Source organism: Rhizobium sp. Root482 (assembly GCF_001426565.1).
Classification (GTDB): Bacteria; Pseudomonadota; Alphaproteobacteria; order Rhizobiales; family Rhizobiaceae; genus Pararhizobium.
Genome location: NZ_LMFA01000022.1, coordinates 59,150 through 115,433 on the forward strand (window position 1 = coordinate 59,150; position 56,284 = coordinate 115,433).

56 protein-coding genes (2 of these 56 cut by a window edge) are annotated in these 56,284 nt (G+C 61.8%); 21 read left to right on the forward strand and 35 right to left on the reverse strand.

Features of this window, described 5'->3' with window-relative positions; translation table 11 throughout:
- Both ASD31_RS16385 and ASD31_RS16390 read left to right on the forward strand, forming a co-directional pair.
- A protein-coding gene (locus tag ASD31_RS16385) for an FGGY-family carbohydrate kinase (RefSeq protein ID WP_056335993.1) crosses the window boundary here: on the forward strand, positions 1-1,301 show its 3' portion. Its footprint begins 229 nt before the window's first position; only the last 1,301 of its 1,530 coding nucleotides appear in the window; its start codon lies off the left edge, out of view; it ends in the stop codon at positions 1,299-1,301.
- A 2-nt stretch (positions 1,302-1,303) separates the two neighbouring features.
- Positions 1,304-2,926 (forward strand): GMC family oxidoreductase, encoded by a 1,623-nt coding sequence (locus ASD31_RS16390; protein WP_156392712.1) that lies wholly within the window; start codon positions 1,304-1,306, stop codon positions 2,924-2,926.
- A 134-nt stretch (positions 2,927-3,060) separates the two neighbouring features.
- Here ASD31_RS16390 and ASD31_RS16395 read toward each other — a convergent pair whose 3' ends face one another.
- The 5 genes from ASD31_RS16395 to ASD31_RS16415 are packed head-to-tail and all read right to left on the reverse strand — an operon-like array spanning position 3,061 to position 8,150.
- Positions 3,061-4,113: an ABC transporter ATP-binding protein gene (locus tag ASD31_RS16395; RefSeq protein WP_056335999.1), complete on the reverse strand. Its 1,053-nt coding sequence runs from the start codon at positions 4,111-4,113 to the stop codon at positions 3,061-3,063.
- Complete coding sequence (locus ASD31_RS16400) at positions 4,113-5,159, reverse strand: NAD(P)-dependent alcohol dehydrogenase (RefSeq protein ID WP_056337165.1); 1,047 nt, start codon at positions 5,157-5,159, stop codon at positions 4,113-4,115. Before ASD31_RS16400 ends, ASD31_RS16395 begins: the two co-directional genes overlap by 1 nt.
- A 5-nt stretch (positions 5,160-5,164) precedes the next feature.
- The gene (locus ASD31_RS16405) at positions 5,165-5,983 is read right to left on the reverse strand and encodes a carbohydrate ABC transporter permease (protein WP_056336002.1); all 819 of its coding nucleotides are present in this window, start codon (positions 5,981-5,983) and stop codon (positions 5,165-5,167) included.
- Positions 5,980-6,843 carry a carbohydrate ABC transporter permease gene (locus ASD31_RS16410; protein ID WP_056336005.1) on the reverse strand — a complete coding sequence of 288 codons (864 nt, stop codon included), beginning with the start codon at positions 6,841-6,843 and terminating at the stop codon, positions 5,980-5,982. The genes ASD31_RS16405 and ASD31_RS16410 overlap by 4 nt, the downstream gene beginning before the upstream one ends.
- Positions 6,844-6,902: 59 nt before the next feature.
- Positions 6,903-8,150: an ABC transporter substrate-binding protein gene (locus ASD31_RS16415; RefSeq protein ID WP_056336007.1), complete on the reverse strand. Its 1,248-nt coding sequence runs from the start codon at positions 8,148-8,150 to the stop codon at positions 6,903-6,905.
- Between the two features lie 137 nt (positions 8,151-8,287).
- Between ASD31_RS16415 and ASD31_RS16420 the strand changes: the two genes are divergently transcribed.
- Positions 8,288-9,205 carry an AraC family transcriptional regulator gene (locus ASD31_RS16420; RefSeq protein WP_056336011.1) on the forward strand — a complete coding sequence of 306 codons (918 nt, stop codon included), beginning with the start codon at positions 8,288-8,290 and terminating at the stop codon, positions 9,203-9,205.
- 43 nt (positions 9,206-9,248) lie between these two features.
- Here the strand turns inward: ASD31_RS16420 and ASD31_RS16425 are convergent, their stop codons facing one another.
- A complete protein-coding gene (locus ASD31_RS16425) occupies positions 9,249-10,079 on the reverse strand; it encodes a GntR family transcriptional regulator (protein WP_244483874.1) in 831 nt (276 codons plus the stop codon).
- Positions 10,080-10,200: 121 nt separating this feature from the next.
- Between ASD31_RS16425 and ASD31_RS26935 the strand changes: the two genes are divergently transcribed.
- The 8 genes from ASD31_RS26935 (at position 10,201) to ASD31_RS16460 (ending at position 20,734) form a co-directional block, all read left to right on the forward strand.
- On the forward strand, positions 10,201-10,323 hold the full coding sequence (locus ASD31_RS26935; RefSeq protein ID WP_274534272.1) for a hypothetical protein: 123 nt from the start codon (positions 10,201-10,203) through the stop codon (positions 10,321-10,323).
- 40 nt (positions 10,324-10,363) lie between these two features.
- Positions 10,364-11,971 carry an urea amidolyase family protein gene (locus ASD31_RS16430; RefSeq protein WP_056337172.1) on the forward strand — a complete coding sequence of 536 codons (1,608 nt, stop codon included), beginning with the start codon at positions 10,364-10,366 and terminating at the stop codon, positions 11,969-11,971.
- On the forward strand, positions 11,968-13,749 hold the full coding sequence (locus tag ASD31_RS16435; protein ID WP_056336016.1) for an acetyl/propionyl/methylcrotonyl-CoA carboxylase subunit alpha: 1,782 nt from the start codon (positions 11,968-11,970) through the stop codon (positions 13,747-13,749). The genes ASD31_RS16430 and ASD31_RS16435 overlap by 4 nt, the downstream gene beginning before the upstream one ends.
- On the forward strand, positions 13,746-15,572 hold the full coding sequence (locus tag ASD31_RS16440; protein ID WP_056336019.1) for an ABC transporter ATP-binding protein: 1,827 nt from the start codon (positions 13,746-13,748) through the stop codon (positions 15,570-15,572). Before ASD31_RS16435 ends, ASD31_RS16440 begins: the two co-directional genes overlap by 4 nt.
- 78 nt (positions 15,573-15,650) lie before the next feature.
- The gene (locus tag ASD31_RS16445; protein ID WP_413813821.1) at positions 15,651-17,150 is read left to right on the forward strand and encodes an ABC transporter substrate-binding protein; all 1,500 of its coding nucleotides are present in this window, start codon (positions 15,651-15,653) and stop codon (positions 17,148-17,150) included.
- Positions 17,151-17,219: 69 nt separating this feature from the next.
- The gene (locus ASD31_RS16450) at positions 17,220-18,143 is read left to right on the forward strand and encodes an ABC transporter permease (protein WP_056336025.1); all 924 of its coding nucleotides are present in this window, start codon (positions 17,220-17,222) and stop codon (positions 18,141-18,143) included.
- 5 nt (positions 18,144-18,148) lie between these two features.
- A complete protein-coding gene (locus tag ASD31_RS16455; RefSeq protein WP_056336030.1) occupies positions 18,149-18,997 on the forward strand; it encodes an ABC transporter permease in 849 nt (282 codons plus the stop codon).
- 6 nt (positions 18,998-19,003) lie between these two features.
- Positions 19,004-20,734, forward strand: a complete 1,731-nt coding sequence (locus ASD31_RS16460) for a M14 family metallopeptidase (protein ID WP_056336033.1) — start codon at positions 19,004-19,006, stop codon at positions 20,732-20,734.
- Positions 20,735-21,004: 270 nt separating this feature from the next.
- Here the strand turns inward: ASD31_RS16460 and ASD31_RS25575 are convergent, their stop codons facing one another.
- The 8 genes from ASD31_RS25575 to ASD31_RS26360 all read right to left on the reverse strand — a co-directional run bounded on the left by ASD31_RS25575 (position 21,005) and on the right by ASD31_RS26360 (position 27,215).
- Complete coding sequence (locus ASD31_RS25575; RefSeq protein WP_082520599.1) at positions 21,005-21,151, reverse strand: DUF1127 domain-containing protein; 147 nt, start codon at positions 21,149-21,151, stop codon at positions 21,005-21,007.
- A gap of 195 nt (positions 21,152-21,346) precedes the next feature.
- Positions 21,347-21,880 (reverse strand): 2'-5' RNA ligase family protein, encoded by a 534-nt coding sequence (locus tag ASD31_RS16470; protein ID WP_056336037.1) that lies wholly within the window; start codon positions 21,878-21,880, stop codon positions 21,347-21,349.
- 115 nt (positions 21,881-21,995) lie between these two features.
- Entirely contained in the window at positions 21,996-22,808 is an 813-nt protein-coding gene (locus ASD31_RS16475; RefSeq protein ID WP_056337175.1) for an ABC transporter permease, read from the reverse strand.
- Positions 22,808-23,629, reverse strand: a complete 822-nt coding sequence (locus tag ASD31_RS16480; RefSeq protein WP_056336040.1) for an ABC transporter permease — start codon at positions 23,627-23,629, stop codon at positions 22,808-22,810. Before ASD31_RS16480 ends, ASD31_RS16475 begins: the two co-directional genes overlap by 1 nt.
- 94 nt (positions 23,630-23,723) lie before the next feature.
- Complete coding sequence (locus tag ASD31_RS16485) at positions 23,724-24,857, reverse strand: extracellular solute-binding protein (RefSeq protein WP_056336045.1); 1,134 nt, start codon at positions 24,855-24,857, stop codon at positions 23,724-23,726.
- Between the two features lie 89 nt (positions 24,858-24,946).
- Positions 24,947-26,032: an ABC transporter ATP-binding protein gene (locus ASD31_RS16490; protein WP_056336047.1), complete on the reverse strand. Its 1,086-nt coding sequence runs from the start codon at positions 26,030-26,032 to the stop codon at positions 24,947-24,949.
- A gap of 44 nt (positions 26,033-26,076) precedes the next feature.
- Positions 26,077-26,892, reverse strand: coding sequence for an inositol monophosphatase family protein (locus ASD31_RS16495; protein ID WP_056336051.1), 816 nt, complete (start codon positions 26,890-26,892; stop codon positions 26,077-26,079).
- Between the two features lie 176 nt (positions 26,893-27,068).
- Positions 27,069-27,215, reverse strand: a complete 147-nt coding sequence (locus ASD31_RS26360) for a hypothetical protein (protein WP_200952203.1) — start codon at positions 27,213-27,215, stop codon at positions 27,069-27,071.
- A gap of 369 nt (positions 27,216-27,584) precedes the next feature.
- Here ASD31_RS26360 and ASD31_RS16500 point away from each other — a divergent pair, with 369 nt between their 5' ends.
- On the forward strand, positions 27,585-27,917 hold the full coding sequence (locus ASD31_RS16500; RefSeq protein WP_056336054.1) for an RcnB family protein: 333 nt from the start codon (positions 27,585-27,587) through the stop codon (positions 27,915-27,917).
- Positions 27,918-27,993: 76 nt separating this feature from the next.
- On the opposite strand, the gene ASD31_RS16505 is transcribed toward ASD31_RS16500, so the two are convergent.
- Both ASD31_RS16505 and ASD31_RS16510 read right to left on the reverse strand, forming a co-directional pair.
- Positions 27,994-28,668: a spermidine synthase gene (locus tag ASD31_RS16505; protein ID WP_056336056.1), complete on the reverse strand. Its 675-nt coding sequence runs from the start codon at positions 28,666-28,668 to the stop codon at positions 27,994-27,996.
- A 114-nt stretch (positions 28,669-28,782) separates the two neighbouring features.
- Positions 28,783-29,439 (reverse strand): TetR/AcrR family transcriptional regulator, encoded by a 657-nt coding sequence (locus ASD31_RS16510; protein ID WP_082520601.1) that lies wholly within the window; start codon positions 29,437-29,439, stop codon positions 28,783-28,785.
- A gap of 106 nt (positions 29,440-29,545) precedes the next feature.
- On the opposite strand from ASD31_RS16510, the gene ASD31_RS16515 reads away from it, so the two are divergent.
- Positions 29,546-29,830 carry a hypothetical protein gene (locus ASD31_RS16515; RefSeq protein ID WP_082520602.1) on the forward strand — a complete coding sequence of 95 codons (285 nt, stop codon included), beginning with the start codon at positions 29,546-29,548 and terminating at the stop codon, positions 29,828-29,830.
- 131 nt (positions 29,831-29,961) lie between these two features.
- Here the strand turns inward: ASD31_RS16515 and pncB are convergent, their stop codons facing one another.
- Positions 29,962-31,266, reverse strand: coding sequence for a nicotinate phosphoribosyltransferase (gene pncB, locus ASD31_RS16520; RefSeq protein ID WP_056336062.1), 1,305 nt, complete (start codon positions 31,264-31,266; stop codon positions 29,962-29,964).
- A 259-nt stretch (positions 31,267-31,525) separates the two neighbouring features.
- Here pncB and ASD31_RS16525 point away from each other — a divergent pair, with 259 nt between their 5' ends.
- On the forward strand, positions 31,526-31,834 hold the full coding sequence (locus tag ASD31_RS16525) for a DUF6074 family protein (RefSeq protein WP_056336064.1): 309 nt from the start codon (positions 31,526-31,528) through the stop codon (positions 31,832-31,834).
- Between the two features lie 56 nt (positions 31,835-31,890).
- Here the strand turns inward: ASD31_RS16525 and ASD31_RS16530 are convergent, their stop codons facing one another.
- The 6 genes from ASD31_RS16530 to ASD31_RS16555 form a co-directional block, all read right to left on the reverse strand.
- On the reverse strand, positions 31,891-32,691 hold the full coding sequence (locus tag ASD31_RS16530) for an IclR family transcriptional regulator (protein ID WP_056336067.1): 801 nt from the start codon (positions 32,689-32,691) through the stop codon (positions 31,891-31,893).
- Positions 32,692-32,747: 56 nt separating this feature from the next.
- Positions 32,748-33,137: a RidA family protein gene (locus tag ASD31_RS16535; RefSeq protein WP_056336070.1), complete on the reverse strand. Its 390-nt coding sequence runs from the start codon at positions 33,135-33,137 to the stop codon at positions 32,748-32,750.
- 19 nt (positions 33,138-33,156) lie between these two features.
- Positions 33,157-33,927: an amino acid ABC transporter ATP-binding protein gene (locus tag ASD31_RS16540; protein WP_056336073.1), complete on the reverse strand. Its 771-nt coding sequence runs from the start codon at positions 33,925-33,927 to the stop codon at positions 33,157-33,159.
- Positions 33,928-33,938: 11 nt separating this feature from the next.
- Complete coding sequence (locus tag ASD31_RS16545) at positions 33,939-34,604, reverse strand: amino acid ABC transporter permease (protein ID WP_056336076.1); 666 nt, start codon at positions 34,602-34,604, stop codon at positions 33,939-33,941.
- A gap of 4 nt (positions 34,605-34,608) precedes the next feature.
- A complete protein-coding gene (locus ASD31_RS16550; protein WP_056336079.1) occupies positions 34,609-35,271 on the reverse strand; it encodes an amino acid ABC transporter permease in 663 nt (220 codons plus the stop codon).
- 85 nt (positions 35,272-35,356) lie between these two features.
- Positions 35,357-36,205 carry a transporter substrate-binding domain-containing protein gene (locus ASD31_RS16555; protein ID WP_056336081.1) on the reverse strand — a complete coding sequence of 283 codons (849 nt, stop codon included), beginning with the start codon at positions 36,203-36,205 and terminating at the stop codon, positions 35,357-35,359.
- A gap of 180 nt (positions 36,206-36,385) precedes the next feature.
- Here ASD31_RS16555 and ASD31_RS16560 point away from each other — a divergent pair, with 180 nt between their 5' ends.
- Positions 36,386-37,462 carry a D-TA family PLP-dependent enzyme gene (locus ASD31_RS16560; protein ID WP_056336084.1) on the forward strand — a complete coding sequence of 359 codons (1,077 nt, stop codon included), beginning with the start codon at positions 36,386-36,388 and terminating at the stop codon, positions 37,460-37,462.
- Positions 37,463-37,517: 55 nt separating this feature from the next.
- Here the strand turns inward: ASD31_RS16560 and ASD31_RS16565 are convergent, their stop codons facing one another.
- A complete protein-coding gene (locus ASD31_RS16565) occupies positions 37,518-37,904 on the reverse strand; it encodes a hypothetical protein (protein WP_056336087.1) in 387 nt (128 codons plus the stop codon).
- Between the two features lie 320 nt (positions 37,905-38,224).
- On the opposite strand from ASD31_RS16565, the gene ASD31_RS16570 reads away from it, so the two are divergent.
- Positions 38,225-38,437 carry a DUF2934 domain-containing protein gene (locus ASD31_RS16570; RefSeq protein WP_056336090.1) on the forward strand — a complete coding sequence of 71 codons (213 nt, stop codon included), beginning with the start codon at positions 38,225-38,227 and terminating at the stop codon, positions 38,435-38,437.
- 58 nt (positions 38,438-38,495) lie between these two features.
- Here the strand turns inward: ASD31_RS16570 and glgX are convergent, their stop codons facing one another.
- Positions 38,496-40,583 carry a glycogen debranching protein GlgX gene (glgX, locus tag ASD31_RS16575; protein WP_056336092.1) on the reverse strand — a complete coding sequence of 696 codons (2,088 nt, stop codon included), beginning with the start codon at positions 40,581-40,583 and terminating at the stop codon, positions 38,496-38,498.
- 208 nt (positions 40,584-40,791) lie between these two features.
- Between glgX and treZ the strand changes: the two genes are divergently transcribed.
- Entirely contained in the window at positions 40,792-42,597 is a 1,806-nt protein-coding gene (treZ, locus tag ASD31_RS16580; protein WP_056336095.1) for a malto-oligosyltrehalose trehalohydrolase, read from the forward strand.
- Positions 42,598-42,796: 199 nt separating this feature from the next.
- On the opposite strand, the gene ASD31_RS16585 is transcribed toward treZ, so the two are convergent.
- The 3 genes from ASD31_RS16585 to ASD31_RS16595 all read right to left on the reverse strand — a co-directional run bounded on the left by ASD31_RS16585 (position 42,797) and on the right by ASD31_RS16595 (position 43,965).
- Positions 42,797-43,177, reverse strand: coding sequence for a DUF6481 family protein (locus ASD31_RS16585; protein ID WP_056336098.1), 381 nt, complete (start codon positions 43,175-43,177; stop codon positions 42,797-42,799).
- A gap of 196 nt (positions 43,178-43,373) precedes the next feature.
- Entirely contained in the window at positions 43,374-43,589 is a 216-nt protein-coding gene (locus tag ASD31_RS16590) for a hypothetical protein (RefSeq protein WP_056336101.1), read from the reverse strand.
- Between the two features lie 166 nt (positions 43,590-43,755).
- Complete coding sequence (locus ASD31_RS16595) at positions 43,756-43,965, reverse strand: cold-shock protein (protein ID WP_056336104.1); 210 nt, start codon at positions 43,963-43,965, stop codon at positions 43,756-43,758.
- Positions 43,966-44,405: 440 nt separating this feature from the next.
- Between ASD31_RS16595 and ASD31_RS16600 the strand changes: the two genes are divergently transcribed.
- A complete protein-coding gene (locus tag ASD31_RS16600) occupies positions 44,406-45,005 on the forward strand; it encodes an alpha/beta hydrolase (protein WP_056337181.1) in 600 nt (199 codons plus the stop codon).
- 229 nt (positions 45,006-45,234) lie between these two features.
- On the opposite strand, the gene ggt is transcribed toward ASD31_RS16600, so the two are convergent.
- Together ggt and ASD31_RS16610 are read right to left on the reverse strand one after the other, a co-directional pair.
- Complete coding sequence (ggt, locus tag ASD31_RS16605) at positions 45,235-46,977, reverse strand: gamma-glutamyltransferase (RefSeq protein WP_156392693.1); 1,743 nt, start codon at positions 46,975-46,977, stop codon at positions 45,235-45,237.
- 155 nt (positions 46,978-47,132) lie between these two features.
- Complete coding sequence (locus ASD31_RS16610) at positions 47,133-48,512, reverse strand: FAD-binding oxidoreductase (protein ID WP_056336107.1); 1,380 nt, start codon at positions 48,510-48,512, stop codon at positions 47,133-47,135.
- Positions 48,513-48,823: 311 nt separating this feature from the next.
- On the opposite strand from ASD31_RS16610, the gene ASD31_RS16615 reads away from it, so the two are divergent.
- The 3 genes from ASD31_RS16615 (at position 48,824) to ASD31_RS16625 (ending at position 51,946) form a co-directional block, all read left to right on the forward strand.
- Positions 48,824-49,909 (forward strand): ABC transporter substrate-binding protein, encoded by a 1,086-nt coding sequence (locus ASD31_RS16615; protein WP_056336110.1) that lies wholly within the window; start codon positions 48,824-48,826, stop codon positions 49,907-49,909.
- Between the two features lie 268 nt (positions 49,910-50,177).
- Positions 50,178-51,392 carry an adenylate/guanylate cyclase domain-containing protein gene (locus tag ASD31_RS16620; protein WP_056337186.1) on the forward strand — a complete coding sequence of 405 codons (1,215 nt, stop codon included), beginning with the start codon at positions 50,178-50,180 and terminating at the stop codon, positions 51,390-51,392.
- A gap of 161 nt (positions 51,393-51,553) precedes the next feature.
- The gene (locus ASD31_RS16625) at positions 51,554-51,946 is read left to right on the forward strand and encodes an ester cyclase (RefSeq protein WP_056337188.1); all 393 of its coding nucleotides are present in this window, start codon (positions 51,554-51,556) and stop codon (positions 51,944-51,946) included.
- Positions 51,947-51,971: 25 nt separating this feature from the next.
- Here ASD31_RS16625 and ASD31_RS16630 read toward each other — a convergent pair whose 3' ends face one another.
- The 5 genes from ASD31_RS16630 to ASD31_RS16650 form a co-directional block, all read right to left on the reverse strand.
- Positions 51,972-53,042 carry an ABC transporter ATP-binding protein gene (locus ASD31_RS16630; RefSeq protein WP_056336113.1) on the reverse strand — a complete coding sequence of 357 codons (1,071 nt, stop codon included), beginning with the start codon at positions 53,040-53,042 and terminating at the stop codon, positions 51,972-51,974.
- A 4-nt stretch (positions 53,043-53,046) separates the two neighbouring features.
- Positions 53,047-53,880: a carbohydrate ABC transporter permease gene (locus ASD31_RS16635; RefSeq protein WP_056336117.1), complete on the reverse strand. Its 834-nt coding sequence runs from the start codon at positions 53,878-53,880 to the stop codon at positions 53,047-53,049.
- A 4-nt stretch (positions 53,881-53,884) separates the two neighbouring features.
- Positions 53,885-54,823, reverse strand: a complete 939-nt coding sequence (locus ASD31_RS16640; RefSeq protein WP_056337192.1) for a carbohydrate ABC transporter permease — start codon at positions 54,821-54,823, stop codon at positions 53,885-53,887.
- Positions 54,824-54,928: 105 nt separating this feature from the next.
- Positions 54,929-56,188: an ABC transporter substrate-binding protein gene (locus tag ASD31_RS16645; RefSeq protein WP_056336120.1), complete on the reverse strand. Its 1,260-nt coding sequence runs from the start codon at positions 56,186-56,188 to the stop codon at positions 54,929-54,931.
- Positions 56,189-56,226: 38 nt separating this feature from the next.
- Positions 56,227-56,284, reverse strand: the 3' end of a protein-coding gene (locus ASD31_RS16650) for a PLP-dependent transferase (protein ID WP_056336123.1). 1,112 nt of this gene lie beyond the right edge of the window; 58 of the gene's 1,170 nt are visible here — the last part of the coding sequence; its start codon lies off the right edge, out of view; it ends in the stop codon at positions 56,227-56,229.

The window sequence follows — 56,284 nt, forward strand, 5'->3', positions numbered from 1 at the left end:
GCTGCGCCGGCCACGGCAACGGGCTCTATGCACTCGACCGACAGGGCGAGCCGCTCATCGGCATCCAGTCGCTCGATACCAGGGCGACCGGGCTTGTCGAGGAATGGCGCGCGCAAGGCGTCGGCGATAGGACGGCGCCGATCGCCCGGCAGCGCCCTTGGCCCTCCCAGACGCCGACGCTGCTCGCCTGGTTGAAGCGCCACCGCCCGGAGCTCTTCCAGCGCATCGGCATGGTTTTCTTTTCCAAGGATTTTATCGTCAACCGGCTCACAGGAAAGCGCGTCAGCGAAGTGTCTGATATGTCGGGCGCCGGCCTGCTCGATCTCGCCGCCCGCCGCTACGACCAGACGCTGATGGCGGCCTATGGGCTTGCCGACTGCATGGACCTTTTGCCGCCGCTGATCGAAAGCGCCGATATTGCCGGGCATGTGACTGCGGAGGTGGCGGCCGAAACCGGGCTTGCCGAGGGCACGCCGGTCATCGGCGGGCTGTTCGACGTCGTCGCTTCGGCGCTCGGCTCGGGCGTGTCGCGCACCGGCAGCGCCTCGATCATCGCCGGCACCTGGAGCATCAACCAGGTGATCATGGATGGACCGGTGCTCGATGGTCCGGTCTTCATGTCCTCGACCTTTGACCGCAGCCGCTATATGGGGATGGAAAACAGCGCGACATCCGCCGCCAATCTGGAATGGCTGGTGCGCGAGTTCTTCGACGGCGACTATCCGGACGGCGTGTCGCCCTTCGACGCAGCTTGCGCGCTCGCGGCAGCGATCGAACCCCTAGCCGACGATCCGCTCTACCATCCTTTTCTCTACGGCGCCCAGCAGGACGGCCATGCGCGGGCGGGCTTTTATGGCATTGCCGGCTGGCATGGAAAGGGGCACCTCATCCGCGCGCTGCTCGAAGGCGTGGCCTTCGGCCATCGCCAGCATATCGAAACCATCCGCAAGGCAGGTGCCAGTTTCGACGAGGCGGTGCTTTCGGGCGGCGGATCGCGCAGCCGCCTCTGGCCGCAAATCTTCGCCGATGTGCTTGATATGCCTGTCTCCGTCGCCATGTCACGGGAAACCGGGGCTCTCGGTGCGGCGATTGCGGCAGGAACGGGTGTCGGCCTCTTTGCCGATTTTACAGAGGGTGCCGACGCCATGGTACGGACCGACCGGTATTATCAGCCGAACCCTACGCTCGCCGCGCATTACGGCCGCCGCTACGGGCTCTATGCGGATATAGCCACGGCCATGGCCCCCCTCTGGCAGCGCCTTTCGGCAACCGAACGGCCGGAAACGGAGGCCACGGCGTGACCATGTCGATACACGAAACGCCGGTGGACGAAGGCCGCTACGACTACATCATCGTCGGCGCCGGCTCTGCCGGCTGCGTGCTGGCAAACCGGCTCTCGGCCGACCCTGGAAACCGGGTCCTGCTTCTCGAGGCCGGCGGCACGGATCGCTATCATTGGGTCCATGTGCCGATCGGCTATCTCTATTGCATGGGCAATCCGCGCACCGATTGGATGATGAAGACGGCAGCCGAGGCGGGACTCAACGGCCGCGCCTTGAATTATCCGCGCGGAAAGCTGCTCGGCGGCTGCTCCTCCATCAACGGCATGATCTATATGCGCGGCCAGGCGGCCGATTATGATGGCTGGCGCCAGGCGGGCAATGCCGGCTGGGGCTGGGACGATGTCCTGCCCTATTTCCTGAAATCGGAAGACAATTACCGCGGCAAGTCGCAGATGCACGGGGCCGGCGGCGAATGGCGGGTCGAGCGCCAGCGGCTCTCCTGGCCGATCCTCGATGCCTTCCGCGATGCGGCGGAAGAGCTGGGCATTCGAAAGACCGATGATTTCAACGACGGCGACAATGAGGGGTCCGGCTATTTCGAGGTCAACCAACGCGGCGGCCTGCGCTGGAACACGACGAAGGCCTTTCTTCGTCCGGCCATGAAACGTAGGAACCTGCGCGTTCTCACCGGCGCCGAAACGGAAAGGCTGGTGTTCGATGGCAAGACGGTATCCGGCGTGCGCTTCCGTCTCAACGGGCGGACCTGTGTCGCGCATGCGGCGCGCAAGGTCGTGCTGTCAGCCGGTGCCGTCAACTCGCCGAAGCTGCTGGAGCTTTCGGGCGTCGGGCGTCTGGATGTGCTCTCGAATTTCGGTATTCCGGTCCATCATGCACTCCAGGGTATCGGCGAAAACCTGCAGGACCATCTGCAGATCCGCACGGTCTTCAAGATCGAGGGCGCGCGCACGCTGAACCAGCTTTACCACAATCTCTTCAGCCGCGCCGGCATGGGCCTGCAATATGCGATCAGCCGCTCGGGGCCGCTCTCCATGGCGCCAAGCCAGCTCGGCATTTTTGCCAAAAGCGATCCGGCGGTCGCCACGGCCGATCTCGAATATCACGTCCAGCCGCTCAGCACCGACCGGCTCGGCGAGCCATTGCATCGCTATCCGGCCGTGACCGTCTCCGTCTGCAACCTGCGGCCGGAAAGCCGCGGCACGGTCCATATCGGTTCGGATAATGCCAGCTTGCCGCCGGAAATCCGGCCGAACTATCTTTCAACGGTCGGCGACCGGCTGCTTGCCGCGAAATCCATTCGCCATGCCCGCAGCCTCATGGAGACCAGGGCGATTGCCCGTTTCCGGCCGCAGGAAATGCTGCCGGGCCGGGAATATGAAAGCGAAGAGGACCTGATCCGCCGGGCGGGCGATATCGCCACGACGATCTTTCACCCGGTCGGCACCTGCAAGATGGGCGACGATCCCATGGCGGTGGTGGATACAAGGCTGCGCGTCCACGGCATCGCCAATCTGCATGTCGTCGACGCCTCGATCATGCCGACCATCGTGTCCGGCAATACCAATTCCCCGGTGATCATGATCGCGGAAAAGGCGGCGGCGGATATTCTCAAAGCCGATCAGTAGGCGGGTAGGAATGCTTGAAGGCAAGGCTGTTCTTGCGCCGCGACAACCCTCTGTGGAATAGGACCGATCGGCGTTCCGGCGTAGTCGGCGGCGCGGTTTGCTCTCGCAGGTGACGGAGCAGAATTCCTCCTGCGCTACCCGCTGATCCGCTTCCCGGTGGCTGGATCGAAAAGATGCAGGTCTTGCGCATCCACGACCAGGCCAACGGTCTCGCCTTTCTTGAAGCGGCCCGACGCCGGAGCCGCCACGTTGACGTCATTTCCGTTGACGCGGACGGTCACCAATCTTGTTTCCCCGTGGAACTCGTTCCGCTCGACCACGCCCTGCAGGCTAGCGGCTCCGTCATCGAGCTTGAACGCGCCCGGCCGAATGCCGACCGTTACCGGACCCGGCCTGACGCTGAAGGGCGACTTCAGCCGAACAGCTCCGTCGGTGAGTTCGTCATCCGCGGCGTTCAGTTCCAGAAAGTTCATGTTGGGCGTACCGATGAAGCCCGCCGCGAAAAGGGTTTGCGGCGTCTGGTAGATTTCTTCCGGTGTGCCCATCTGCTCGATGCGGCCGTCTTTCATCAGCACGATCCGGTCCGCCAGCGTCATCGCTTCCAACTGGTCGTGCGTGACATAGACGCTGGTCGTCTTCAGGTCGTTGTGCAGGCGGGCGATCTCGACGCGCAGGCTGCCGCGCAGCTTGGCATCGAGGTTGGAGAGAGGCTCGTCGAACAGGAAGACCTCCGGCGTCTTGATCGTGGCGCGGGCGATGGCGACACGCTGCTGCTGTCCGCCCGATAGCTCCGTGGGCTTGCGCGACAGATAGACTTGAAGTCCCAGCGCCTCGACCACCGGCGCCAGCCGTGTATCGATCTCTCCCTTGGCCACCCCTGCCCGTTCCAGCCCGAAGACGATGTTCTCGCGCACCGTCATATGCGGATAGAGGGCGTAGTTCTGGAACACCATGGCGATGCCCCGGTCACCCGGATCGCGGTCGTTCATGCGCTCGCCGCCGATCAGGAGGTCGCCGCCGGTGATGTCTTCCAGCCCGGCGATCATGCGCAGCATCGTCGACTTTCCGCAGCCGGACGGACCGAGGAAAACCACGAATTCCTGATCGGCGATCTTCAGGTCGAAGTCGCGCATCACCTCCACAGCACCATAGGCCTTGCGAATGGAACGGCATTCGACGGTCGCCATCAGCCTGCCTCCCCATCCATCAGGATCTGCAGCTTCACGTCCTCGGGGCGTCCCTCCGCCGCGCGCTCGAAAGCGGCGATCGACCGGTCGAACCCAAAGGTATCGGAAACCAGCGGCTTGAGATCGACCTTGCCGGCGGCGATCAGCGCCAGCGCGCGGTCGAAGACATTGGCGTAGCGGAACACGGTTTCGATCCGGCATTCGCGCGCGCATGCGGCGGCGATATCGACCGGCACCGGCTCGGGCGGCAGGCCGACCAGCACCACCGTTCCGCCGGGACGCACGATCTTGAAAAGGTCCCGCACCGCCGCCGGCGCGCCGGAGCATTCAAAGACGATGTCCGCCCCCCAGCCCCCGGTCGCCTCGGCCGTGGCGCTGATGATGTCCGTCTCGCGCAGATTGACGCCGGTGATGCCGGGATAGGTCTCCGCAAGCTTCAGCTTGGTTTCGGAAAGATCGGAGATCAGCACCCGCGAGCATCCGCCGGCCAAAGCCGCCAATGCCACCATGATGCCGATCGTGCCGCAACCGGTGACGACAGCGGTATCGCCGGGCGTGATACGCGCCCGCGCCGCCGCCTGCATGCCCACGGCGAAAGGCTCGACCATTGCGCCTTCCGCAAATGTGACATTGTCGGGCAGCTTGTAGGTGAAAGCGGCCGGATGCACCGTTTCCGGGGACAGGATGCCGTGGACCGGCGGCGTCGCCCAGAAAGTGACGGCGGGATCGACATTGTAGATCCCGAGCCGCGATGCCCGCGACAGCGGATCGGGGATGCCGGGCTCCATGCAGACCCGGTCGCCGGCCTTCAGATGGGTGACGTTGGCGCCTGCCTCGATCACTGTTCCGGACGCCTCGTGGCCGAGCACCATCGGCTCGTTGACGACGAAATCGCCGATGCGGCCATGGAGGTAGTAATGCACATCGCTGCCGCATACACCGACGGTGTGCAGCCTGATGCGCACGTCGTCGGGTCCCATATTCCGGGGCAGGTCGATCTCGCGCAGGGAAAGCTCGCGGACGCGCTCGAGAACAAGTGCTTTCATCATCTTCAACCTTGATCAGTTTTCTTGGAAAATGCCGCATTGAGACCGCCGGCGAGAAAGCCGAGCAGGATCAGCGGCGGTAGCGACAGCAGCACGACGGCGGCGTTGAGGATGCCCCATGGCACGTTCATGCCCAGTTGGGACATTTCGGAGGCGACAATCGGAAGCGTCTTGGCCGTGGCGGTGGTCAGCATCATCGCCAGCAGGAATTCGTTCCACACGAGGACGAAGGAGAAGGCGATGGCGCCGAAAATCTGGAACCGTGCAATCGGCAGCGCGATCCGGAAGAAGGTGGCGTAGGGCCCGAGGCCGTCGACGCGCGCCGCTTCCTCGACATGCAGGCTGACCCGCTCGAAGGCAGGAACGGACAACCAGATGGTGATCGACGCCGTGACGATCAGATAGGTGACGATGAGCGATGCGCGGCTATCGTAGAGATTGAGCCCGAGCCAGATCACCAGCATCGGGATGGCTATGGCGACCGGCGGCAGGAAGCGCAGCGACAGAACGAAGAACTGCGCCTCCGCCGTCAGCCGATTCTTGAACCGGGCGATGACATAGGCGGCCGGCACGCCGAGGACGGCGCCGAGTGCGACCGCGCTCGAGCAGATGATGACCGAGTTGGTGAGCGCGCGCGCCACCGAACGGCGGTTGAGCACATAGCTCATATTGTCCCATACCGGCTGGAAGATCAGCTTCGGCGTGCTCACCAGCAGATCGGCATTGGTCTTGAAAGCGTTGAGCAGCGTCCACAGGAGCGGCAGGACCACCAGGGCTGCCGCCAGAAACAGGATCGCCTTGAGAAACAGCGTCGAGACCTTCATCGGTTCAGCCTTTTCCAGGTGACGGTAAAGGCGACGACCGTCAACACCATCATGATGACCGCCATCGAGGATGCGTAGGAGATCTTGCCGGACTCGATGAAGCCCTGCGAATAGGCATACATGTCGAGGGTTTCCGTCGAGATCCCCGGGCCGCCGCGGGTCATCACATAGACGAGGTCGAACGACCGCAGGCTCTCGATCGCCTTGACTAGCAAAAGGCTGATCAGCGGCGCCTTCAGCATCGGGAGCGTGACGTAGCGGTGGATTTCCCACCGTTTCGCCCGATCGATCCGCGCCGCTTCGAGCGGCTGGGGCGGAAGCGATTCCAGCAATTTCAGCACGATCACCGCGAAGAACAGGCCCCATTGCCAGACATCGACGAACGCCACGGCGAGCAGCGCGCCGAGCGGCGTGGAGAGGATGTCAGGCGTGCTTCCCGTGAGTTCGCGCATCGGCCAGGTCAGGGCGCCATAGAGCGGATGGAAGGCGAACTTCCACACGAAGGCGGCGCAGACGCGCGGCAAAAGCACTGGAATGATGAACAGCAGGCACAGGATGTTGCGGGCCCTAGGGCTTGCAGCCTCGAACATGGCTATGCCGAGACCGATTCCGACCAGCATCGTGGCGGAAACGCTGATGATTTCCCATTTGAGCGAAACCCAGAGCGCGTTGAGGAAACGCGCATCGGAGAACAACGCCGCGTAATTGGCGAACCACACATAATCGGCCACCGGCTGGGCCAGCGTCCGGTTCTGCAACGAAATGTTGACGGCATAGAGCGTCGGCACCAGGGCCAGGACGATCAGGACGGCGAGGGTCGGGCCCAGGAAGACGTAAGGTAGCGAGCGTCCGCGGCGCATCAGGACAAATCCTCAGATAAGGGATGGGCGCGCCCGAGAGCGCGCCCTGCTTGCGTGTATCAGAGCTTGCGGGCGAAGGCCTCGAGCTCGTCCAACGTCGCCTTGATGTCGGTGCGGCTGCCGGTGATCAGCTCTTCGAGCATGATGCCCCACTGGTTGCCCAGTTCCTGCCAGCGCGCATCCTGCCAGAACGTGACCTGGGTGCGTTCGCCTGTTGCGGCCATGGCATCGGATAGGTTCTGGCCGAAGGTCTTGGCATATTCCGGGCTCTGGTAGGTGCTGGTGCGGGTCAGTTCACCCGGCTGGCCGGCGGCGAGACGGCGGGCCTCCTGCTCCTTGGACGTGGCCCAGGCCACGAACAGGCCGGCGCAGGCCTTTTCCTCTTCGGTGGCATTGGCCTTGGCGGCGATCGCAAAGCCATGCGCGTAACCGGCGCCCGGCAGAGGCGTCGGCGGAACCGCGAAGGCAACCTTGTCGGCCACCTGGCTCTGTGCCTTGTCGACCGACATGCCGCCCAGCGGTGCCGATTCCACGATGATCGCTACCTTGCCGGCACGGAAGGCGCCGGTGGATTCGTCCCAGGAGCCCGTCTGCGTGCCCGGCGCCGAATATTTGAAGAGATCGAGATAGGCCTGCGTGGCCTTGACGGCGGCTTCCGAGTTGAAGGCCGGCTGGCCATCCTTGAACCACTCGCCGCCATTGGCCTTGAACAGCGGCATCCAACGCCAGACATTGGCGCCAGAACCACGCTGTCCGCGCAATGCCGTGCCATAGACGCCATTGTCCGGATCGTGCAGCTTCTTGACCGCGGCCAGATATTCCTCCCAATTTGTGGGAACGGCGATGCCGGCCTTTTCGAGAAGGTCGGTGCGGTAGACCATCAGGTCGCCGCCGCCCTGGATCGGCGCAAACCACTGCTTGCCCTCATAGGTGGCGGCGGCGCGCATGCCTGCGTCGAAATCATTATAGTCATAATCGGCCGGATAGTAGCCTTCGAGCGGTACGATCCAGCCCGAGGACGCGAACAGCGCCAGATTGGCTTCATCGACGTAATAGACGTTGAAGCTGCCGACCGTCGATGCGTCCGCTTGCGATTTGGCGCGGCGGTCATTTTCGTTGAGATAGCTGAATTCGAAGCCCGCACCCGACAATTTCTCGAACTCGTCGACATAGTCTTCCAGCAGGGTCAGACCGTCGCGAGGCTGCGCCAAGATACGCAGGTCTTCGGTGCACTGCGCAGCCATGGTGTTGGAAGCCGCAAACAGGGCCATCGCCGCGCAACTGGCGCGGAGCATTTTCTGAAACATGATTTCCTCCCTCGGGCGGCAGAACTCCCACGCCGCCAACATCCCCATTGTGCTTGTGCGGTCGAATGGAACTAGTTGGCTTTTTGCTATTCGATGATACTATTTTGACATCAGCTCGCGTCAAAGGCTCCAACTGAATGAGAATTACATCAGATTTTCCGCAGTCTGCCTCGCATGTGGCGACCCGTGAACAGATCGTCCTGCCGGGCGGGATGTCCTATCTCATCCGGCGCGACGATTATCCGAACCCGATCTGCATCTGGAACTATCATCCGGAATGGGAGATCCATTACATTCCGGACGCGCAAGGCTTTGCCTATGTCGGCGATTATGTCGGCCCCTTCAAACCCGGCCACCTGATGCTGACCGGCACCAATCTGCCGCACAACTGGATCACGCCCGGCGCGCCGTCCCTTCCCGGCCGCGACCTCGTGCTGCAATTCGATGCCGAGGCCCTGATGGGCATTCGCACCGTTTGTCCCGAATTCGACGTCCTGCACAGGCTGAGTGCGCTGGCTCAACGCGGTATCGAGATCCTCGGTCCCGAAGCAGGCCGGATCGGCCAGAAGATCATCGACCTGCACGAGCTCAAGGGACACGGGGGATTGAGCCTGTTCCTTCAGATTCTCACCGAGATCGAAGCTGCGCCACGTACGCGCCTTCTGGCCAGCGAGCACTTCATATCGTTCTACAACGAACTGTCCGACAAGCGTCATCGCCGCATCGACCAGGCGATACAGATCCTGCAGTCCGATCCCAGCAGCCAGATGCACGAGGTGGCCGATGCCGTGGGGCTTGCGCCCTCGGCGTTTTCGCGCGCCTTTCGGCGCATGACCGGCATGAACTTCTCGAACTATAGTCGCTCCGTACGGGTATGGCGCGCACGCACATTGCTCGCGGAATCGGAAATCCCCATTACCGAGGTGTGCTTCGAAGCCGGTTTCAACAACCTGTCCAACTTCAACCGCTATTTCAGAATGGAAACCGGGCTCACGCCTCGCGCCTATCGCATGGCAGCCCGCATCCGCGGCAGGTCGATTGTCGCGGCAGTGTGAATATAAGCCGCATTCATCGAGCGGAGCCGTGCCACCCAGAGGCTTACTCAAATCCTCGAGAACTTGCCGATGCCACTCGCGCATATGCGCTAAGGATGAACCTCTCCGCCTGGGCGAGGTAGGCTTCCAGTATCTCGGCGGCGGCCGCGGAATTGCCGTTCTCGACCTGGGTCACGATGAGCGTGTTCTGGTCGATGAAGGGTGCGTGAAGAAACTCCGGGTCCTGCAGCAGGCCGAAGACAAGCCTGAGTTCCAGCGAAACCTGCGCGTAGAAACCCGCCAGTCGCGGACTGTCGGCGAGTTCCACGATTGCAGCATGAAAGCCGATATCGGCGCTGCCTACCCCCAGCCAGTCATCGGCATCCCGGCACCTGTGCGCCGCATCGACCGAAGCCCGCATCTTCTTTACGGCGGGATGGCGTGGATGTGCCTGGGCAAGGGAGGGAATCTCGATGAAACGGCGAATCCGGTATATGTCGATAATGGTGGACATGCTTGGTGTCGCCACGAAGACGCCGCGATTGGCTTCGTAGCGCAGCAGGCCTTCCTTGGTCAGCAGCCGGAAGACCTCCCTCAGCGTATTACGGGAAACCTGCAGTTCTTCGCTCAAGGCAATTTCGGACAAATGACTGCCGGGCGTCAGCTTGCCGGAGATAACCTTCTCCCGAATGCGCGCCGCAACGGCCTCGGCCAGTGTCTGGATGGGCTCGGATGTCTTTTCCCTCACGCGCTTGATGGGCCTACCCCGTCCCTTCTCCTCGATCGAGGCCGCAGTCTTTGTCCCGCCAATTGGTTTGGCCATATCCTGATGCTCACTGACCCGGTTCCGGCAATCTGCAATCGACTTCATAGAGATCGGCATTGCGTTGCGCAACGATAGGCGATGCTAGGGCCTTTCCTGCGCCTTTTGTAGGGTGATATACAAAAATTGTTGAACAGTCTGGACTCGCTTCTCAGGGATTGATAGTTTTCACGGGTGAATTTGGGAGTGGCGAATGTTCGATCTGAGCAGCGATCCGGGCGAGAGCTTCGGCGCATCAAGCATGGGCGATGACGCTGCCGTGCTTGATGTTGCCAGCATCGCCATTCGCCCTTTTGCGCGCTCGGTCTGGAAATAACATGCAGGCTGCCGCCCTTGTCCGTTCCCGGGATACATCGATGCGCGTCCTGCCGGTGGCGGCAGGATGTGTTCTCGTTGAGCTGGCCGATTTGGGCGAGACCCTGGCGCTCCTCAAGGCGATGCACGGCGATCCGATCGCGGGCGTCGGTGAAATCATCCCGGCTGCCCGGACACTGCTGGTCCAGTTTGATCCCGCGGAGATTTCTCTCGATGCGCTGACGGATGTGCTTGCTTCGCGCCGAGGCGCGGACATCGAGGAAAGTCCTGGCCCTCTCGTCGAGATACCCGTCCGTTATGACGGCGAAGATCTCCAGGAGGTGGCCAGCCTCATCGGGACGACGGTAGAGGAAGTCGTGCGGCGGCATTGCGGCAGGGACTATCTGGTCGCCTTCACGGGCTTTGCTCCAGGCTTTGCCTATCTCGCCGATGGAGACCCTCGCCTGGCGGTGCCGCGGCGCACATCGCCCCGAACCCATGTGCCGGCCGGCTCTGTCGGGCTGGCCGGGGCGTTCAGCGGCATTTATCCGAAGGCCAGCCCGGGCGGCTGGCAGCTGATCGGCAACACGCCACTGACACTGTTCGACCTCGACCGGACGCCCGCCTCATTGCTGCAGCCGGGATATCGCGTGCGCTTCCGCGACATGGCTATTTCTGCGCCCTACGAGATCGCCCAGACGACAAGGAAGTCTCCGGTCAAGGCGGCGACCCGTAAGGGCGCGGCTACTGCAGCGGCGATGGAAATCACCATCATCGGACTTCCGGTCCTGTTTCAGGATCTGGGCCGGCCGGGCCAGTCGCATCATGGGATTGGCAGGTCCGGTGCCATGGATCGCGGTAGCCTGAGGGCAGCCAACCGCCTTGTCGGCAATCCGGATGGAGCGGCCGCACTTGAAATCGTCCTTGGCGGCCTGAGTTTCAGGATATCCGGCCGCGCAGTCATGGCGGTGAGCGGCGCTCCCCTGGCGATTACGGTTACCGATGGAAGCGGCGCCAGGATTTCAGCGCCGCACAACGAGGCGTTTGCGCTCGACGAGGGCGACCGGGTGACGCTCGCTGCACCCGCCGCCGGCATGCGCTCCTATCTCGCGATGCGGGGCGGGTTTGACGTCGCGCCGGTGCTCGGCAGCGCGGCGACGGATACGCTGGGACAGATCGGTCCGCCCACGGTCCTGCCAGGCGATGTGATCCCGATCCTTGCCAAGGCCACGGGGACGGCGATCTCGCTGCCCCAGCCCCCCGCTTTCGAGATGCCGAGGGCAGGCGAAACGGTGATGCTGGATGTCGTCCTGGGTCCACGGACGGACTGGTTTACGCAAGACGCCGTCTCAAGCTTCCTGTGGCAGGACTGGACGGTTACGGCGCAGTCGAGCCGGGTTGGTATCCGGCTTCAAGGCGAGCCGCTCGAACGCCAGAACAACGGCGAACTTCCAAGCGAGGCGACCGTGCATGGCGCGGTCCAGGTACCGGCCAGCGGCCAGCCGGTGCTGTTCCTCGCCGATCACCCGATTACCGGTGGCTATCCTGTCATCGCCAATGTCGCGCGGTATCATCTCGATCTCGCCGGGCAAATTCCGGTCGGCGCGCGAATCCGCTTCAACGCGATCAGCCGATTTGCGCCCCGCACGATCCCAGGAAAACACATATGAAGACGGTTCTGATAGCAAACCGCGGCGAGATCGCGATGCGGATCATCCGGGCCTGCAAGGATTATGGCCTCGGCTCGGTGGCTGTTTATGCCGACGCCGACGCGGATGCGCTGTTCGTCGCGCAGGCCGATGCGGCCTATGCCCTCGGCGGCACAAATGCCGGGGAAACCTATCTCCATATCGACAAACTGATCGCCATTGCCAAGCGCTCCGGCGCCGATGCCGTTCATCCCGGATATGGGTTTCTGTCCGAGCGGGCTGAGTTCGCCCAGGCGGTGATCGACGCCGGCCTGATCTGGATCGGACCGGACCCAAAGGTGATCGAGGTGCTTGGCGACAAGCTCGAAGCGCGCCGCATCGCCAAGCGCGTCGGTGCACCCCTGGTCGCCGGTAGCGAGGGTGCGATTTCGAGTGCCGCGGAAGCACTGGCATTCGCCCGTCAATTCGGATTGCCGGTTGCCATCAAGGCGGCGCATGGCGGCGGCGGGCGTGGTTTGAAGATCGCGCGCCATCTCGATGAAGTGGAAGAGCTTTTTCAATCGGCAACGCGCGAGGCGGTGGCTGCCTTCGGCCGCGGTGAATGCTTCATCGAGCAGTTTCTCGATCGACCGCGCCACGTCGAAGCGCAGGTCCTGGCCGACCGCTTCGGCAATGTCGTGGTCGTCGGAACCCGTGACTGCTCGCTGCAGCGGCGAAACCAGAAGCTTGTCGAGGAAGCGCCGGCGCCCTTCCTCTCCCTCGAACAGCGGGAAAAGATTCACAAGGCGGCGCGCGATATCTGTGCGGAAGCCGGATATACCGGTGCGGGAACGGTCGAATTCCTGCTCGGTGCGGACGGGGCGATCTCCTTCCTGGAGGTCAATACGCGGTTGCAGGTCGAGCATCCGGTGACGGAAGAAACGAGCGGGCTCGATCTGGTCGTCGAGCAGTTTCGCATCGCGGCGGGCCTTCCGCTCGGCATGTCCGAAATGCCGGCTCCGCGCGGACATGCGATCGAGTTCCGCATCAATATCGAGGATCCGGGCCGGGGCTTCCTGCCGTCTGCCGGCGAAATCACCCGCTTTGCGGCGCCCTCCGGCCCGGGCGTGAGGCTGGATACCGGTGTCGATGGTGGATCGACAGTTCCGCCGATGTTCGATTCGCTCGTCGCCAAGCTGATCGTCTGGGGTCCGACACGAAAACAAGCGATTGCCCGCGCGCGCCGTGCCTTGAGCGAGTTCGTGATCGAAGGCGTGCCCTCGGTGCTGCCATTTCACCGTGCCGTCATCGACCATGGCGATTTTGCGGGCGACGATTTCCGGGTTCACACGCGCTGGATCGAAGTGGATTTTGCCGAAAGCCTCGCGGCGGCACCTCGCCCGCCCGTGCTTGCCGCCGCCGGGCTTCGGCGCGGTATGATCGAGATCGGCGGCAGGCTGGTCGAGGTCGGCATCCCGGATGCGTTCCTGCAACTCTTCGGCCATACGGCCTTGGGTGAGAATCGTTCGACAACGGACGATGTCGAACAGGATGCAGGCGCGGTTCGTGCGCCGGTTGCCGGCACGCTTGCCCACTGGAATATCGAAGACGGCGCTCATGTCGAAAAAGGGGATGTGGTTGCCGTGATGGATGCTATGAAGATGGAGACTGCCATCGCGGCTCCGGAGGCGGGAATTGTCTCCATTCTCGTGCAGGTCGGCTCCTTCCAGGCTGCCGGCGCGATCATCGCACGGATCGCTGCGCCAGATGGCAAGGGACCATCCAACGACACCGCGCGAGAGCCGGAGATGCTGACATGACAATCCCGACCGACAACCGTAAGCCTCTCCTGTCGATCGAGGGACTGAGCGTCGAGTTCGGCGCTGATCGCGTCGTCGATGATCTCTCTTTTTCCGTTGAACCGGGCAAGACGGTGGCGGTCGTGGGCGAATCCGGCTCTGGCAAATCCGTTACGTCCCTCTCGACCATGCGGCTCGCCGACATGATGGGCGCGAAATTCGCGGCCGGTCGCATCATGTTCGCGGGCAAGGACCTGCTCCAGGCGTCGCAGAAGGAGATGCAGCGGATTCGCGGCAAGGAGATCGCCATGATCTTCCAGGAGCCGATGACCTCGCTCAATCCGCTTTTCACGATCGGCGACCAGATCAGTGAAGTCCTCATCCTGCACGAGAAAATGGGCAAGGCCGCTGCCGCTGCCGAGGCCGAAAGACTTCTCGCCATGGTGCGCCTGCCGGATGGCAAGGGGTTGCTGGCGCGTTATCCGCACCAATTGTCGGGCGGCATGCGCCAGCGCGTGATGATCGCCATGGCGCTCGCCTGCCGCCCGAAACTGCTGATTGCCGACGAACCGACCACGGCGCTCGATGTCACGATCCAGGCGCAGATCCTCAACATCATTCGGGAGCTGCAGAAGGATCTGGGCATGGGGATGATCTTCATCACCCACGACATGGGCGTGGTCGCCGAAATGGCCGACCATGTCGTCGTCATGTGGAAAGGGAGGAAAGTCGAGGAAGGGCCGGTCCGGGAGATTTTCGAAAACCCGCAGCATGCCTATACGCGAACCCTCCTGGCCGCCGTTCCGCGTCTCGGCAGCATGACCGGCGAAGATTTTCCCAAGCGCCTGCCGCTGACCGTTCTCGAGGATGGCGAACCGAAGATCGTCGGGGAGGAGCGGCTGCAGGACACGGCGCGCTATGACGAAAAGCCGCTGCTTTCCGTCAAGGATCTGTATGTGCGCTTCGATATCCGCAAGACGCTGCTTGGCAGGGCCACCCACCGCCTCAGTGCCATATCGAAGGTCGGCTTCGATATCTATCCGGGCGAGACGCTGGCGCTGGTCGGAGAGTCCGGCTCCGGAAAATCCACCATCGGCCGAACCATCCAGCAGCTTCAGAAGGCGATGTCGGGCGAGATTTCCTTCGACGGCAAGAACTATTCCAGCATGTCCGCGGCAGAACGGTTCCGCATGCGGCAGGAGGTCCAGTATATTTTCCAGGATCCCTTCGCATCGCTCGATCCGCGAAAAACGGTTGGATTCTCGATCGCCGAGCCGATCAATACCCATAGCCTGATTGCCGATCGCAAGGCGGTGCGCCGTCGTGTCGACGAACTGCTCGAGCGCGTCGGGCTAAGCTCGGCGCATGCGGAGCGCTATCCGCACGAATTCTCCGGTGGGCAGCGCCAGCGCGTCTGCATTGCCCGCGCGCTCGCATCCGATCCCAAGCTGATCATTGCCGATGAAGCGCTGTCGGCGCTCGATGTGTCGATCCAGGCCCAGATCATCAATCTCTTCATGGACCTCCAGGCCGAACGCGGCCTGTCCTACCTGTTCATCAGTCACGACATGGCGGTGGTCGAGAAGATCAGCCACCGCGTGGCCGTGCTCTATCTCGGTCAGATCATGGAAATGGGCAGTCGCCGACAGGTGTTCGAGACGCCCATGCATGATTATACGCGCCGGCTCCTCTCCGCCATTCCGGTCGCCGACCCGACGGCCAGGCGCGAGACGGCCATGATCGAAGGGGAAATCCCAAATCCGGTTCGCCGCGTCGGCGACGAGCCCGCCATCCTCGTCCACGAGGAAATCCGTTCAGGCCACTTCGTCGCGAAGAGCGCCTGAGAACCGCGACATGTCGCAATCATCTGAAGAGGAACAGATACAATGAAAACGATCGAACGGGGACTGAGGGCAGGCGTCATGGCGCTGGCTTTGTCAGGGGCTGTGTTTTCCGCAGCGCCGGCGCTGGCTGCCGGAAAAATGACGATTTCTTCGCCGCAGGATCCGGGCAGCTGGGATCCCATCGACACGTTCCTGGTCGCCTGGGCGGCGGTCTCGACCAATATCTTCGATGGACTGACCTATCGCGGGCCGGACATGAAGCTGGTGCCGGCGCTGGCCGAAAGCTGGGAAGAGCTCGACGAGGGCAAGCGTATCCGCTTCAAGCTGCGCCAGAACGTGTCCTTCCACAACGGCGAGCCCTTCAATGCCGCGGCCGTCAAATACACCTTCGATCGCCTTCTCGGTGAAGAAGGCTCCAAGGGCCCGCAGCGTTCGAACTATATCGCCATCGAAAGCGTCGAGGTCATCGATGACTATACGGTCGACATCAAGCTTTCGACGCCCGATCCGGTCCTTCTGACCAAGCTGGCAGGCTATGGCGCGATGATCGTGCCGCCGAAATATATCGAGGAACACGGCGAGGATCATTTCAACCTGAACCCTGTCGGCACCGGCGCGTTCAAGTTCGTGTCCTATGAGCCGAAGGTTGGCATCAAGCTCGAAGCGAATAGCGAATACTGGGGTGGCGCTCCGAAACTGTCAGAACTTGACTTCCGGTTCATCGCCGAGCCGGCGACCGCGGTTGCCGAATTGCAGGCCGGCCGCGTCGATCTGGTCATTCCGCCGATCATTCCGATCGGCATGATCCCGGTCATCGAAGGCGACGACAATCTCGAAATTGTCAGCGTTCCCGGCCCGACGGTCGATTCGCTGCGCTTCAACACCCGTGACGGCATCACGGCCGATCCCAAGGTGCGCAAGGCCATCATCATGGCCGTCGACCGCAAGACGATCGTCGAGTCCATTCTTGCCGGGCAGGGCGCGGAAATCGCAACGTTCCAGAGCGCACTGTCCTTTGGCTATGATCCTGACCTCGCTCCGCTGCCTTTCGATCCGGAAGGCGCCAAGACGCTGCTGCAGGAGGCGGGCGTCAAGGAGGGTGCGCAACTGCAGATCGACATTCGCGGCAACGACGCCACGATGAACGAAGTGGCCCAGATCGTCTCGAGCTATCTGTCGATGGTCGGCCTGACCGCAACGATCAAGCCGTATGAGACAAATGTCCTCTTGAACGACATCATCCCGCAGGGAAAGACCGGCGCGATGTTCCAGCAGAAATGGGGCGGCTGGACCTTCGATTACGACAACACCGCCTATTCGATGTACCACTCCGGGGAAAAGTGGAATCCTTACGAGAAGGACGAAAAGCTCGACAAGCTGCTGGAGTCCCAGCGGCCACTCACCGATCGGGCCGAGCGTGAGAAGATCCTGCGGGAAATCGGCGCCTATGTCGCCGACCGGGCGCTGGAGCTGCCGCTCTACAACAGCAATGCCATCTACGGTGTTTCCAAGCGGGTGAAGGGCTTCGTTGCCGCTCCGGACAACCGCCTGAAGCTGACGGACGTGACCGTCGAGTAAGACGGACGGACCTAAGTGCCGCCCGTGCAGGCGGGCGGCACATCGACCCTGTTTCGAAGGAAAAGAACGTTGACCGGCTTCCTCATCAAGCGATTGCTGCAGGCGATTTTTGTCGTCATCGCCATCACGCTCATCGTCTCTTCCGCCATTCGCCTGACGGGCGATCCTGCCATGATGATGTTCCAGGGCGGTGGCAGCATGACGGAAGACGACCTGGCACGTATCCGCGCGGCGCTGGGCACGGACAAGCCGTTCATCGTCCAGTATCTCGCTTTTCTCAAGGGTCTCGTGACGCTTGATTTCGGCCGCAGTTTCGTGGGCGGCACCCAGGTCTCCACGCTGATCGGCAATGCTCTTCCGGCGACGCTCCTGCTTGCCTTCATCTCCATGGCGGTCTCGATCGTCCTGTCGATTCCGCTCGGCATCAAGGCCGCGACGGCGCGCGGCAAGGGCGCCGACCAGCTTATCCGCATCCTGTCGCTGGTAGGGCTTTCCTTCCCCAATTTCTGGCTCGCCATCATGCTGGTGCTGCTCTTTTCGATCACGCTCGGCTGGCTGCCGCCAAGCGGCATGTCGGGGATGGCGAGCTATGTCATGCCGGCGGTGACCATGGGCGTGATCCTGACGGCGACCAATGTCCGCCTCGTGCGCTCGTCCATGCTGGAAACACTGCAGTCGCAGTACATCATGGTGGCGCGGGCCAAGGGCCTCAGCGAAAACAAGGTTCTCTACAAACACGCCCTGCGCAACTGCGCCATTCCGTTGATCACCTATTTCGGCCTGCAGTTCGGCGGGCTTCTGGGCGGCATCGTCGTCATCGAGCGGGTCTTCAACTGGCCCGGCATGGGAACGCTTGCGTTCGATGCCGTTGCCTCGCGGGATTATCCCGTGCTCCAGGCGGTCATCACCGTGCTGTCGCTGATGATCGTCGGCATCAATCTTCTGGTCGATATCGCCTATGGCTTCGTCGATCCGCGCATTCGTACGGAGTGATCGTCATGGCCGCAAGGATATCCCGCCTGTCGCGCTTCAAGAACCTGGAATTCATTCTGGGCGCAACACTGACCATCGTCATCTGCCTGGCGGTCGTCTTCTCCGACGTCCTCTTTCCGGGCGGCGCCAACAAGATCGACCTGATGGCGCGCCTGACCAAGCCTTTCACCAATGCGGCCTATCCGTTCGGCACCGATCCTCTCGGTCGTGACGTGCTGGCGCGCGTCGTGGCGGGGGGCAAGATTTCGCTCCTGGTCGGATTTACCTCGGTGATCGGCGCCGTCGTGTTCGGCGTGTTGATGGGGCTGATCGCCGGCTATTACCGCGGCTTCTGGGACATGGTCGTCATGCGTTTCGCCGATCTCCAGCTTGCCATGCCCTTCATCCTGCTGGCCATCACCTTCATCGCCATCGTCGGTGGCAGCCTCACCAACACGATCATTCTCCTGATCGTCTCGCAATGGGTGCAGTATGCCCGCCTGGTGCGCGGCTCCGTGCTGACGCTGCGGGAGCGGGAATTCATCCTGTCGGCGCGGGCGATCGGGGTAAGGGACTGGCGGATCATCCTGCAGCACCTGCTGCCGAACCTGATCGGGCCGGTAATCGTGCTGATGACCTTGAATGTCGCCAACAATATACTGCTCGAAAGCAGCCTGACCTTCCTGGGACTGGGCGTCGATCCGACCATTCCGAGCTGGGGCGGGATGCTGGCCGACGGCCGCACCTATCTGCAGACGGCATGGTGGGTCAGCGTCTTTCCGGGCCTGGCCATTCTCGTGACAGTGCTCGGTCTCAATCTCCTGGGCGATTGGCTGCGTGACAGCCTCGATCCAACCGGCAGAACCTCGAGGTAAATCGGCATGACGGAAATTTTCAGCAAACGCTTCGAGCGCAGCCTCGGTCAACTGGTGGCGGCTGCAAAGCCCGGCCAATCCGTCGAGGCTTGGACGTTCGACGACACGCAAAGTCGCCGTGCCGCCGAAGAGCAGCTGGCTGCCAAGGGCGTCACCGCGCGTATCCGCAGCGCCTACAAGCCATTGCTCTTCTATTTTCGCGAGGAGATCGACCTTTCTGGGGTGGAGGCGATCGAAATCCGCTATCCCGTCCATGCCAAAGCGCCGGAGAACCGGTTTCGTCTCGAGACCTATCCGCTGGCAGCGCTGGTCGGCGCTTCGGAGATCAATTTCGTGGCCCGCCAGGACGGCGAATTTTTCTATGACGTGACGCTGAGACGTGCCGGAAAGACCGAAACACACAAGGTTGTCGCGCCAAACCGCGTTCATGCGGATGTCGTGGGCGAGACCAATGTGTCGCCCACCGGTTGGTTGCGACATGCGGGCGAGGCTATCGGTGAGCGCCTGGTGACGGATTACGAAGCCCTCTTCCATGAGGCCGTCGGCGCGATTTCGCGTCACCCATGGGGGCGGGACGAGCCCTATTTCGAGGAGTTGAACATCCGGGTCGGATATCCCTGCGCGGATGAGCCGCTTCACATCGGCGATGAAGTGGTGAGCCTGCGCGAGGCGCTGCACGAGGATTTCTATTTTTCGCTTCTCGAGTTTTTCCAGAAGAAATCAGGCCGGCCGCTTGGCGATCGGGGATTGCAGCCCGGACAGATCGTGCCGGACATCGTCAAGAGCGATGGCGCAGTCACCGTCCACATCGAACTGAAACCACTGTCGACCGATTTCCATGACGGCGGCGACCAAGAGATCGATGTGGCGCGCGAGCCGCTGGCGGCATCGCAGATCAACCGGCTGCTCGACGCGACCGGCGGAGAGCCCTTCAGTGCTCGATCGCGGGCGCAAAGAAAGGTTTCGGGCCGCTATATCAAGGGCAGCGATGCCGCGGTGATGATCAGTGGCGGCCAGCATCCGAACGAGACGACGGGTATCGTCGGGGCAATCCGTGCAGCGCAAATCCTGTCGAAAAGGCAGGGCGCGCATTTCACCCTCTCGCCATTGGAAAACCCCGATGGCTACGCCCTTCACCAGCGGCTGCGTATCGAAAACCCAAGCCATATGCACCACGCGGCGCGCTACACGGCGCTGGGCGACGATCTCGAATATCGCACGCGCGAAGACGCCCGGGGCCGGGTGAACGAAAAGGAAATCCGCTTCAGGGCTCAGGAACTCAGCGGCGCCCTGCTGCATGTGAACCTGCACGGATATCCGTCTCACGAATGGACGCGGCCGCTCTCAGGCTATGTGCCGCGTAATTTCGCCATGTGGACTTTGCCCAAGGGCTTTTTCCTGGTCATGCGCCATCGCGCCGGATGGGAAGACAGGGCTGAAGCGATGCTCGACATGGTCACGCGCCATCTGGGGCAGATACCCGGGCTGCTCGCATTCAACGACCGGCAGATTGATCTCTACGAGATCCATGCGGGAGAGACGGGCTTTCGCCTGATCAATGGCTTTCCGTGCCTATCCTCTGTCGATAACCGACATGATGTGCCGATGACGCTGATCACCGAATATCCGGACGAGACGATCTATGGCGACGACTTCATCGCCGGCCATCGGGCGCAGATGGAAACGGTGTTGTCTGCCTATGACGCCTGGCAGGTCATCCTTGCCGAGGCGGCATAGGCCTCAACTGTATCGGATGAGCGCGCACCGGGCTTGAGAGTAAGCGGGCTCCCACAAGGGGCTCAATTTCAGTTCCCAATATTGCTGTAGATTGCCTCCGGGATTCCCCGGATCGTTCCGCAGGGCCTGGGCGTGAAGCCCACGGAGCGAAGGGCGCGTGGAATGCCGGCAAAGGCCATGATCGGCGCGTCAAGACCGCTCCCGGCCAGCCTGAAATGCAAAACGCCCGCTCCATCGAGCAGGCGCTGCAAAATCCAGGGCTGGCTTCGTTCAGAACGAGGCTTGGGCGCGGGCGACGGAGCGGATATCGCCGCGGTTGATGCCGATATCGTTCAGTTCGCGGTTCGTCATGCGGTCGAGTTCATTGACGGTCTGACGATATTTGCGCCAGTTGTTCAGGGTGCGTGCGATGGTCATGTTGATCCCCTTTCCTGAGGTTCCGTTGACGTCAGCAGCCTGTTTGCCCCGGCGTCGTTTGATGAGGGCAACATACGCTCCTTGCCGGTTTCGCGGTAGCGCCAATGTCTCACGCCACCCATGCGTGCAGCGCAAGGGTCAGGCCGATGACCGCTCCACAGGCAGTCCTCCGGCTTCCGCAACCTTTCGGTTTCGTCAGGTAGCCGGCCTGATCGGCGTCAGGGAATGGTCGTGCGCGATCCTCCATTCTTCGATCGGAATGGTCTGAGCGGATTCGGCGACGGCGATGGAGTCGAACCTGATCGGGCGCCCGGTCAGCGTCCTGTGGAGATAATCGATCGCTGCGGGCTTGGCCTCGTCCGGGGCGCCATAGGCGAGCGAAATATGCGGCACGAATGTCTTGAGGTCGCCCTTGCCGAACGCGGAGATGGCCTTCTCCTTCAGGGCCAATAATTGCCCCTTCGCCTCGAAGGCCGCAAAAAGCGAGCGGTAGAACATCGGCGTTTCGGAAATGGTCGAGACAGGGCACTCGAAGGCATGCTCGCCTGCAAAATCACGGGCCAGCAATTCGGACATCTCGTCGGCCGATCGCGGCTGGTCTTCGACCAGCGTCAGATGCGGGCAGAAGATCTGGGTGCCGAAGATGCCGGCCAGTTCATGATTCAATTCCGTCAGGAAGGCCAGATCCTTCTCTGCCGGCATCAGCCAGATCGAGTGATACGTGGTCATGCTGTCTCATCTCTTTCAAAATGTCCGCCTGGATGAGCCGCTGCCTCAGCGCGGGTGATGCGGGTTGCTGTCATGCGTGCTGCCGTTGATGGTCCGGAAGGATGGCGGGCACCTGTCACCGGCCTACCTTCGACAGGACATCCGCGCGCATAAACTTCTCGATGACGAACATGAATGCGATCGACGGGATCAGCAGGATGAAGGCTGTAATCGAGGCAATCTGGTAGTTGCCGCCGGAGCCCGCCGTATAGAGCAGGAGCGGCAGCGTCGAGATGTCCGGCGCGCCGACAAAATAGGTTCCCGTAAATTCATCGAGTGATTCCAGGAAGACGAAAACGGCGCTTGCCAAAAGGCCGGGTGCCGCGATCGGAAGCGTGACGTCGGCGAAGGTGCGCAGGGCGGAGGCCCCCATCGAGCGGGCCGCTTCCTCCAGTTCTCGGTCGATGGCCGAGAAGGCGGCGGTGGCGATCCAGACCGCATAAACGAGACCGTGGGTGACATGTACGAGAACCACGCCCAGCACCGTGCCGTTGAGGCCGAACTGATAGAAGATGCGCGCGATGTTCACATAGACCGGAAGATTGGGAAAGGCCTGGGGGATCAGGAGGATGAGCAGGACCGCGCCGCGAAACGGCAGACGCAGCCGGGCGAGCGCATAGCCGGCCGGAATGGCCAGCCCGATCGATATGACCACCGTCAGGCTGGCGATCAGGACGCTCATGATCAGCGACGTCGTCGCATTGCCGCGGGGAGAGAACACATTGGCCCAATAGGAAAATCCATATTCGAGCGGCAGCGCATGGGGGAAATACCACCGCTCGGTGAAGGCCCAGAGCAAGAGATTCGTCAGCGGGCCGAAAATGGCGAAGGCAAGAAGCCCGAGGCCGAGACCGCGCGGTATCCATTTGAGATCGATGCTGCCGGCCATCATGCGCGCTCCTTCATGGTCTGGCGCAGATAGATCCAGGCGGCTGCGCTGGTGATCAGCAGGGATATGAAGCCGAGCGCATTGGCGACGCCGTAATCGCCGTAGGCGTTGATGCGGAAGGCCATGCTTGCGGTGATCATGGTTGGAGACTGGGCATTGATCATCAGCGGCACAGACAGGACCGACATCATGGTCACGAAGCTGAGAATGAGGCCGACCAACAGGGTCGGCAGCACCTGCGGCAGGATGATCTCGATCAGGATGCGTGTCCGGCTGGCGCCAAGGTTGCGGGCAGATTCGATCATCGAACGGTCGAGCGAGGCCATGGCGCCGGACAGGAGAAGCGTCACGAAGGGTGTCTGCTTCCATACGAAGGCGATGACGATGCCCCGCCAGTCCAGGAAACTGACGGTTTGGGCTGCGGTGAGGATTCCTCCCTCGACGAGCATGCTGTTCATCAGGCCGTTCTTGGCAAGAAAGGTGCGCAGGATCTGCCCCACCACGATGAAGGGCACGAATAGCGGCCATCGATAGAGCCAGCGGAGAATTGCGACCGCGCGCGGATTGGATCCCAATGTGAGATATCCGCCGATGGCGATGGAAAACAGGCCGATGAGAAACGTGGACAGGAGCACGATCACGACCGTGAAAATCATGTCGCTGCTGTAGAGCTCGAATGCCTTTTGAAAGTTGCCGAGGCCGAAGCTGCCATCCACATCGAATGCGCCGGTCACGGAACTGAAAAGCGGAACGATGAACAGCAGAAGCACGATGATCAGTGCCGGCGTGACAAGAAGAAGGCCAATGAGCGGGATCGGCATGAGAAGCACCTGATGGCAATGAACGGGCGGTCGAAGCAACCCACGGATCGTGGGAAGAGCGCCGCGGCGAGTATGCCGCGGCGCCCGGTTTCAGTCAGTTGCCGACCTGGCGCTCATAGGCCTCCAGAATGGCCGTATTGTACGGGGCAATCGGGAACGCCTTGCCGTATTTGGCGAGATCTTCCGGCGAGATGTCCGTGAAGAGCTTGGCCCAGGTTTCCTTGTCGAGCGCCGCTTCGACATGCTTGGCGTCGATGCCCGGATACCAGTTGAAACGCTTCACGATCCCCTCGGCCTGGACTTCGGGGCTGGTCGCCAGATTGACGAATTTCTCCGCCAGTTCCTTGTTCGGGCTCTTGGCGGGAATGACATAGTGCATGGGCTGGCCCGGCATGCCCGGTGCAGGCAGGACCAGCTTCATGTCCGGCGGCAACTGGCCATTGGCCTGCCAGGAATAGAACATGTCCACCCAGACCGGTCCGATGGAGATTTCACCCCGGCTCAGCATGTCCAGCGTGCCGGCATTGCCGGGTGTCATGGTGGCGTTGGTTGAAAAATCCTTGAGGCTTGCAAAGGCGTCGTTCCATTTCGACGTTTCCGCGGCGTCGAACGGGCCATTCATCAGCTTGTCGGCATCGCCGCCGAAGGCGTAGATCCAGCCCATGACGAAGCTGACGCCGGAGGCGCCGCCCTTGATGCCGTTATAGCCGAACTGCTTGGGGTTTTCCTTGGCCCAGGCCACGAGTTCCTCGTAGCTCTTGGGCGGGCTGGCGACGAGCGCGGGATTGTAGGCGAGCGCCGTCTGGCTGTTGAACATCGGCATGACATAGCCATCGACATTGCTGCCAAGCGCCATCTTGGCATTGGCGCGGGTCACCAGGGCGCCGCTTTCGATCTTGTCGCGGTATTTCTCGAGATATCCCTTCTCGACCATGGGGCCGACGAATTTCTCGTGAGCGACGGCCACGTCCGCGTCCCATGTTTCGACATTTGCCTGGGCCTGGGCATCGAAGCGCTCCAGGATCTTCTGCGACCCGGCATCGCCGGGGCCGGTACCCACGGCCCGGACCGTCGTACCCGGATTCTGCTTTTCAAAGAGCGGGCCGAGATACTGATTGATATAATCGACCATATTCTGGTCGCCCGCCGTGATCACCGTCAGTTCCGCCGCCGCGAGCGGCGAGGTCGACAGGCCCAATGCCATTATCGAATAGAATACTTTCCTCATCACAAACCTCCCAATGTGTTGATATCGCTGCCGTTCCACGCCATGCCTTGGCCAGCGTGCCTTCCATCCGGGAGCCTCCGCTCCGCGGTTTACGCCCTGTGGGCGGGGAAAATGTAGAGGCGGTCCTCCGGCACGCGCAGGTGAACCTGCGCGCCCTGTTCGAAACGCCGCTCCGCATCGACGATGACGCTGTTGTCTCCCAGATGGATGACGTGCCTCCACAGCCCGCCGGGATAGCTGACCTGCTCGACAATGCCTTTGAGCAGGAGCCCGCCGCTTTTCGTGCCCAGTGTGTCGTCGCTCGCGTCCGCAACGCCGATCGATTCGCTGCGGAACCGGGCAATGGCCTTGCCGGTGAAGGCGGCCTGGCCCGGACGGTGAACGGTCGCCCGGAGACTATGCGGTCCTGCCGCGATCTCCATGCTGTCGCCCCGCGCCACCACGTCGACATCCAGGATATTCTCGGCGCCCATGAATGCCGCCACGAAATCCGAGTTCGGTTGGTTATAGACTTCCTGCGGCGTGCCGGTCTGGGCGATTTTTCCGCCATCCAGGATGACGATTCTGTCCGCCATGACCATGGCTTCTTCCCGGTCATGGGTGACATGCACGGCCGTGATGCCGAGCCGGCGTTGCAATGCGCTGATTTCGTGGCGCACCGTCAGGCGAATCCGCGCATCGAGGTTAGAAAGCGGCTCGTCCAGCAAAAGGATGTCCGGGTTGACGGCCAGTGCACGGCCCAGCGCGACGCGCTGGCGCTGTCCGCCCGACAGGGCACCGGGCTTGCGCTGCCCGAGCGCGTCGAGGCCGAGGAGGCTTTTCATCTCCGCCACGCGGGCCGAGGCGTCGCGGGCCGGCATCCGGCGAAGCTTCAATCCGTAGCCGATATTCTGATCGACGGTCATGTGCGGCCATAGCGCATAGGACTGAAAAACCAGAGCCATGCCGCGCTTGTCGGGCGGCTGGCGCGTGACGTCGCGTCCATCGACGCGGATGGTGCCCGCAGTCGGTGTGTTGAACCCGGCGATCGTGCGCAGGAGGGTCGTCTTGCCGCAGCCCGACGAGCCAAGCAGCGCCACGAACTCTCCCTTGCCGACGGAAAGATCGATGCCCTTCAGCACTTCGACTTCCCCGTAGCGAACGCGCGTCGATGCGATTTCAAGATAGGCGTTCACGCGTTCCCTCCAGAAGTCTCTCCATGCACAGCTGTGCATATATTTCAGACGGCAGCTCGCACATGCACGGTTTCGGCAAGAGGCGCTTGTAGTGGTATTCTCGTGGCGGCGCTGACGGTTTTTGCGATGAGCGGGGTGGATGCCAGGACGGCTCCGCCGCCCTCCACCGTCGCCATGTCGAAGAAGGGGCATATGCGCCCGCCGGCTTCCTCGACGAGGAGGAGGCCAGCCAGGCAATCCCAGGAATTCATGTGCAGTTCCGCATAGGCATCCACCCGTCCGTCGGCCACATAGGCGAGACCGAGAGCGCCGGAGCCCGCACGGCGGACATTGAAGCCCGACAGCAAAAGAGCATCCAGAGACTGCATATAGGCTGTGTGGGCGATGCGAGGCGACCAGCCGTATTCGACGGTCGCGGCCGAGGCGGATTGCGTCGCGGCGACTTGGATCGGCTTGCCGTTCAAAGTTGCGCCATGTCCGCGCCGGGCAAAATAGAGTTCGTCCGTGGCCGGATTGTAGATGGCGCCGATCTCCGTCCGTCCATCGGCCACATAGGCGAGAGCGACGCAGAAATGCGGGATATTGCGCGCGAAATTGGCAGTGCCGTCGATGGGGTCCACGACCCACAGATTGCCGGCGCTCACGCCGCCCGTTTCTTCTCCGAAAAATCCGTCCTGGGGAAACGTCCTCGCAATGCCGTCGCGGATGAAGGCTTCGCAGAGCCCGTCCGTTTCCGTCAGATAATCCTGCGGCCCTTTCATATCGAGATGCCTTGCACGGCCGAAGCCCTGCATCGCCAACTCGCCAGCCGCCTTGACGAGGCTGCGACAAAACGCAGCCCGCTCCTCCAGTGCGTCCAAAGGTCAGTCCTCCACAACTTTCCCTAGAAAGTAGTAGTGCACAGCTGTGCATTGCTGTCAAGGCGCGTTCTTGCCCGGTCGTAGAGTGCCGTCAGGGATTGGCGGTGTCCTCGGAAGTGTCCTGTTCCTCGCGCCGGTCTCGCTCGATCGCGCGGTCTCGCTTCGTGGCAGACAGATCAACGCGGTATGGAGGAGGTGATCTCCGACGACACTCCGGCGGGCATGCCGGGTGTGCCAGAATGTGTCATTGCAAAATGCAGCGTGGCCATCGCGACGATCGCGACGGCAATGACGGCGAAAGTGACGCCTCTGTCTGTGGTCATGTCCCAGTTCCTTGCGAATGCTTGAAAGACGCTTTGAGCGCTGGGGTGAGACTATTCTGCGGCGCGCAATTCGCTGTTCCCCACGAAACATCCCGCATGGTTAATCAATCGTTTCACGCGCTTTCGTCTAAAATCCGTTCGTCGCACGGCGGGGCGTCGAGTGATTAACGCGGCGCGAGATGGGGCGGACCGGCACCATTCCGGCCCGGGATTTCCGCCCGCAGGGCCGGAGGTCGCCTCCTCTCCCTTTCCGGAGACAGATTTGATGAAGGCATGTCGTCAGGTTAAACTATTGTAATATAACTTTCATTTTCCATTCATCATCGACGGCCTAGGACTCCTGCGTCAACAAAAACCAGGAGATTATCGATGAAGAAGTTTTTTGCACTGCTGCTGGCCGGCACGTTCCTGATCGCTCCCATGACCGCACAGGCAAGGGACGGACATCGTGGGCCTGATCGTCACCGCCATGTCGAGCGCAGCGTGAAGATCGAGAAGAAGGTCGTGGTGCACAAGCATCGCTGGTCCAAGGGACACCGGATGAGCGCATCCGAACGCCGTCGCATGGCGCGTGTCAGCGATTACCGTCGCTACCGGCTTTCCGCTCCGCCGCGTGGTCATCAATGGGTCAAGGTGGACAATGATTTCCTGTTGGTCGGGATCACATCCGGCGTGATCGCCAGCATCCTTGCCGGCCGCTGACCGGCCTCCTTTCAGTCCCGTCACCGTTCTGGTGGCGGGACTGTGCGGTTCCGATGGAGTGCGGTGATCGTCGTGTTCAGGCCTTGGTGGCCATCCAGATGATATGGCGGGCGCCGCTGCCTTTCGTGCTGGCGCGGACCTTCAGTTCCTCGGCGCGAAAGCCCGCTTCGCGGAGCCGGCGGGTGAAGGCCGGGTCGGGCGCCGAGGACCAGACGGCCAGCACGCCGCCGGGGCGCAGTGCCCGGTGGGCGGCACGAAGGCCGCCCAGTGCATAGAGATCGTCATTCGCCTTGCGCGTCAGCCCCGCCGGACCATTATCGACATCAAGCAGAATGGCGTCATAGGCTTGTGAAGCCGGACGGATCAGGCTGATCACGTCGCCCTCGCGAACAACGACCCGCTCATCGTCGAGGCAGCCGTCAAACAGTTCGGCCATCGGTCCGCGCGCCCAGGCGACGACCGAGGGTACGAGTTCACCGACCGTGACGCGCGCGTCCGCTTTGAGTTCCGCGAGCGCAGCGCGCAGCGTGAAGCCCATGCCAAGGCCGCCAATCAGCATATGCGGACGCGGGCGGCCGCCGATTTTTTCGCAGGCGAGCCGGGCCAGTGCCTCTTCCGAGCCGCTGAGGCGGCTGTTCATCAGTTCGGTCGGGCCGAGCATGATGGAAAATTCGCTGCCGCGCTGCTTCAGGCGCAATTCGCCGCCGCCATCGGGCATTTCGGCGGTATCGATCAGGGTCCAGGGGATCACAGGCTTGTTCCTTGTCGTCTGCCCCGGCTGTAGCACAAAGGGCGACGGGAAACAGCCGGCAGCGAAACTCGCCGCCTCATATGTATTCAGGAGATAAGCGCGAATGCGGCGCCGTCAGGCGGGCTGGCGGAAGGAGGCTATGGCGGCCTCGCAGGCGCGCAGGAAGCGCATGGACGGGCCTTCGCTGCCGGTTGCCAACTTTGAGACCTGGGCGCCCTCCATCAGCATGGCCAGCGTATCGGAGAGGAGTTCAGGCTCGCTGACGCCGGCCTCTCGACAGAGGTCTTCCAGACGACGGCGCTGCGCCAGCTTGAAGTTCTCGATCACGGCATGCGCCGGATGGCCCTGTTCCTTGAGCTCCACTGCGGCATTGGCCAGATCGCAGCCGAAGCGCTCGTCCGCCAGACACTTGGCTTTAGCGGCCACCCAGCCATGCAATCGCGCCATCGGGTCGTTCGGATGGGCGGCTTCCAACTCGTCCCAGAAGGCGGCGGCCTTTTCGGAGGTGAAGCGCAGGGTCTCGCAGACCAGGTCGTCCTTGGAGCCGAAATGCCGGTAGAGGGTCATCTTGTTGGTTTCGGCCGCCACGGCGATGGCATCGACGCCGATGCCGCGGATTCCGTGCTGGCGAAACAGTTCGCAGGCCGTCGAAACGATGCGATCGCGAGGGGCGGCGCGGGCCTGCACAGAGAGACCATCTTCCAGCCTTATATCGGCCGGCTTCGGACCCGATACGGATTTTGCACTTTTATGGACAAGGCTTCTTGACATAGGTGTGACCGGTCGGTAACTATTCGGATGTTACTTACTGGTAACACCGCAAGAAAACGATGTCAAGTTGAAGACCCCGGCCGGGATCCGCCCGCCGGAAAAGACGATGAACCCAAGGAATACCACCATGCACCAGCCAAACAGCGATCTGACCATTTCCGAGGTTCTGACCGATCCGCTGATCCGCGCCGTGATGCGCGCGGACGGTGTCACAACAAATGAAATGAAAACGCTTCTCTATTCGGCTGCCAGCGCGCTTCGCCAGACGCAGCCGGGAACGACGAGCGCCAGGAGCCATTCGGTCAACCTTCTGGCGGCACCCAAGCGTCGCCTGCTGTCGATGGTCCATCCGCTCGCCGCACGCTCCGACCTTGTTCGCCTGAGCGCCTGAGAACCCAAGAACCCAAGAACCTGCCGGCGCAATCCTCCCAAGACTGCGCAAACGAACCCAGCCGGACACCTCCACCGGCTGGGTTTTTTTGTTAGGCAGGGTCCGGTGAGCTGGCGCCGGGCGCGATGCGCTCAGACGCGCACCGCTTGTTCGGCAAAATCCTCGCTGCCGAAGAATTTCAGATAGCGTTCGACCTCTGAGGGCTCGCCTGTCGCCTTGAGCGGATTGTCGGACAGCTTGACCGCCGGGCGGCCATTGGCGTCCGTTACCTTGCAGACGATCGAGATCGGATCGAGGCCGTCGATCTCGGTCGGTGCGCAACCGGCGAAATCATTGGTGAGATTGGTACCCCAGCCAAAACTCATGCGCACCCGGCCCTCGAAATGCCGATAGGTCTTGAGGATCGTGTCCACATCCAGCCCGTCCGAAAAGATCAGCAGTTTCTCCCTGGGGTCGCGGCCCATCTTCTTCCACCAGGCGATGATCTTTTCGCCGCCCTCGATCGGCGGGGCGCTGTCGGGGCGAAAGCCGGTCCAGTCGGCCACCCATTCCGGGGCGTTGCGCAGGAAGGCGGCGGTGCCGAAGGCATCGGGCAGGACGATCAGCAGGTTTCCGCCGTAAAACCGGTTCCAGTCCTGCAGCACCTTGTAGGGAGCATCGCCCAGTTCCGCGTCGTTGCGAGCAAGGGCTGCGGCGACCATCGGCAGTTCATGGGCATTGGTGCCGAGCGCCTCGAGATCGGTATCCATGGCGAGCAGCACGTTGCTGGTGCCCGAAAACGAGGCGCCGATGCCTTCCTTCAAGGCCTCCACGCACCAGCGCTGCCACAGGAAACTGTGCCGCCGGCGCGTCCCGAAATCGGAAATATGCAAGTCCGGATGGGCTTTCAGCTGTTCGACCTTCGTCCACATCTTCGCCTTGGCGCGCGCATAAAGCACGTCGAGCGCGAAAGGCCCCATATCCTTCATCGCCGATCGCGAGCGAAGCTCGTTGATGATCGCCAATGCCGGGATTTCCCACATGGTCGTATGGGTCCACTTGCCGGGAAAGGTCAGCTCGTACTGGCCGTGACGGCGCGACAGCTCGTAGTCCGGCAGCTGGAAATCGGCGAGCCAGGCGAGGAATTCGGGCGCGAAAATCTGCTTGCGGCCATAGAAGGTATTGCCGGCGAGCCAGATCATCTCCTTCTTGGTGAAACGGAGATTGCGCACATAATCCAGTTGTTCGCGCAGTTCCTGTTCATCGATCGCGTCGGTCAGGAGCACGGTTCGGGTGCGGTTGATCAGCGAGAAGGTGGCATCCACCTCCGGATAGAGGCGCCAGATCATCTGTAGCATCAGAAGCTTGTAGAAATCCGTGTCGAGCAGGCTGCGCACGACCGGATCGAGTTTCCAGGCATTGTCGTAGACCCGGCGGGCAATATCCGTTTTGGTCATGAGAATTCTCCCGCTGCGACCTCAAGACGATGGATGCGCATGTGCGCCGTCCGCACTCATGCCACGGCATCCGGCCCGACTGCAACCGGCAGGGCGACAGTTACGGCAGCGCATCTGGCCAGCAATCGGGGCGGCTGGGCGATCCAACACCTCTGCAAGACCGGCCTATTGCCGCCTGAACCACAAAGTTCGCCCCGAAGATACGAAGCGTTAACCATATGCTTTCTAAATGAGAATCGCCAACAAGGAGAGCCGCCTGATGAGTGCTGCGTTGAAGGATGCCGGTTTTTCGAAGCCGCCGGAACAGATCGTACCCTTTCCCCTCTACGGGCAGGTCGGCACAATCAGGCGCTGTGCGAGAGAATTGGAAAATATCCATGGCGATGTCGCGCTTCACTACTGGAAGCGCGAATGCCGCGCCCTGGCGGAAAATCTGCGCCGGCTTGGTTGCGACGAGGAGGAAATCAGCGTCCAGGTCCTGACGTTCCAGACCGAAGTCCAGGTGGAGATGATGCGGCGCTATTCGCAGCGTCTCGCCGACGAAGCGCAGAACGATATCCACGCCTGAAGCCTCAAGTGAAGCCTCAGGGCGTCTGCTGTCGCGTCGATGCCAAGCTGAGAAGACTATTGCTCGGCGCGCTTGCGGCCGCGGGAATAGCCGAGTTGCTCGGACAATTCATGGGCGGCCCGAAGCAGGCTGTCGAGATAGGCCTGCCGGTTGCGCAATCCGTCTTCCTTGGGCGCGACGAGACAAAGCGTCGCCACGCATTGCCCATCCGTCTGGTGCACCGGCACGGCGAAACAATGGGTGTAGGTCTCGACTTCGCTGTTGAAGGTGAAATAGCCGTCGAGGGTCGCCTGGCGGACTTCGGCGATAAAATGCCCGGCATCCAGCCGCTTGCCGCTCGGCAGCACGAAATCATCGGCAGGAATGAAGTCGAGGATTTCCTCGTCGGTGAGATGCGCGATCAGGAGGCGGCCGGAGGCCGTCCAGGGGATCGGCACGAGTTCGCCGATATCGGAGGATATGCGAAAGGCGCGCGCACCCTCGCGCATCATGGCAACGGTGTATTTATTGCCTTCCAGCAGGCACATCTGCGCGGTTTCGCGGGTTTCTTCGGCGAGGCGCGCCAGCACCTCCTCCGATTCGCGCATCAGGTCGAACTGGTCGGCATAGGCCGTCCCGAGAAAATAGAGCTTGCGGCCGAGAAAGACCCGGCCATTGCCGCCCTGGTAATCCAGCATGCCGTGGCGCAGCAAAAGATTGATCAGTTCATAGATGGAAGAGCGCGGACCGCCGATCTCGACGGCGATCTCGTTCGGCCGCATCGGCTGGCGCCTGGTTCGCAGGAATTCGAGGATTTCGAACGCGCGATCGAGGCCGCGCATGCGCCGCGGTCCGATATCTTCGGCGCTGTCAGTCATTCCGTTCATTCCCTTCGAGCGTCACGGCGCGACCTTGGCAAGCCGCGCCCTGCATTTCAAGTCCTGTCCGCCCGATAGGCGACGCAATCGACTTCCACCTTGCAATCGACCATCATCCGCGATTGCACACAAGCACGGGCCGGCGGATTGGCGCCGAAATATTCGGCATAGACGCCGTTGAAGCTCCAGAAATCCCGGGGATCGTCGAGCCAGACGCCGACGCGCACCACGTCCTCGAGGCCATAGCCGGCTTCGTGCAGGATGGCGATCAGGTTCTCAATCGCCCTCCGGCTCTCGGCAATGATGCCGCCCGGCACGATTTCGCCCTTTTCCATCGGCACCTGGCCGGAAACATGCAGCCAGCCATTGGCCTCGACGGCACGGGCAAAGGGCAGGGCCTGTCCGCCGGCGCCGGTCTCGCCGGCACCATAACGTTTGATGGTCATCGAACTTCTCTCTTTTGTTCTAGTTGAAACTGGATGTCTTGAGGAATTCGGCAAGCCGCTCGGTCCTCGGATTTGCAAACATCTCCTTCGGATCGCCTTCCTCGCCGATCACGCCCTGGTTCATGAAGATCACCCGCGAGGAGACCTCATAGGCAAAGCGCATCTCATGGGTGACGATCAGCATGCTCATGCCATCCGCCGCCAGCCCCTTGATGACCTGCAGCACTTCGCCGACCAGTTCGGGATCGAGCGCGGAGGTCACCTCGTCGAACAGCATCAGCCGCGGTGACATGGCGATGGCGCGGGCGATTGCCACCCGCTGCTGCTGGCCGCCGGAAAGCTGGCCCGGATGATGATCGGCACGGGCGGCAAGCCCGACCCGGTCGAGCCATTTTTCGGCGACGGCACGCGCCTCGTCGCGCGGCATCTTCTTCACCTTGATAAGGCCGAGCATGACGTTCTGGGCGGCGGTCATATGCGGAAAGAGATTGAACTGCTGGAAGGCCATGCCGGTCAGCGCCCGCTGGCGGGCAATGTCCTTCTCGCTCTTGCGGCGGCGCGTCCCGTTCGATTGTTCGTAACCGATCTCCTCGCCATCAAGCACGATGCGCCCGGCCTGGAAATCCTCCAGCATGTTGATGCAGCGAAGCATCGTCGTCTTGCCGGATCCGGAAGAGCCGATGATAGAGATCACCTCGCCCTCACGCATGGTGCAATCGACGCCCTTGAGAACTTCGAGGGCGCCGTATTGCTTGCGCAGCCCCTGTATTTCGAGAAGTAGCTTGCTCATGACGGCGAACCTCAGGACGGCACGGCGGTCTTGCGCTCGACATATTTGCCGAACCGCTCGATGCCGTAATTGACGACGAAATAGAGAAAGCCCGCGAGGAAATAGAATTGCAGGCTCATGAAGTTGCGCGAGATGATTTCCTGCGTGCGCAACAGAAGCTCGGTGACGCCGATGACGGACAGCAGCGTCGAAGCCTTGACCATTTCGGCCGCAGTATTGACCCAGGCCGGCAGGAACTGCCGCAGCGCCTGCGGCCAGAGCACATAGGCGAAGGTCTGGCTGAAGGTGAGGCCGATCGCCTTGGCGGCTTCCGTCTGACCTTTCGGTATGGCCTGCAGCCCGCCGCGGACGATCTCGCCGACATGCGAGGAGCAGAATACGGCAAGCGCCAGGACACCGGCCTGGAACGGGCCAAGCGCGATGCCGATGCCGGACAGGACATAATAGCTGGCGAGAACCAGCACCAGGACCGGCGTGCCGCGAATGAAATCCGTATAGGCGCGCACCAGGAACCGAAGAACGCGGTTGCCATAGACGAGCGACAGGCCGACGAGGACGCCGAGCAGGGAGCCGGCGACGATGGCAAGCGCCGAGATCGACACCGTGACGCCGAGCCCCTTGAGGATGACGAAGCGGGCGATCCAGATCTGTTCGAGAAAGGCGGAGAAATCCATCATGACATCACCTCGGCACGGCCAGGCGGCGCTCGGCGACGCGCATCAGGGCCGCGAGAATCGAGCAGGTTACGACATAGAGACCGGAGGCAACGATCCAGGTCTCGATCACCCGGAAGCTCTCGACATTGATCTTGCGGGCCTCGAAGGTCAGCTCCGGCACGGCAATGGCCGCGGCAAGCGAGGTATCCTTGAACAGCGAGATCACCGTGGATGACAGCGATGGCAGGACATTGCGCAGCATCAGCGGCACGATGATGGAGACGCGGATCTGCATCGGCGTCAGCCCGATGGCGAGTCCGGCCTCCGTCAGTCCCTTCGGGATGGAGAGAAGCCCGGCGCGGAACACTTCGGCCAGATAGGCGCCGGAATAGATCGACAGAACAGCGACGAAGCTCTCGATCTTGCCAAGCCGTACGCCCATCTGCGGCAGCGCGAAATAGGCGAAGAGCACCAGCACCAGGATCGGCAGGTTGCGGATGATCGTCACATAGGTGGCTGCCGGGCGGCTGATCCAGCCGCTTTTCGCCATCAGCGCAAAGGCGACGAGGAGGCCGATGACCGCACCGATCAGGATGGAGACGAAGGCCAGCCCGAGGCTGAGCGCCAGTCCTTCCAGAAGCTGGTCGAAGCTGCGCCAGACGGCGGCGAAATTGAGTGTGTAACCCATGAGGTATCCCGGGAAGCATCCTGGCGCGGAGGTGGAAAGGGCGAAGAGCGCTGCTCCTCGCCCCAACGACTTGACTGTATTCGACTTACTTGTATTCGACCGGGAAGCCGATCTGCGGCGGGGCAAGGTCCTTGCCGAACCAGGTCTTGTAGGATTTCGCGTAGAAATCGAACTCGACGCCGGTCATCGCTTCATGCAGGGCGGTGTTGACGAAATTCAGCCAATCCTGGTCGCCGCGCTTGACGCCGCAGGCATAGGTCTGCGGGTTCCAGCCATGGCCGGCATCCGTGTAGCGGCCGGGATTCTGGGTCATGTACCAGGCAAGCGATGACTGGTCGGTGGCAACCGTATCGGCGCGGCCGGATTCGAGCGCCTGATAGATCAGATCGACCGATTCATACTGGTCGACGGCCGCTTCCGGCAGGGCGGCATGCACCATGTCCTCGGCATAGACGTTCTGCAGAACGGCAACGGTGACGGACGAACCGGCGGCCTTCAGCGCATCGTAGTCGGCATAGCTGCCGCCGGCCTTCAGCATCAGGCCGACGCCTTCACGGTAATAGGGAATGGTGAAGGCGATCTGCTGGGCGCGCTCGCCGGTCACCGTCATGAACTGGCAGGTAAGGTCCACCTTGTTGGTGGTGATGTTGGGAATGCGCGCATCGGACGACTGGTTGACATATTCGATCTTGTCGGGATCGCCGAACAGCGCCTTGGCGACGATGCGGCCCATGTCGACGTCGAAGCCTTGAAGCTTGTCTTCGGCGCTCTTGAAGTGCCACGGCGCATTGGTGGAGCCGGTGCCGAGCACGAGATGGCCGCGGGCGATGATCTCGTCGAGCTTGCTCGTCGCCTCCTGGGCGGCGGCCGGCATTGCGGAAATGAGGAAGGCGGTGGTCAGCGAAAGCGCGCTGATGCGCAGAGAAAGGCTCATGGTGTTCCCCCTGATGAACGGTTCTGGCGTCTTGTCCGGTATTTCGGACATGTGTCTGTTTTACCGGATTGACCTATACAGCGCCAGGATGCATAGATTGTCAAGAACTGGCCGGAGAAGAATCTGCGCCGCAGGCGCGCAAGGGTTTTCCGGCCGATAAAGCGATAGCGCGGAGATCCCATGAGCAAGGCCGAAATTTCACTCAAGACCGTGAGCACACCCGCCGTTATCGTCGATCTCGACATCGCCCGGCGCAATATTAGTCGCTTCCAGGATTATGCCGATGCCCATGGGCTGAAAGCCCGGCCGCATATCAAGACGCACAAGATCCCGGCGATCGCCGAGATGCAGCTCGCGGCCGGCGCCGTCGGCATAACCTGCCAGAAAGTGTCGGAGGCCGAGGCGATGGTGGCCGGCAGCAGTGCCATCCGCGATGTGCTGATCACCTATAATATTCTCGGAGCTGAGAAGCTCGAACACCTGACCGCATTGGCGCGCAAGGTGAGGCTTGGCGTCGTCGCCGATAACGAGACCGTCATCGCCGGATTGTCCTCAGCCTTCGTCGCCGAGCCGGCACCGTTGCGGGTTCTGGTCGAGTGCAATACGGGTGCCGATCGCTGCGGCGTGGCCACCCCGGAGGAGGCGGCCGCGCTGGCCCGTCGGATCGCGGCTGCGCCGGGACTGGTTTTCGGTGGATTGATGACCTATCCGCCGGCAAAGGGTGCCGCCGCCGTGCAGGCCTTCATGACCCGCGCCAAGGCGTTGATCGAGGCTGACGGCATCGACGTGCCGGTCATTACCTCAGGCGGCACGCCTTCGATGATGGATGCGGCCGACGCGCCGGTGGCGACCGAATACCGGCCGGGAACCTATGTCTATAATGATCGCTCGCTGGTGACACGCGGCGCCTGCGGCTGGGATGATTGCGCGCTGACCGTGCTGGCCACGGTCGTGTCTGTCCCCTCGGCCCATCGCGCCATCATCGATGCCGGCTCGAAGACGCTGACCTCGGACCTTTTGGGCCTCACCGGCTATGGCCATGTGCTCGGCCGCGACGATATCGCCATCGACCAGTTGTCGGAGGAACATGGCCGCCTCGTCAGCGAGGGGCCGATCAATCTGAAGGTGGGTGACCGGCTGCACGTCGTGCCCAACCACGCCTGCGTGGTGACCAATATGGTCGATGCGGTGACCATATTGGAAAAGGGCGAAATCACCGGCTCATGGCCGGTGGTGGCGCGCGGCCGCATCGTCTGAACGGAAAGGCGTCCTTCAACGGGCATGCACGGCCTTAAACAGGGGAAACTGCCAGCTAAAGGCCTTCCCGCTCCAGCAGTGTGCGCACTTCCTCGAAGCGGCGTTTGTTTTCCTCGTTTTTCTCGCCGGCGGAATAGCAGCTGCTGGCAAGGCAGAAGCGCTTCAGCCCGAAGGGCGCCTTTGCCTGGTCGAACTGGCATTCGATCGTATCGACCATGTCCTTTTTCTCGACGCCTTCCCGGGTGGAATAGGTCAGCCGGGCGCCCGGCGGCTTGAGCTCGGGAAAGGACTGGACGACGCCGGTGTGAAGCGTGTCGGTCATCAGAAGGTGCTTTGCCACCTTCACGCACATGTCTTCGACCTTCAATTGCTGGGCGGCGGGGGATTGCTGGGCGGCGGCAGGGGACGCCGCCAGGGCGAGAACGAGCACGATCGTTTTCATGGTGAACTCCCGGGGTCTATCGGCGGGCGCCGACGCGCAACCATAACGATGGGAGGCCGACTTTGGTTCCACTTCGAGGACACGGTCAGGCAGGCCGCATTTGCGATGTCTTATGCCCGCCAAAGAAGCCGGGGGTAAAATGGCGCTGAGAATCGGTTGATGCGTTCGTTTGCGAAATGTGGCAGCGCGATTTTCGCTGTTGAATTTGCCTATAGCCGTCGCCCGGTTGCCGTGTAGAGGATCTTTCTCTGGCCGAAGGCCGCAGGCGGAACCAAGCGCTTTCATCGCAGTTATCGTTGGCCAATCGAAGGGAGAAACAGATGACCGATATCAGCGAAGACGACATCAGGAAACGGGCTTATGCACTTTGGGAGGCCGACGGACGTCCAGAAGGAAGCCACGAGGCACATTGGCTGCAGGCATCGCACGAGTTGAGCCAGCAGACCGAGGCCGAAGCCAGCCCCCGGATAGCAGCACCACTGGAGACTGATCGCGCCGAATCGACGCCACGAAAACGCAGCAAGATCGTTTGATGTCACCAGGACAGCGGCTACCGCGAGAGAGCAGTCGCCGCTGTCGGCTGCAGATATCCTATTGCGGACGAAACAGCGCCAGGCTGCGGCCGGGCATGTGCACGAGGCCGGTTTCATCGGGGCCGTTCGTGGCATCGTCTTCAATGGCGGTCGTCAGCGCGCAAGCCCAGGATGACGATGGTGATGGCGGCATGGCGAAGGGCACCGAGCCTTCATGCGGGTTGAAGATCATCAGCACATCCGACCAGGTGCCTTCCTTCTCCGCCAGATCCTTGCGGGACAGCCAGACGCCGATCGTGGTTCCGCCCCCGTCCTGCCAATGTTCCTCCTGCTGCTCGCCGCCGCCGGCATTCAGCCAGATGATGTTCATGCCGTCGCGCCAGCTTTCGCGGCGCAGGAGCGGCTGCTCGGCGCGCAGCCTTGTCAGCCTGCGAACGAACTCGCGCAGTTCCTCGGCGCTGCCCGGCAGGTTTTCCCAATGCACCCAGCTGATCCCGTTGTCCTGGCAATAGCCGTTATTGTTGCCAAGCTGGCTTCTTCCGAATTCGTCGCCGGCAAGTAGCATCGGCGTTCCATGAGATAGCAGCAGCGTCGCCAGGAAATTGCGCTTTTGCTGGTCGCGCACGGCATTGATGGCCTGGTCGTCGGTCGGGCCTTCCACGCCATAATTGAAGCTGCGATTGTCGCCATGGCCGTCCTTGTTGTCCTCGCCATTCGCCTCGTTGTGCTTGTCGTTGTAGGAAACAAGGTCGTTCAGCGTGAAGCCGTCATGCGCCGAGATGAAATTGACGCCCGCCCAGGGCCGGCGCCCGCGCTGGTCGTAAATATCGCCCGAACCGAGAAGGCGGGCGGCAAAATCCGGCGCGGTGCCGTCCGTATCCTTCCAGTAGTCGCGCACCGTGTCGCGATATTTGTCGTTCCACTCCGCCCAGCCGGGCGGGAAGCCGCCCACCTGGTATCCGCCCGGGCCGATGTCCCAGGGCTCGCCGACAAGCTTGACCTGCGAGAGCACCGGGTCCTGCGTCACCGCATCGAAGAAGCCGCCGCGCTGGTCGAAACCCTCCGGCTCCCGCCCGAGGATCGTGCCGAGATCGAAGCGGAAGCCGTCGACATGCATTTCCTCGACCCAGTAGCGCAGCGAATCGGTGATCAGCTGCAACACGCGCGGATGGGAGGTATTGACGGTGTTTCCGGTACCGGTATCGTTGATATAATAGCGGTGGTCGTCCGGCAGAGTGCGATAATAGGAGAAATTGTCGATGCCCTTGAACGACAGCGTCGGGCCGAGTTCGTTGCCTTCGGCCGTGTGGTTGTAGACCACGTCAAGGATCACCTCTATGCCGCCATCGTGCAGGGCGCGCACCATGTCACGCACTCCATTCATGCCGCGCGGCCCGTAATAGCGGTTTTCCGGGGCGAAAAAGGCGAGACTGTTATAGCCCCAGAAATTGTGCAGCCCCTTGTCCATCAGATGGCTGTCATCGGGAAAGAAATGGATCGGCAGGAGCTCGATCGAGGTTATGCCGAGGCTCTTCAGGTATTCGACGATCGCTTTGTCGCCGAGCCCTTCGAACGTACCGCGCAGATTTTCAGGTATGGCGGGATGGAGCTGGGTAAATCCCTTCACATGGGTTTCGTAGAAGATGGTCTTCGACCAGGGAATGGCGGGACTGCGATCGGTTTTCCAGTCATAACTGCGCGGATCGATGACCCGGCATTTCGGCATGCCTGACGCGCTGTCGGTTTTACTGAAGGAGAGATCCTTCTTTTTGCTGTTCAGTTCATAGCCGAAATGGGCCTTGGACCAGGTCACATCGCCAACCAGTTCGCGGGCATAGGGGTCGATCAGCAGCTTATTGGCGTTGAACCGATGGCCGTTTTGCGGGTCATAGGGGCCGTGCACCCGGTATCCGTAGAGCGTGCCCGCCTTCAGGCCGGGCACATAGCCGTGCCAGATTTCATTGGTATATTCCGGCAGCTCGATCCGGGCGGTCTCCACCATTCCGCTTTCGTCGAAGAGACAAAGCTCGACCCTTTCCGCATGGGCGGAAAACAGAGCGAAATTGGTGCCATCGCCGTCCGGAACAGCACCCAGCTGGTGCCACTGGCCGGCCTCGATCCTGTGCTGGTTCGCCTTGGCGTCCATCGTTTGAAAATCCCCGCTTCGCTGCTTGCGCAGAGGAATTGTGCCACGCCCGTTTTTGTTCCGGCAAAAGGCTCGAAGCGGCAAAATTTTCAACAGCTTGCGCATGGCAAGCGCGAATCGGCGAAGCGAAAGCGCGGAACATTTCCCGTCATGGCGATGTTGACGGTCGAATTCAGGGATCGGGCATCGGTAACGAAGGGCGAGATGGATGATTTCAGGCGAAACAGGAAAAGCATGGGGTGCGCATTTCATCGGCGACGGCCGCGTACGGTTCCGCCTCTGGGCGCCTGGCGAAAGTTCTCTTTCTCTCCGGCTCGGTGACCGGGACGTGCCGATGCGCGCAGGTGAAGACGGGTGGTTCGAGATCGAGATGGAGGATGTCCGGCCGGGGCAAGCCTATGAATATGTGCTTGGCGATGGCACCTCGGTCCCAGATCCGGCGGCGCGCGGGCTGGCTGGGGACGTTCACGGCCCCTCGCTGGTGCTCGATCCCCTTTCCTATCGCTGGAAACATGCCGAATGGCGCGGCCGTCCCTGGCACGAGGCGATCATCTATGAGCTTCATATCGGCACCTTCACACCGGAAGGCACGTTCAGCGCGGCAGCCGAGCGGCTTTCCCATCTTGCGGCAATCGGCGTCACCGCCATCGAGATCATGCCCGTCGCCCAGTTCGGCGGTGCTAGGGGCTGGGGCTATGACGGCGTCTTTCACTATGCGCCCCACAATGCCTATGGCACGGCCGACGAGATGAAAGCCCTGATCGACGAGGCGCATGGTCTCGGCCTGATGGTGTTTCTCGATGTCGTCTACAATCACTTCGGGCCTGAAGGAAACGCGCTGCCGCGCTACGCATCTAAGTTCTTCCATCAGGAGAAGGAAACGCCTTGGGGCGCGGCGATCGCCTTCGAGAAAAAGCCGGTTCGAAACTACTTTATCGACAATGCACTCTACTGGATCGGCGAATTTCATCTCGACGGGCTGCGCTTTGATGCGATCGACCAGATCCTGGACGAGGGCGGCGATCCACATGTGATCGTCGAAATCGCCAGTCGTATCCGCGCGCGCTTCGCGGACCGCCATGTGCATCTGATCACCGAGGATCCGAGGAACCTGACCGCTCTGCGCCATCAGCCCGGCCCCGGCAAGGAAAGGCTCTATGACGGCGACTGGAATGATGACTATCATCATGCGGCGCATGTTCTGGCGACGGGCGAAACCAAGGGCTATTATTCCGACTTTGCAGAGGATCCGCTTGAAAAATTCGCCCTTGCCCTAGCTAAGGGCTATGTTTTCCCGGGAAAGCCGCCGGCCGGCGAGGCGCATCCTGCGCCTTGTCTCCCGTCGCTTGTCAGCTTCCTGCAAAATCACGACCAGGCCGGCAACCGCGCCTTCGGCGACCGGCTGATTTCGCTGATCCCGGCCGACATGCTGAAGGCCCTGATGACCATCACGATGCTTTCGCCGCATATGCCGATGCTCTTCATGGGAGAGGAATTCGGCGAAACCCGACCGTTTTGCTTCTTCACGGATTACACGGGAGATCTGGCCCGAGCCGTACGCGAGGGCCGGCGCGGCGAGGCGAATAATTTCGGAGGGATGCCGACCGGACGAACGGAGAAAGACTTGCCCGATCCGAACGCGCCGGAGACGTTTGCGCAGTCTAAGCTCGACTGGGAAAAAACGGAGAGCCCGGAAGGCCGCGGATGGACAGGGTTCATGAGAGACCTCATCCGCACACGTCAGCGGTTCATCATTCCCCTGCTTGCCGGCGCCCGGGAGGGCGAGACAGAAGGCCGGGTGATGGTCGCCGAGCGAGGTCTTCTGGCGGTGGATTGGCGCGTGAAAGGTGGTGCCCGCCTGCATTTGCGCGCTAATCTCGGCGAGACGACCGCCAGAATACTGCCGGTCGAAGGAGATATCGTGCATGCCGAGCCGGAGGGGGCAAAAGGCGTCTTTGCAGAGAAAGGAGACCTAGCTGCAAAATCCGTGATTTTCGCGCTATCGGCAATGTGAGAAGACGAGAGGGACATGCGTCCTGATCCGCTCGTCCGCAAGTTCCGCGCGAACGAACGCCTGTCGCTCCACCTATCGCCGTCCCGTTTGCGCCAAAAAAAACGATCGCCCGATAAGGGCGATCTTCATGAGGCATGGTGTAGGGTGTGCGGCGGGCGCTCTTCAGAAAGCCACGAGCGCAAACCGGTCAGGCAAGGTCTCAGCGCTGGCGGGCCTTGCGGGCGGCGTAACGGCGGTCGCGCTCGGCCTTGCGTTCGGCTTCGTCGGCGACCACGCGGGCGATACGGTCGCGGTCCGCTTCCTCGCGGGCGAGAGCTTCGGCCTTGGCTTCCAGTTCGGCGGCTGCCGTCCGGGCGGCAGCTTCGGCGAGCTGGCGTTCGTTTTCTTCCTGTTTCAGGCGGTCGCGCTCGGCGCGGCGCGCTTCCCGGGCTTCCGTATTGGCCTGTCGTTCGGCAAGCTTGGCCGCCAGTTCCGGATCATCGGCCTTCGGCGCCTGCGCAAACTTCTTCAAAAGCTGCTTTTTTGCTTCGTCCGCAGCCTTGCGCCGATCGGCGAAACCATTGTCGGTGACGTGTCTCAAACTTGGTGGTCCTTATTCGTGGGATGTTGGTTTTTGGTAAGCGCACGCAAACCGCGTTGCTGGCCAATGCGCCTGCCGTTTCGCATGTCGCGCCGCCTCAAGATAGAGTGGAAATGCCGAAAAAAACAGGGTAACAGCCGATTTTTGCGCATTTTCCGGTCATCGGCATGCACAAGTCGGTGGTAATTCAGTGAAATCAGCGCTTGGCGCGTTTGCGCGGTGCGGGCACTGCGGCCGGCGTCTGCGCTTCTTTTTCAAGACGCTGTTCGCGCAGCCTTTGGGTCTTTGCCTCACGCTCGGCCGCGACGGTGTCGATCTCGGAAATTACCCGGTTGCGGGCCATGAACTGGGTCTGTGTTCTGTTGAAGGCCGATTCCGCCTGGTCGCGGGCCTTCGTGCTATTCTCGGTCAAGTTGATATCCTCGTCGCAGCGGTTTTGCCGGACAGGTCGCCGAGCGGTTTTTGCGCGCGGCCGTTCGGCAATGAAAAAAGGCCAGGCGTGCTGCCTGACCTTCCATTGGATCTTGCCTCATCAACGATGCCAGTACATCCGTGGTCACCGGAGAGGCACGATCCGATTAGACGGCCTGCAGCTGGCAGGCAGACATCTTGCCCGACTTGTTGTCGCGCTCCATCTCGTAGCCGATCTTCTGGCCTTCGACGATTTCGCGCATGCCGGCCCGCTCGACTGCGGAGATATGGACGAAAACGTCCGCGCCGCCGTCATCAGGCTGAATGAAGCCGAAGCCCTTAGTGGAATTGAACCATTTAACTGTGCCAGTGGTCATAACGAACCCTTTCAATAGCAACATTTATTCTCCACCGTACGACGCACGGCGGGTATTCATCTCGATTTTTGAAGGGGGAAGTTCGTCAGAGACGCGCCAAGCGCGGGCAGAAACAAATATCAGTCAAACAACTATCGATGGGCGGACATATAAAGGGGCTTCCGGCGTTTGTCAACTCTTGGTTTTTGTGGCGCGCCACCTAGAGCGAGGGTTGTATCCCATCAGACTTCGCGCATGCGCCTCGTTCGGCGCCCGACGCTTCGTTGGCGGTCCGGATCGCCGCTTTGTCGAACAGGCATTCTCCGTTCACCATTGAGAGACGATGCGTCCATTGCCTGATGGCTACCGATCGGCCAAGAAAAGATACATCTAGCTGCAATGCGCGCTGTCGGCGCAGGCTTCCCGAGATGCGGGAGCCCGGCGGCGCCGGAGGGACCATCATGAGCGACTATGGTTATGTCCACCGCGTGAAGGCCGGCGAGGCGGGAAACCCGATCTTCTTCGTTTTTCACGGGACCGGCGGAGATGAACGGCAATTCTTCGATTTCGGCGCCGATCTCCTGCCGCGGGCAACCATCGTCTCGCCGCGCGGCGATGTGTCCGAACAGGGCGCGGCGCGCTTTTTCCGGCGTACCGGCGAGGGGGTTTACGACATGGCCGATCTTGCCCGGGCGACGGAGAAAATGGCGGGCTTCGTTTCCAGGCTGGCCGCTGAACATGAGGCCTCCGGCATCTTCGGCCTGGGTTTTTCCAACGGCGCCAATATTCTCGCCAATCTGCTGATCGAAAAGGACCTATTCGACAAGGCGGTGCTCCTGCACCCGCTCATTCCCTTCCGGCCGAAGGACAATGCGGCGCTGGCCGGAAAGAGCATATTGATCACCGCCGGCCAGCGCGACCCGATCTGCCCGGCACCCTTGACGCAGGCCCTTGCCGATTATTTCGTCGGGCAGGCGGCGCAGGTCGAACTCGAATGGCACACCGGCGGCCATGATATCCGTCAGAACGAGATCGAGGCAGTCCAGCGGTTTCTGGGGTGAAGGAGCGGCGGCGGACCTTCCTTCTAGCCGGCGGCTTCGCCGACCCCCTCATCGCCTCACTGCGTTCGGCTCTTCTCCCCGGCGGGGAGAAGAGGGAGAGTGTGGCACTCTCTGGTGATCTATAGCGATCTCCTCTCTATCAGAGCCGCTCGACGTCCTGCCGATGGCTGAGAGCAACGCAACGAGGCTTCCTGTTGTTCGCCCGGAAGAGCACGCTCGCCTCGTCTACTCAGTATCCCCTTGCCGCGCCGGCTGCGGCGCGGCTGTCGATGGCGCCGTTGTAGCGGGCGCCGCCACCTTCTTCGATTTCCGCCAGATTCCTGCCGCCGACGAGGATGCCGGCCGCCTGGCCCCAGATCGGCCAGCCGGCATCGATCTGGACATTGTGTCCCATCTCGGTCAGGAGCCGCAGCGTATCGGCCGAAAGGGCGAACGGTTCCATATAGACCTTGTCGGGCAGCCATTGATGGTGGATGCGTGGTGCGTCGATCGCTTCCTGTATGTCCATGCCGTGATCGATGACATTGATGATCGCCTCCAGCGTGATGGTGATGATGCGGGCGCCGCCGGGGCTGCCGATCACCATGAAGGGCTTGCCGTCCCTGGAAACGATCGTCGGGCTCATCGATGATAGCGGCGTCTTCTTCGGCGCGATCGCGTTCGCCTCGCCCTGCACCAGCCCGTAGAGATTGGGCGTTCCGGGCTTGGAGGTGAAATCGTCCATCTCGTTGTTGAGGAGGATGCCGGTTCCCGGCGCCACGACGCCGGCGCCGAAGGAGCCGTTCAGCGTATAGGTGACGGCCACCGCATTGCCGTCCTTGTCGATGATCGAATAATGCGTCGTCTCGGTGCTTTCGCCCATGCCCTCAGGCATCAGGTCCTTGGAGATGCCGGCCTTGAAAGGATTGATCTTCGCGCGGATGTCCTTGGCATAGGCCTTGTCCAGCAGCTTTTCGACGGGATTTTCGACGAAATCCGGATCGCCGAGCGCGGAGTTGCGATCGACATAGGCATGCCGCATGGCCTCGACCATGGCATGAACGGTGTCGGCCGATCCATAGCCAAGATAAGAGAGCGGATAGCCTTCCAGCACGTTGAGAATCTCGCAGATGATGATGCCGCCAGAACTGGGCGGCGGCGAGGAGACGATCGAATAGCCGCGGTAATCGCATTCGACCGGTTTCAGTTCGCGCACCGCATACTGCTCGAAATCGGCCTTGGCCAGAATGCCTCCGGTGGCAGCACTCGCCTTGACGATATTGTCGGCAATAGTGCCCTTGTAGAAGGCGTCGGGTCCTTTTTCGGAGATGCTTTCAAGGCTTGCCGCAAGGTCCGGCTGCACCAGCGTCTCGCCGATCGTGAAGCTCTTGCCGTCGGGCTTGAGGAAGATCTCGGCGGCAGCCTTGTCTTTCGCCAGCTTCTTCGCGCCATTGTCGAGGGAGGCAACGTCGCCCTGTTCGAGCGTGAAGCCTTCCCTGGCGAAGCGGATCGCCGGCGCCAGCAATTCCTGGCGCGACAGTGTGCCGTAGCGTTCACGCGCGGTCTCGAAGCCGAGCACGGAGCCGGGAACCCCGACGGCCATGTATCCGTCGGTGCTCAGGCCATCGACGATCCCGCCCTTGTCGTCGAGATACATGGTCTTGGTGGAGGCGAGCGGCGCGCGCTCGCGAAAATCGAGAAAGCTGGTCGTGCCGTCCTTCAGGCGGATGGTCATGAAACCGCCGCCGCCGATATTGCCGGCGACGGGATAGACGACGGCAAGCGCATAGCCGACCGCAACCGCCGCATCGACGGCATTGCCGCCCTTCTTCAGGATATCGACCCCGACATCGGAGGCCAAATGCTGGGCGGTGACAACCATGCCGTTCTCGGCCTTGACCGGTTCCGGCGAGGCCGCAAGCACGGCGGAAAGCGGCGAAAAAGCAAGGGCGAGGGCAAGCGTGAAGGGGATTGTGCGGGCAACAGGCAGCATGGCGATCTCCCGATTCCGGTTCTGGATGAGCCATCCTCGCCGAGATTGACCGGCAATTCCAGTCTTGACGGAAGGAAAACGGCAAAGGTGATCACCTTCATTCTCCGGTCCATCCACATGCCGCTAGCGGGCCGCGCAATCTGAGCCGTCGGCGGTCAGGGGTGTTTGGCCGGTAATACCTTCCCCGGATTGAGGATCTGGTTCGGGTCGAGGGCAGCCTTGATCCGGCGCATGACGTCGATCTCGGCCGGGCTGCGGGAATGGTCGAGGAAATCGCGTTTCAACGTGCCGATGCCGTGTTCGGCGGAGATCGATCCGTCGAATTTCCGAACGAGTCCATAGGCAATGGCGTCGACCTCGTGCGTGTCGTGCTCGTCCGGCGTGTCGACCCAAACGGCCACATGCAGGTTGCTGTCGCCGATATGGCCGAAAAAGGAGACATGGGCCGCTGGAAAGCGGGCAAGCAGGACTGCCTCGCATTGCCGGGCGAACTCATCGAGCCTGCCGATCGGCAGGCTGATATCCAGATTGATCAGGCCGGGCAGGCGCTGATCCATCAGATGGCCCTCGCGCACCGACCAGAAGGCGCGGCTTTCCTTCTCCGACTGGGCAAGCAGTGCGTCGGCGACAAGGTTATTCTCGATGGCCGTGCCGAGAAAACTCTCGAAACGGTCCCGCTCGTCTTCACCCACGCCATCCTGTTCGATGATCACGACGAAAGGATAATCCTTCTCGAAGAACCGCAGGTTCAGGGCGTCGGCATTGAAGCGGAAATAGGTTTCCCACATCGCCTCGAAGGCGGAAAGACCGGGAAGGCCGGATTTCGCTGATTTCAGGAGCGCCAGCACGTCATCGTAGGAGGTGAGCCCACAAAGTGCCGTCAGCCGGCCGGTCGGCAGCGGGCGCAGGCGCAACACGGCGCGGGTGATGATACCGAGCGTGCCTTCCGATCCGATGAACAACTGGCGCAGATCATAGCCGGTATTGTTCTTGGTCATCCGGTTGAGCGACGACAGGATCGTGCCATCGGCCAGCACCGCTTCCAGGCCCAGAACATTGTCGCGGGTGACGCCGTGACGGATGACGCGGATGCCGCCGGCATTGGTGGAGAGATTGCCGCCGATCTGGCAACTGCCGCGGGCGCCGAGGTCGATCGGCAGCAGAAAACCGGCGTCTTCGGCGGCCTTCTGGGCAAATTCGAGCGGTGTTCCGGCAAATACGGTCATGGTGCCGGCCACCCTGTCGATCTCCTCGATGCCCGACAGTTTTTCCAGGCAAAGTGCGATATCGCCTTCTCGCGGATTGGCGCCGCCGGCCAGCCCGGTGAGGCCGCCCTGCGGCACGACCGGTTGGCGGTGCCGGTCGCAGATTTCAAGCGCGGCCGCGACCTGATGGGCGCTTGTCGGGCGCAAAACCGCCAGCGGCAGATGCCTGCCGGTGGCACTTGCATCGCTACGATAGCGCTCGCCCCTCCGGTCGCCGGTCAGCACGTTTTCCGCGCCGAGCGCCTCGACGAGATCATCGATGATCGTCATTCGGTTCCCTTTATCACTCTACCCGTGAGCCCGCGATCGGCGTCGCGGACCGCCCGCGCTTCGTAGCCGTCGCATATCCGCATCAGAACCGCCCATACCGGCATGCCGTTCTCGTGCATTCAGCAAAATTGAGTTCGTCAATGCTCTAAATCCGGTCTAGCATTCCGCTGCACTGGCCGGGAAGGGGAAAGCGCATGCGCTGGCAAGTCGGGGCGCTGGCCCGGCCTGTCGGGAGAAAGAGGGGGCGAGCCCATCGGCCGGATCGACGGCGGTGGATCGACGACATCGATACAGAATAGAGGGGGGAGGTCATGGGGGAGGACGTCGCATCGAATGGCGGGGAGGGGATTTCCCGCCGGCGGTTCACGCATATGGCGCTGCTTTTATCGGCAAGCCCGCTTGCGCTTGGTGTGGGGCGTGCCTGGGCCGGTGCGGGCGCGCTTGTGTTCGTCAATTGGGGCGGCGATGCCGGCTCAGCCTATGACCGGGCCTATGGAGCACCCTTCCGGGAGGAAACGGGCATTCCGGTCCGCCAGGACGAATCGGGACCGACGGAAGAGGCGGTCACCGCCCAGTTCGAGAGCGGCCAGCCGGCCTGGGATATCGTCGATATTGACCCCTTCTCCGCACAGGCGCTCGGCAAGAGGGGCATCATGGAATCGATCGACTATTCCGTCGTCGACAGGTCCAGGATGCGGCCCGGCTTCGGCTGGGAATTCGCCGCCTCCAGCTATTTCTATTCCTATGTCATCGCCTATGACGCCACCAAGTTCGGCGATAGCGTGCCGCGCGGTATGGCGGACTTCTTTGACGTGGAAAAATTTCCCGGCAAGCGGTCGCTCTACCAATGGGGCAGCGGCATGTGGGAGGCGGCACTTCTTGCCGATGGCGTTGAGCCCGCGGACCTCTATCCGCTCGATCTCAATCGTGCCCACCGGAAGATCGCCGCCTTCAAGGAGCATGTCCTTGCCTATTGGGGCAGCGGCAGGGAAAGCCAGTCATTATTGTTGAGCGGCGAGGTCTCGATGGCGCTGATCTGGTCGACACGGGCCGGCCTCGTCGAGAAGGATTCGGGCGGTTCGATCAGCTTCATCTGGGACCAGGGCCTGATTTCTCCCGGCGCCATGGGCGTGATCAAGGGCAATCCGGGCGGCCGGGAGGCCGCGATGAAATTCATCGCCTCGGCGCAGGATCCGGAAAAGCAGGTGGTCATGTTCGAAATGCTGGGTCAGGGACCGGCCAACCCGGCGGCGGACCGGCTTCTCTCCGCCGAGCAGGCACGCCTCAATCCGGTCGATCCCGCCAATATGGAGAAACAGGTCCCGCTCGACATGGAATGGTACCAGGCCAATTACGGCGCAGCGCTCAAGGAATATACCAGGATCATCTCGATCTAGGTGTCGAGGTTCGGTGAAAAAAAGCCGGACCAGTCAATTGGCGGCAGTGCTGGCCAAAGCCATGGATAATTCCGTGAACAGGCAGGATAAAGAAAGCCTGTGCCGGGACTTGTCTTTCGGCTGTCACATTCCCACATCCGCCCTCCAGCCCTGTCCGTTCCACGGACGAAAGCGCACGATGCCCGGCAACTGTCGGGATTTCCTGGTCCGTTCCGGATTGGACATCGGGCGCCACGCCGGCCCGCCGGCCCAGACCAGGAAGACCGACATGGACGCAAACGATATCGGCGAGATTTCGGCCTGGTTGACGACTCAAGGCCTCAAGGGCACCGACGAGATGGATATCGTCAACGGTTTTTGCCAGCGCGCCCGTGCCGCCGGGCTCAAGCTCGATCGCGGGCTGGCGCTGATAGATACGCTCCATCCGGTCTATGAGGGGCGGGCGTTCCAGTGGGACAGCCACGAGCCGGTGAAGACGGCCTTCGAATATGGTCCTTCGAACGAGGGCGTTTCCGCGGAGAACTGGGAACGTTCGGCCTTCTATCATCTGCGCATGAACAACCAGGACGAGGTGCGCCGCCGTATCGGCTTCGGCGACCCGGCCGACTTCTTTACCCTCGATACCCTGCTGGCCTCCGGCCACAAGGATTTTATCGCGATGATCCACCGGTTCGCCCAGGACAGCCATATCGGCGAGATGGACTGTTTCTACTCGCACTGGACGACGACCGACGAGACGGGGTTCAGCGATGAGGATCTGGCGGCGTTGCGGCAACTGGTGCCGGTGCTGGCGCTCGCGGTCAAATCCGGCTCGCTGACGCGGATTTCGCGCACCATCGCGGAAGTCTATCTTGGCGAGGATGCCGCCAGGCGCGTGCTGCAGGGACGCATTTCACGCGGCAAGGCCGAGCGCATTTCCGCGGTCCTCTGGTTTTCCGATCTGCAGAATTATACCCGCATTTCCGACAATCTGCCGCCGGACGAAATCATCCCGTTCCTCAACGACTACGCCGATGCGGTGATTTCCTCCATCCATGAGGCCGGCGGCAATGTGCTGAAGCTGATCGGCGACGGCACGCTGGCGATCTTCAAGGCCGAGGAGCGGGAGGATGCCTGCGCCCGCTCGTTGATGGCCGAACAGAACCTCCGGGAGAAGCTGAAGGGGCTGAACGAGCGCCGGCTTGCGGAAAGCCGGCCGGTGACCGAAGTCTATCTCGGCCTTCATATCGGCGATGTCTTCTATGGCAATATCGGTTCCAGCGACCGGCTGGATTTCACCGTCATCGGGCCGGCGGTCAACGAGGTCAGCCGGATTTCCTCCATGTGCCGCTTCGTCGATCGTACCGTCATCATGTCGTCGCAGTTCGTCGCCGCAGCCCCGCCACCCCGCCATTCCGAAGTGGTTTCCATCGGCCGCTATGCACTTCGCGGCGTCAAGCGGGCGCAGGAACTGTTCACGCTGATGCCGGCGGAAGAGGCGTAGAGTAGTTGATCGGCGGGCCCGGTATAGTGCGTTGAAATAGGATTGGCTCTGAGTTGGCGAGCATTGCGCTGTTTGGCGGCGATGTCCGGATGGTTTTGTCACAGAGCTTTCCTCAGTGTGCTTCGCAGCAGCGGTCCTGTATCAGGAAGGGGAAAATGGCCATGGCTCAAGCCGATCTCGAGGGAATCTATCGCGCCTACATTGCATGCCTGAACCAGCAGGACTGGTCGCGGCTGGGGCAGTTCGTTCATGATGACGCGATCCACAACGACCGGCGGATCGGGCTGTCAGGTTACGTCGATATGCTGAAGAGAGATTTCGACGAAATACCGGATCTCTCTTTCAACGTTCAAATGCTGGTTTCCGATTCACGCTATGTAGCGAGCCGACTGGGCTTCGACTGTACGCCAAGGGGAACGTTCCTTGGCCTTCCTATAAACGGCAGGAGAGTTTCGTTCGCGGAGAACGTGATCTACGAGTTTCTCGATGGAAAGATCATGCAAGTGTGGTCGGTTATCGATAAGTCCGCTATCGAAGCTCAGTTTCTATTCTGATCACTTGGGCACTTGCGGAACGCCGCTAAACCTTTCGCCCCGCTTCATCGAAGAAATGCAGGTTCGGCACTGGCAGCCTGACAGCCACTTCGCCCTGCATTCCAAGAAAGCGGCGATCCAGCGTGAAGGCCTTGAAGGCGACGGACCCAAGCGTCAGGTGGACGATGATGCCGAAGCCGGTGGGCTCCACCAGATCGACCTTTGCCAGCATCGCGTCCGGCCCCTCGGCTCCCAGAATCACGTGTTCCGGCCTGATGCCCAGCGTCGCGCGGCTGCCGTCCGGCAGGTTGGCGGTGCTTGGCAGGGGCAGAACCGCGCCGCCGGTGAGCGCGAAACTGGCCGTTTCGCCGCTGCGCATGTAGCGTCCCTCGAAGAAGTTCATGCCCGGGGAGCCGATGAAGCCGGCGACGAAGAGATTGGCCGGATTGTCGTAGAGTTCCAGCGGGCTGCCGACCTGCTGGACGATGCCGCCATGCATGGCGACGATGCGGTCGGCCAGCGTCATCGCCTCGATCTGGTCATGGGTGACGTAGATCGATGTGGCACCGAGATCCTGATGCAGCTTCTTGATCTCGGCGCGCATCTGCTCGCGCAGGCGGGCGTCGAGATTGGAGAGCGGCTCGTCGAACAGGAAGGCTTTCGGCTCGCGCACGATGGCGCGGCCCATGGCGACGCGCTGGCGCTGGCCGCCCGACAAAGCCCTCGGCCGCCGTTCCATCAGCGGATCGAGGCCGAGCTTCGTCGCCGCGCCGGCAACCACCGAGGCGATCTTTTCAGCCGGCGTCTTCCTGAGGCGCAGGCTGTAGCTCATATTCTTCGCCACGCTCATATGCGGGTAGAGCGCATAGGACTGAAACACCATGGCGATGTCGCGGTCCTTTGGGGCAAGATCGTTGACGCGCTTTCCGTCGATGCGGATTTCGCCTGACGTGACCGCCTCGAGTCCGGCGATCATCCGCAACAGCGTGGACTTTCCGCAGCCCGACGGGCCGACCAGGACGACGAATTCGCCATCCCTGATCTCCAGGTCGATCCCATGCAGCACCGGCAGGATGCCGTAGGATTTGCGGATGGCGGAAATATCGATCGATGCCATGGGATCAGCCTTTCACGGCGCCGGCCGTCAGGCCCTGCACGAGGTAACGTTGGATCAACAGGAAGAACAGGCAGGCGGGGATGAGCGCCAGGACGCCGGCCGCCATCATCTGCCCGAAATCGACCGAGAATTTCGACACGAAGGACAGGAGCCCGACCGGGAAGGTCGCCGCGTCATTGCCGGAAATCAGCATCAGCGAGAACAGAAGCTCGCTCCAGGCGGCGGTGAAGACGAAGCCGAGCGTCGCGGCGATGCCCGGCAGCGTCAGGGGTAGGATGATCTGGCGGAAGGCGACGAACTGGGTGGCACCATCGATCATCGCTGCCTCCTCCAGATCCTTCGGGATGCCGTCGAAGAAGGACTGCATCAGGAAGGTGGCGAAGGGAATGTTGAAGGCGGTGTAAACGAGGATCAGGCCCGTCAGGCTGTTGGTGAGGCCGAGAGGCGACAGCATCTTGAAGATCGGCGCCACCAGCATTACCAGCGGAAACATCTGGGTGAGCAGCATCAGCGCGACGATCCAGTATTTGCCACGAAAACCGAAGCGCGACAGGGCATAGCCGGCAAGCGAGGCAAGGGCCGTGACGATGACGGCGGTCGAGCCGGAGACGATCAGGCTGTTCTTGAAAAAGACCGGGAAATCGCTGTGCCGCAGGACAAATTCGAAATGCTCGAAGCTGGTGCGCGACGGCCACATCCGGATGCCTTCGGAATAGAGCAGCTTGTTGGGGGTCACCGAGACTTTCAGCAGCCAGTAGAGCGGGAACAGCGCAAAGACGACATAGGCGAAAATGGCCAGCCGATGAGCGAGGAAGGCGAGGATGCGTTTGCCGGTCATGATCTCAATCCTTGCTCAGCAGCCATTGCCGCAAGACGACGATCAGCATGGAATAGGTGATCAGAAGCATCAGCAGGACGAGCGCGATGGCCGAGGCATAGCCGAAATCCAGCCGCTTGAAGGCTTGGGTGAAGATATAGCTGGCGACGATCTGACTGCGGTCTGCCGGACCGCCATTGGTCATGACGATGATCAGGTCGGCGAAATTGGAAATCCATACGGTGCGCAGGAGAACGGTGATGGCGATTGTCGGCGCAAGGAAGGGCAGCGTGATCGAGAAGAAGCGCTGCACCGGTCCGGCGCCATCGATGCTGGCGGCCTCGTAGAGATCGCGCGGGATCGCTTGTAGGGCGGCAAGCAGGGTGATGGCGAAGAAGGGAATGCCCCACCAGACATTGGCGATGATCGGTCCCCAGAGGGCAAGCTGCGGGTCGGAGAGGATATTGGACGGCTCGCTCATCAGCCCGAGCGCGAACATCCAGTGCGGCAGCGGCCCGACGACGGGATTGAACAGCCAGGCCCAGTTGAGGCCGGCGAGAAAGCTCGGCACCGCCCAGGGCAGGAAGACCAGCGCCTGCACGATGGCGCGGCCATGGAAGGGCTTGTCGAGAAGAAGCGCCAGAATGAGGCCGAAGACGAATTGCAGCAGGACGGACCAACCGGTCCACCACAGCGTGTTTCGGAGTGCGCGGTAGAAATTCTGGTCCTGCGACAGCGCCTTGAAATGATCAAGGCCGATGAAGCCGCCGGAAAAGGGGTTGAGCAGCTGGATATCGCGGAAGGCATAGGAAATTCCCAGCACCAGCGGCACCAGCATGACGGTGACGATCAGGATCAGCGCCGGGGCGGTGTAGAGATAGGGTGCCGAAGCATCCGCCAGCCGTTTTTTCAGCGGGGGTCGATCTATGCGGGAGCCGCCTTCGCGTGCTGCATGTGAAGTCATCATCAGGATTCCGTTTGGCGGCGGACCGCAAGACTGCCGGCTGCGGTCGAGACTGGCCGCAGGCAGCCGACATCATGTCGCTGCCTGCGGTTCAGGGCTGACGACCTATTTGCTCGCGAGAAACTTCTGTTGAGCCTTGGTCATGTAGTCAGCCCATTGCTGGGCCATCTCCTCCGGCGTGATATCGCCGAGCAGGGCTTCCTGGCTGGTCTTGATCGCCATGGAATCCTTGAAGAAGGCGAACTCTTCCAGATAGGTCGGCATCACGGTCGGGACCGCGTCCTTGTCGGCCAGTTCCTCGAACCAGCCCTTGAACTGCTCGCTGGCGTAGAAGGGGTCCTTCTCGGCGGCCTTCAGCGCCGGCAGGGCGCCGATCTTCTTGTTCCACTCGATATTGCCTTCCGGGCCTTCGAGGGTTGCGATCAGCTTCCAGGCGAGATCCTTGTTGGCGCTGGCCGACATCATCGACCAGCCGGCAAAGCCGATGGTCGGGAAGGTCTTGCCCGAAGGGCCCTTGGGCATGGTGGTGATGCCGTAATCGGCGCCATCCATGCGCTCGCCAACCGCGATCAGCGCATCCGGGTCCTGGTCGAGCATAGCGCAGGTTCCGGTATAGAAGCCGGCCACGACCTCGTTGAAGCCCCAGTTGACGCTGTCCTTCGGCGCATAGCCGTTCTTGTAGAGGTCGATCAGCCAGGTGAAGCCCTTGACCCAGCCTTCCTCGCTGAATTTCGACGTGCCGTCCTCGTTGAAGAAGGCATTGTCGCCGGCCATGGTGGCGCCGAACATCATCCAGCCATTGAGGCCGCCGGGTCCGCCGCGCATGCAATAGGCATATTTGCCGGGCAGTTTCTTGATCTTCTCGGCGGCCGCGACGAACTCGTCCATCGTCTTCGGCGGGGCTTCTACGCCGGCTTCCGCGAAGATCTTCCTGTTGTAGAACATGGCGCGCAGATAGAAGCCGTAAGGCAGCATATAGGCGGTGTCCTTGACGTCGCGGCCAAGCTCCAGCGCGCGGTCAGTCAGGCCCGACGTATGTTCCCAGTCCTTGAGATAAGGCTCCAGGCTTTCCAGCATGCCGTTATTGGCATAGAGCGACAGCCAGGTATCGGGCATTTCCATGACATCGGGAATTTCGCCGGCCGAGACCATGGTGGCAAATTTCTGGAAGGCCTCGCCCCAGGGCAGCGAGATGATCTCGACCGTGGTGCCCGGGTTCGCCGCCTCGAACTTGGCGACGATCGATTTCAGGGTTTCGGTGCGTTCCGGGCTGGTAATGACCTCCACCAGCTTGAGGTTGGTATCGGCAAGGGCCGTGCCTGCCATGAGAGAGGCGAACAGGGTCGCCGCGATCAGTTTCCTCATTTCATTTCCCCTTTTTGTTGAACTGTTGGTCTGTCGTGTCAGCCTGTCGCGGCGGCGATTGCCGCTTCGAGATCGCTCCAGAGGGCCTCCGTTCCC

Coding starts and splice junctions, on each gene's coding strand:
- ASD31_RS16390 (WP_156392712.1), top strand. CDS start 1,304: ATGTCGATACACGAAACGCCGGTGGACGAAGGCCGCTACGACTACATC.
- ASD31_RS16395 (WP_056335999.1), bottom strand. CDS start 4,113: ATGGCGACCGTCGAATGCCGTTCCATTCGCAAGGCCTATGGTGCTGTG.
- ASD31_RS16400 (WP_056337165.1), bottom strand. CDS start 5,159: ATGAAAGCACTTGTTCTCGAGCGCGTCCGCGAGCTTTCCCTGCGCGAG.
- ASD31_RS16405 (WP_056336002.1), bottom strand. CDS start 5,983: ATGAAGGTCTCGACGCTGTTTCTCAAGGCGATCCTGTTTCTGGCGGCA.
- ASD31_RS16410 (WP_056336005.1), bottom strand. CDS start 6,843: ATGCGCCGCGGACGCTCGCTACCTTACGTCTTCCTGGGCCCGACCCTC.
- ASD31_RS16415 (WP_056336007.1), bottom strand. CDS start 8,150: ATGTTTCAGAAAATGCTCCGCGCCAGTTGCGCGGCGATGGCCCTGTTT.
- ASD31_RS16420 (WP_056336011.1), top strand. CDS start 8,288: ATGAGAATTACATCAGATTTTCCGCAGTCTGCCTCGCATGTGGCGACC.
- ASD31_RS26935 (WP_274534272.1), top strand. CDS start 10,201: ATGTTCGATCTGAGCAGCGATCCGGGCGAGAGCTTCGGCGCATCAAGC.
- ASD31_RS16430 (WP_056337172.1), top strand. CDS start 10,364: ATGCGCGTCCTGCCGGTGGCGGCAGGATGTGTTCTCGTTGAGCTGGCC.
- ASD31_RS16435 (WP_056336016.1), top strand. CDS start 11,968: ATGAAGACGGTTCTGATAGCAAACCGCGGCGAGATCGCGATGCGGATC.
- ASD31_RS16440 (WP_056336019.1), top strand. CDS start 13,746: ATGACAATCCCGACCGACAACCGTAAGCCTCTCCTGTCGATCGAGGGA.
- ASD31_RS16445 (WP_413813821.1), top strand. CDS start 15,651: ATGGCGCTGGCTTTGTCAGGGGCTGTGTTTTCCGCAGCGCCGGCGCTG.
- ASD31_RS16455 (WP_056336030.1), top strand. CDS start 18,149: ATGGCCGCAAGGATATCCCGCCTGTCGCGCTTCAAGAACCTGGAATTC.
- ASD31_RS16460 (WP_056336033.1), top strand. CDS start 19,004: ATGACGGAAATTTTCAGCAAACGCTTCGAGCGCAGCCTCGGTCAACTG.
- ASD31_RS25575 (WP_082520599.1), bottom strand. CDS start 21,151: ATGACCATCGCACGCACCCTGAACAACTGGCGCAAATATCGTCAGACC.
- ASD31_RS16470 (WP_056336037.1), bottom strand. CDS start 21,880: ATGACCACGTATCACTCGATCTGGCTGATGCCGGCAGAGAAGGATCTG.
- ASD31_RS16475 (WP_056337175.1), bottom strand. CDS start 22,808: ATGGCCGGCAGCATCGATCTCAAATGGATACCGCGCGGTCTCGGCCTC.
- ASD31_RS16480 (WP_056336040.1), bottom strand. CDS start 23,629: ATGCCGATCCCGCTCATTGGCCTTCTTCTTGTCACGCCGGCACTGATC.
- ASD31_RS16485 (WP_056336045.1), bottom strand. CDS start 24,857: ATGAGGAAAGTATTCTATTCGATAATGGCATTGGGCCTGTCGACCTCG.
- ASD31_RS26360 (WP_200952203.1), bottom strand. CDS start 27,215: ATGACCACAGACAGAGGCGTCACTTTCGCCGTCATTGCCGTCGCGATC.
- ASD31_RS16500 (WP_056336054.1), top strand. CDS start 27,585: ATGAAGAAGTTTTTTGCACTGCTGCTGGCCGGCACGTTCCTGATCGCT.
- ASD31_RS16510 (WP_082520601.1), bottom strand. CDS start 29,439: ATGTCAAGAAGCCTTGTCCATAAAAGTGCAAAATCCGTATCGGGTCCG.
- ASD31_RS16515 (WP_082520602.1), top strand. CDS start 29,546: ATGAACCCAAGGAATACCACCATGCACCAGCCAAACAGCGATCTGACC.
- pncB (WP_056336062.1), bottom strand. CDS start 31,266: ATGACCAAAACGGATATTGCCCGCCGGGTCTACGACAATGCCTGGAAA.
- ASD31_RS16525 (WP_056336064.1), top strand. CDS start 31,526: ATGAGTGCTGCGTTGAAGGATGCCGGTTTTTCGAAGCCGCCGGAACAG.
- ASD31_RS16530 (WP_056336067.1), bottom strand. CDS start 32,691: ATGACTGACAGCGCCGAAGATATCGGACCGCGGCGCATGCGCGGCCTC.
- ASD31_RS16535 (WP_056336070.1), bottom strand. CDS start 33,137: ATGACCATCAAACGTTATGGTGCCGGCGAGACCGGCGCCGGCGGACAG.
- ASD31_RS16540 (WP_056336073.1), bottom strand. CDS start 33,927: ATGAGCAAGCTACTTCTCGAAATACAGGGGCTGCGCAAGCAATACGGC.
- ASD31_RS16545 (WP_056336076.1), bottom strand. CDS start 34,604: ATGATGGATTTCTCCGCCTTTCTCGAACAGATCTGGATCGCCCGCTTC.
- ASD31_RS16550 (WP_056336079.1), bottom strand. CDS start 35,271: ATGGGTTACACACTCAATTTCGCCGCCGTCTGGCGCAGCTTCGACCAG.
- ASD31_RS16555 (WP_056336081.1), bottom strand. CDS start 36,205: ATGAGCCTTTCTCTGCGCATCAGCGCGCTTTCGCTGACCACCGCCTTC.
- ASD31_RS16560 (WP_056336084.1), top strand. CDS start 36,386: ATGAGCAAGGCCGAAATTTCACTCAAGACCGTGAGCACACCCGCCGTT.
- ASD31_RS16565 (WP_056336087.1), bottom strand. CDS start 37,904: ATGAAAACGATCGTGCTCGTTCTCGCCCTGGCGGCGTCCCCTGCCGCC.
- ASD31_RS16570 (WP_056336090.1), top strand. CDS start 38,225: ATGACCGATATCAGCGAAGACGACATCAGGAAACGGGCTTATGCACTT.
- glgX (WP_056336092.1), bottom strand. CDS start 40,583: ATGGACGCCAAGGCGAACCAGCACAGGATCGAGGCCGGCCAGTGGCAC.
- treZ (WP_056336095.1), top strand. CDS start 40,792: ATGATTTCAGGCGAAACAGGAAAAGCATGGGGTGCGCATTTCATCGGC.
- ASD31_RS16595 (WP_056336104.1), bottom strand. CDS start 43,965: ATGACCACTGGCACAGTTAAATGGTTCAATTCCACTAAGGGCTTCGGC.
- ASD31_RS16600 (WP_056337181.1), top strand. CDS start 44,406: ATGAGCGACTATGGTTATGTCCACCGCGTGAAGGCCGGCGAGGCGGGA.
- ggt (WP_156392693.1), bottom strand. CDS start 46,977: ATGCTGCCTGTTGCCCGCACAATCCCCTTCACGCTTGCCCTCGCCCTT.
- ASD31_RS16610 (WP_056336107.1), bottom strand. CDS start 48,512: ATGACGATCATCGATGATCTCGTCGAGGCGCTCGGCGCGGAAAACGTG.
- ASD31_RS16615 (WP_056336110.1), top strand. CDS start 48,824: ATGGGGGAGGACGTCGCATCGAATGGCGGGGAGGGGATTTCCCGCCGG.
- ASD31_RS16620 (WP_056337186.1), top strand. CDS start 50,178: ATGGACGCAAACGATATCGGCGAGATTTCGGCCTGGTTGACGACTCAA.
- ASD31_RS16625 (WP_056337188.1), top strand. CDS start 51,554: ATGGCTCAAGCCGATCTCGAGGGAATCTATCGCGCCTACATTGCATGC.
- ASD31_RS16630 (WP_056336113.1), bottom strand. CDS start 53,042: ATGGCATCGATCGATATTTCCGCCATCCGCAAATCCTACGGCATCCTG.
- ASD31_RS16635 (WP_056336117.1), bottom strand. CDS start 53,880: ATGACCGGCAAACGCATCCTCGCCTTCCTCGCTCATCGGCTGGCCATT.
- ASD31_RS16640 (WP_056337192.1), bottom strand. CDS start 54,823: ATGACTTCACATGCAGCACGCGAAGGCGGCTCCCGCATAGATCGACCC.
- ASD31_RS16645 (WP_056336120.1), bottom strand. CDS start 56,188: ATGAGGAAACTGATCGCGGCGACCCTGTTCGCCTCTCTCATGGCAGGC.